Source organism: Terriglobus roseus DSM 18391 (assembly GCF_000265425.1).
In the GTDB taxonomy this organism is placed as follows: domain Bacteria; phylum Acidobacteriota; class Terriglobia; order Terriglobales; family Acidobacteriaceae; genus Terriglobus; species Terriglobus roseus.
Genome location: NC_018014.1, coordinates 3,109,525 through 3,167,195 on the forward strand (window position 1 = coordinate 3,109,525; position 57,671 = coordinate 3,167,195).

The following is a 57,671-nucleotide window of genomic DNA, read 5'->3' on the forward strand; positions in this document are numbered from 1 at the left end:
ATAAAGAACGGCTTGTCATGCTCTGCACGCTGCCGATCGAGAAAGCTGATTGCGGAGTCGGCGTAGACCTCTGACGAGTGCTTCGTACTGCCTTCAGGGCCGTTGAGCCACAGGTGCTCGTCCAGCCAGTGCCCTTTCAGCGTGCGGTCGGTCGGGCTCCATGTGTTGCCCGGCGCGGGGCGGTCATACATGTTCTTCGTCGAGTCCAGGTAGCCAGGTCCCGTGGTCGCAATATCCGAGAAGGAGCGCTGCAGCGATACCGCATCCAGATGCCATTTCCCCGTCTGAAAGGTGCGATAGCCGGCGTTGCGGAGCGTTTGGCCCCACACGGGAACCATGCCGGACTGATTGTCCAGAAGAGCCTTCTGCGCCTTGAAGGGCGACAGGCCGGTGTTCAACATGGTGCGGCTGGCGACGCACACGGCTCCGACCCATGAGCCGCTGTGGAAGCAATGGGTGAAGTGCATCCCGCCGTGAACCAGGCGGTCGATGTTGGGCGTATGCACCTCCTGGTTATTGATGGAGTTGATCGTGCGGAACATGAGATCGTCCGCGATGAAGAAGAGAAAGTTTGGCCGAGAACCAGTTGCAGGTTCTGAGGATGCAACGGCGGTGCGCACCTGAGTTGCGGCAAGGGCGGCAGAGGATAGTCCTACAAACTGGCGTCGATTCATGGATTTTTTCTCGAGGGTTTTCGCGTGGCTGGAACGCCAGCAAATTTGGTTGTCGGGAAGCTTAGCAGACAAATGAAACACGCTCAGCACGGCAGCGGTCAGCAGGAGATGAAGATGTTCCGCGAGCGATATGACTCGGAGGCGTGCCCTCTCGGGCAATCTCAACTGCTTACAGGCAACAACAACATGCAGGACGGCTCGGGAGAGCGGCCTGCGCAAGTGTCAGCGACGGAGTGTTCGCGTGCGTACGGGAGTGAGGAGGTGATAAAAGCATGACGTTTCCAAACGTCAGAGATCAGGCATCTGCATGGGCTGCCAGTTGAACTAGTTTGCAGGTACTTCCCTGCCAACCGTTCGTTTGCTTGGATCTCCGAGGCTCTGTTCCCTCCCTGCGCTCAATCGTAACCGAGTCTTCACTCAATGCCCAGCGCAGCTGAACGAATGGTCTCGATCCGATGCGCCAGAAACGTGGACTTTCCCTGTCAATACCGAGAGTTTCGCGTCATGAGTGAGAGCAAATCTCGATAGAATCGTCGGATGGCCCAAACACATCCATGGCGTTCGGAACTGCTATCCATGATGAAACTGGCATGGCCGGTTGTGCTGGCCGAGCTTGGGTGGATGTTGCAGGGTGTGGTCGACGTGATCATGGTGGGCCGGCTGGGTCCCGTCGCGATCGGCGCGGTTGCGCTTGGCAATGCGCTGTACTACGCTCCGTCACTCTTCGGCCTTGGGCTGATGCTGGGATTGGATACCGTGATTGCGCATGCGTACGGCCGTGGCGACCATGAAGCGTGCCATCGCTGGCTGGCGCAGGGTGTCTACGTTGCACTGATTGCTACGTTGCCGCTGATGTTGATCACCTTCGGACTGAGCGCAGTGATTCCACATTTCGGAGTCGCAACGGAACTGATCCATCCCACGCGGACTTACATCGACATCCTGCTGCTGGGCACGCTGCCGCTGCTGCTGTACGCGGCATCACGCCGCTATCTTCAGTCCGTGGGGCAGGTGCGGGTGATCACCATCACCTTTGTCGGCGCAAACCTGCTGAACTGGGGCGGCAACTATGTGCTGATCAACGGCAAGCTCGGCCTGCCCGCGCTGGGTGTGGGTGGATCCGCAATCTCTACGGTGCTGTCTCGATGCCTGATGGCCTTGACGCTATTCGCATTCGCATGGCGTTATGAGAAGCAGCGCGGCCATCCGCTGTTTGAGCACTGGGCAAGGCCGGTGTTGCGCGAGATGCGTGAGTTGCTGAAGCTTGGCCTGCCGGCAGCAACGCAGCTGGTCCTGGAGATTGGCGCGTTTGCGGTGGCTACTGTTCTAGCGGGAAAGATCTCGCCGACCGCGCTGGCTGCGCACCAGATTGTGTTGAACTATGCGGCGCTGGCGTTCATGGTGCCGCTTGGTATCAGCGCAGCCGCGGCCATCGCCGTTGGTCACGCGCTGGGTGCGGGTGATCCGAAGGGTGCGAGGCTGCGCGCTTTGCTGGCACTCGGGCTCGGTGCGGGCTTCATGCTCTGCGTGACGGTGCTGTTCTTTGCCGTGCCGAAATACCTCATCGCGCTGTACACGCATGACAGCGCCGTCACCGCGATTGGCGTACCGCTGTTCGCGCTGGCGTCACTCTTTGCCGTATTCGATGGTGTGCAGATCGTCGCCAGCGGAGCGTTGCGCGGCATGGGTGAGACGCGCATCTCCATGTGGGCGAACCTGATCGGCTATTGGGCCATTGGCGTCCCACTGGGAGCGGTGTTGTGCTTCGTCTTTCACATGGGGATCTTTGGCGTCTGGATTGGTCTGGCGACCGCGCTCATCCTGATCTCGTTCGCGCTTTTTGCGGCGTGGCGAAAGAAGTCGGGAGCACTGCTTCATGCGAGCTCACCTGCTATCGCCTCACACTGAGGTGAGCCGAAGCGTGGGCTCCTATGCCTTTGCAGGCGTGAGCTTCTTTCCCATGGGCGTGGACTTCAACAACTTGCCGCCTTCTTCCAGGACGTGAAGCTGGTTGGCTGGTAGGTCCTTCCAGGTATCCTCGACACCCGAAGGCCAGGTGATCTTCACTGTCTCGGCCTTTGGTGCTACATCGAGTCCGAAGTGCATTCGCAGATCGTTCTGGGAGTAGTAACTGCCGCCGGAACGTAACTCATCCAGTTGCTGCAGCGGCTTGCCTGGTTGGTTTTGTGCAGTAACTACGATTCGCGCACCGATACCGGTTCGATTGCTCTTCGTGCCGACCAGTCGCAACTTGATCCAGTTACGCTGCACCGTGCTGTCGCAGCGTAACAACTGCGGCACGGTGTTGACGCAGTTCACGACAACGTCCATGTCGCCGTCGTTGTCATAGTCACCGAAGGCGCAGCCACGCGCCGTCGCCGGCTCGTTGATGCCGTTCCCTGCGACTTTCGTCACCTCTTCGAACTGACCATTCCGCAGGTTGCGATAGAGGTATTTCTTCTGCGCATAGGGTGCGTCGATGTGTGAGTTATCGACCTCGGGATAAACGTGCCCATTCGAGATAAGGATGTCCGGCCAGCCGTCGTTGTCGGGATCGAAGAAGCCCACGCCCCACCCCAGATAGCGCGTATTGATACCCAGGCCGGATAGATAGGTGTGGTCTTCAAACGTGCCATCGCCGAGATTTTCATAGAGCGAATCCGTGTCCCCCGCAAAGTTCGTCTTCACGATGTCCAGCAGGCCGTCGCGGTTGAAGTCACCGACGCTCACGCCCATGCCGGCCTGCGGCTTACCGTCCGGCGAGTAGGCGATGCCACTCTCAATCGCCTCGTCTTTAAAGGTGCCGTCCTTTTGGTTCCTGTAGAACGTCGCTGCCGTCGAGTCGTTCGCAACGTAGATATCGGGCCAGCCATCGTTGTCCAGATCTGCGACCACCACAGACAGCGCGTACGTTCCAATCGTGTCGAGGATGCCGCTCTTCTTGCTGACATCGGTGAAGGTGCCGTTGCCGTTGTTGCGATAGAGAATGTTCTTCGCACCCTCCAGTCCCGGCGGTCCGCACGCGACCTGGATGCCTTTGTAGGCGCAGCCGGCGGACTCTGGCAGCGGTGCTGTCTTCGGATCGAAGTCGATGTAGTTCGCAACGAAGAGATCCAGGTGCCCGTCCTTGTCGTAGTCGAGAAAGGCGCAGCCGGAGTTCCAGCGCACACGGTCCTGCTTCAGCCCCGCCTTCTCCGTCACATCGGTGAAGGTGCCATTGCCGTTGTTCTTCCAAAGCACGTTCTGACCGTAGTAACTGACGAAAAGATCATTCCATCCGTCATTGTCATAGTCGCCCACGCAGCATCCCTGCCCCCAACCTGCGCGGCCCAGTCCTGTCTGGATGGTCACGTCGGTGAAGGTGCCGTCGCGGTTGTTTTTGAACATCCTCGAGAGGGGCTCCTGCCCCTTTGGAAAACCACTTAGCCTCGATCCATTCACAAGGAAGATATCGAGCCAGTCGTCCTGGTCGTAGTCAAAAAACGCGACGCCACAGCCTGTCGTTTCCAGCAGGAATCGGTTCTTGTGCTCGTCCCCATAGATCGTCTTGGCATGCAGACCACTCTGCGTGGCTACGTCCACGAAGCTGTAGCCCAGAGGCGTTCCAAGGATCGGCGATGCCGCCATCTTCGGCGCACGGGCAGGCGCGTTGTACGTCGGCCGTGACATCCCCTGTTGCGCTTCCTGCGCCGGCACCGCCAGCGAAAGCACATCCTGGAGGCTCAGCACCAGGGCCGTACGCGACAGGCTCTTTAGAAAGGAACGGCGTGAGTTCAACATAGCGACTACTCGTATACCACTTCCTCACGAGAGGACGCACGACGAAACTAGCGCTTCGCCGGGTCCAGGGCCGCAGCTTTTTCACGTTCCGCCTTCGCCTCTGCAGATTGCCCTGTCTGCTGCAGGGCATCTGCCAGGCCACGGTGCGCCTCCGCAGAGTTCGGCGCGGCCGTGACTGCGGCCTGCATCTGCACCAGCGCATCCGTCGCCTTGCCTTGCGCAAGAAGCGCACGACCGCTCCGGAGCGAGAACGTTGCGCGCTGCGCATTAACCGCCACCCTGCTCAGGTTGGCCGCGATCTTGCGTTCCGCAGTCGCCGAGGCGCGGTCTCCGCTCTCCTGCATGACGGACGCCAGCGTGATGTGCGGTCCGGGCGCATCCGGCTGCAGCTTTATCGCCTGCCGCAGGGCCTCCGCAGCCTTTTCAGACTCACCACCCTGCCGGTAGACACTGCCCAGCAGAGCCCACGCTTCTCCATTGTGTGGTTCCAGCATTACTGCCTTCTGTAGTTGTTGAGCGGCCTCCTGGAAACGGCCCTGCTGCATCTCGAGCACACCCAATGTGTACGGCGCGTCCGGCAGGTTTGGGTCGAGTTCTTCAGTCTTGCGCAACTCGGCAGTCGCCCCTGCCACATCATCTTTCAACTTCAGTGCGAGCCCCAGGTCATAGTGCAACTGTACGCTGCCGGGCTCCTTCGCCAGACCCGCGCGAAACTGTTCCAGCGCATGGTCCAGATCGCTCTGCTGCAGGTAAGCGACACCTATGTTCTGACGCAGGAGCGCGTTGTCGCTGTGCGCAAGCGCCGCCTGATAGCGACGAAGCCCGCCCGCAGCATCTCCCGTCTGCACCAGCGCCAGGCCGTAGTTGGTCAGCGCCTCTGCATTCTCTGGCTCTGCGGCTACAAACTTCGCGAACAACGCCAAAGATGCAGCAGCGTCGCCCTGCGCCTGGCGAGCCAGTGCCAGCGCATACATCAGGTGCAACGATGACGGATCGCGCTGCAACGCCGGTTCCAGGACAGCAACGGCGTCATCCGCGCGGTTCAGTTCGACCAGCGCGCGCCCGAACTGCGCAGCCGTTGCGCTCGAAGCATCACCCAGATCAACTGCCTTCTTGAATTCACTCGCAGCCGGCGCCGGCTGATGAAGCGCAAGCAGCACGGATCCCAGGTGCGCGTGTGCCGGGACATACCGGACGTCCGCCGTCAGTGCTGCCTCCAGTTGCGCTTCTGCCTGCTCGTAACGCCGCTGTTGCGCCGTCACCGTCCCCAGTGCGTCCAGCAGCGCAGCGGACGTCTCTCCGCGCTCCACCGCGGCCTTCAATAGAACCTCCGCTTCAGCGGGCGCGCCATTGCCTGAGAGCGCGACGGCGAAAGCGAGCGTCTCGCGTTCTGAGAGTGTAGTGCCCGCCTCCACCGCGGAACGGAAGCTGTTTACAGCATCCGCATACTGCGCACTGTCCTTCTGCGCGATGCCGAGGGTCAGTAGCGCGTGTCCGTCGCGCGGGTCGATACGATGTGCGGTCGACAGTTCGGACACCGCCTCGCGACTCCGTCCCTGCGCAAGCAACACCGTTCCCAGCGCAACGTGTGCTGCTGCAACCTTCGGATACTGACGGACCAGTTGCGTGAAAACGTTTCGCGCTTCATCCAACCGTCCCGCTGCAAACGCCGCTGATCCGCGCGCGTAAAGCTCGCTGGCGTCCGGCCCCCGACCTTGCGCAACTGCACGGGGAATGCAGGAGGCCATCAGTAAGGCAAGAGCGAGCTGTGCGTGAGGGCAAATTCGCATAACGTCAAAATCCGATGGAGATGAGTGCCAAACTTTAGATTGATAACAACTTAGATCGAATGAGTTCTTGGTCCAGCACCGTGCTTCGGTTTACCCTATCAAATTTGACAAATAAGCATTGACAGGAGGCTTTCCACGTCATTAATGTTCGGCGGTCGAAAGCTCCGGAAACGTTGAAGTGATGCGCCCGAACATTGAGATGCATCGCCAACCCGGCGAAGAGCTCCTCGACTTGTCGCACTTGAGGAGGGTCTCATGAGAGTTCTTGGACGCCTTGGACTGGCGCTGGCTGTCACGGTCCTGTCTGTCCCGGGTACTGTCAACGCGCAAGCGGTGTACGGGTCCATCTACGGCACGGTCACAGATAACTCCGGTGCCGCAGTCCCGAACGCTGATGTTGTGGTGACCGATACCGCCAAAGGCACTTCGGTGACCGTGAAGACCAATGAGAGCGGTGCCTTTCGTGCCGACCACCTCGTACCCGATGACTATTCCGTCAAGGTGACGATGCAGGGCTTTAAGAGCTTCGAGCAGACTTCGGTCCACGTCTTTGCGGATACCGCAGCCAAAATCGATGCCCCACTGGCCGTCGGTTCCGCGAACGAAACCATCCAGGTCCGTGCAGATCAGCAGCCACAACTGAAGGCAGATCGCTCCGACGTCTCAACCACTCTCACGGCGAAAGAGATCGTCGACCTGCCTATCGCCGGCCGTAACTTCACCGGCTTACAACTCCTCTTGCCGGGTGCGCAGGAACTGACGTGGAGCCACGCAGCCAGCGAGAACCCCCAGGGGTCGAAGCAGATCGAAGTGGACGGCCAGGCGTTCGCGGGAACCGCCTTCCAGCTTGACGGTACCGACAACCAGGATCCGATTCTAGGAATCATCGTCGTCAATCCAAACGCTGATTCGCTGTCCGAAACCAAGATCACAACGCAGAACTTCGACGCGGAGTTCGGCAAAGCCGTCTCATCCGTCGTGACTGCGCAGACGAAGTCCGGGACCAATGCTTTCCATGGATCTGCGTTTGACTATCGCCAGTCCAACGCCAACTTGGCGCGCGACCCGTTCGTGCAATCCACGAAGTCCGCTGTTCCCGTCGGCCTGAAGAACCAGTTCGGCGGATCGCTTGGCGGCCCAATCCTCAAAGACCGCCTCTTCTTCTTCGGCGACTACCAAGGCGTCCGTCAGAAGGTGGGATCTTCGATTCTGCAGACCGTTCCCACACAGCACCTGATCCAGACCTGTCTTGGCCAGGCCACGGCACTCAGCGGAATCCCCGGCTGCGACTTCACGGAATACGCAAACTACTTCTCCGCCCCAGCCGCAGGTGGATCGGTCGTCGGCAACTTCACCCCCGTCGCGCAGCCATTCATCTTCCGTCCCGGAACAGCGACGGGCTACACCAATAACGTCATTCCGACGGCGCAACTTTCGCAGCCGGCACTCGCTCTGTTGAAGCAATTACAGCCCTATGCTCCGAACACGTCCGGCAGCAATCGTGGCCTCACACAGAACTACTCCGGTAACGGTACCGGCCTGTTTAACAGCGACCAGTGGGACGTTCGCGGTGACTACACGGCCAGCGATCGAATTCATGCTTTCGGCCGCTTCAGTCGCTTCACCGACACACTCACCGGCCCTGTTGCCTTCGGCGTGGCGGGCGGTGCGGGCTTTGGTCTTGGCGGCTATGGCGGCACCTCCAAGGGCGCGAACTCCAGTGCCGCAGCGGGCGTGGACGTGGTGCTCAGCAATAGCCTGATCACCGACGTTCGCCTGGGCTACTTCCGCTACAACATTGCGACGTCGAAGTTTGACGGAGGTCAGAACTCCGCAACGACACTCGGCATCCCCGGCCTCAATACCGGAAGCGTCTTTACCAGCGGCTCACCCGCTTGGAACATTACGGAAGTCGGAGCCTTCGGCGGTCCCAATAACAGCCAGTCTGTCGGACCGCAGTATGGTTCCGGTCTCAACATTAATCGCTGTAACTGCACACTCACGCAGCGAGAGGACCAGTTCCAACTAGCCAATAACTGGACGAAAACCTTCGGGAATCACTCCGTCAAGTTCGGTGCCGATTTACGCTACGCGCGCAATCTGCGCGTCCCAAGCGATAACAACCGCACCGGTGAACTTCGCTTCGGCACAGGCCCCACCAGCGGTGGGAACGCGACCAACGGTCTCGGCTTTGCAACCTTCGTCTTGGGTGATGTCACAACCTTCCAGCGCTACGTCAGCACCTCGACCAACGCGAAAGAGTTTCAGAAGCGTGACTTTTTCTATGCGCAGGACACGTGGCGCATCACGCCGAAGATCACCTTTAATTACGGTCTTCGCTACGAGTTGTACTTCCCGGAAGCAGTCAACGGTAAAGGCAATGGTTCGTTGCTTGATCTGAATACAGGCTTTTTGCGCGTCGCCGGCTTCGGCAATATCGGCTCCAACATGAACTACGGCATGCCGAAGAACACCTACAATCCGCGTATCGGTATTGCGTATCAGGTCACGGACCGGACGGTCGTTCGGGCGGGCTACGGCCGCAGCTTTGACATCGGCGTGTTCGGCTCCATCTTCGGTCATGCGGCAACGCAGAACCTGCCCACGCTTGCTAATCAGTCGCTCACAGGCTCCGGCGGGGACAACGCCACAAACAACGCCAACTTTGCCTTCACCCTGGCGGCAGGTCCTGCCGCTCCAACCCCGGTTACGGTACCTGCCAACGGGTTGTTGCCCAACCCCGGTGATCAGGTCACCTCACGCACGCGTCCTGATCCCCTCCGCCTGCCAACGCTGGATGCCTGGAATGCGAGCCTGCAGCAGTCTCTGACGCCGACGCTGTCGATGACCATCGCCTATGTGGGCAATAAGGGCACGCACACCTTCGGCGACGTCTCGGGCAACACTACCAATCCCAATGAGGCTGCCATTACGCTGCCTGCCGCTTATAGCATCAACGGCGCCACACTGCACTATGACCCGTCCGTTGCCAATGGCATCTCTGCGAATGGCGGCACCAAGAATCAGACCTACCTCACGCGGTACTACGGTGGGAAGCTGCCTGCCTGCGCTGGTAACACCAACGCCACCAATGCTGCAGGGACTGTCGTGCCAGGGGCCTGCGGATGGACGCAGGGCATCACCAATTTCAGCGATGACCTCAACACGCACTACAACGCATTGCAGGTGACGCTCACCAAGTCGATGACTCATGGCTACAGCTTCAACGTTAACTATGCGTTGCAACAGGCGATCAGCCAGAGCACTGGCTTCTCCACTTGGGACAAGAACATCGTTCGTGGCAATGACGGTGCGCTCCGTCGGTCGCAGATCACTGGTTACGGCCTGTTCGAGCTACCCTTCGGCAAAACAAGATGTTCCTGGGAAATGCGACGGGGATACTGAATCAGATCGTAAGTGGATTTCAGATCAACCCGGTCGTGACTTACTCCAGCGGATTGCCGTTCACCATCACCTCGAATAACTCAGGCAACTGGGTACCGGGCAGTGCACCAAGCCAGCCGAATGGCGAAGCCACGCGTTTCTACAAGACGGTCACCGGCCGTCCCGGAGCGAACCTGAGGTACTTCACCACCGGCACGCTTACGAACAACCCCTACGGTTTCAGCGCACCGGCGCTGGACACCGTGGGCAACCTCGGGCGAAACACGGTCTATGGACCGCGCTTGTTCACGACAGATCTATCGCTCCTGAAAAACTTCACTATCCGGGAACGTTACTCTTTCCAGCTTCGTGCGGATGCCTTCAACGCCTTTAATCACATCAACTTCGGCAATCCTGGGGGATCGCTGGAGACTGGCGGCACCATCACCGCCGGTCCATTCGTCAACGGTGCGAACCCGCGGCAGATGCAGTTTGCAGTGCGAATCCAGTTCTAAGGTCAAGCTGAATCTCCGATTCCCAGGGGGAAGTGCGTCATGCACTTCCCCTTCTTTTCTATGATGGAGATCGCTTCGATATGCGCCAGCAACCCCTATCCGCGCTCTTCCTCTTCGCCGTGCTCACGTCGAACACGTGCGCGCAGTCGACGGAGACTCTCGACAAGCTGCAAGTGCTCGCGAACTCAGGCCGGGGCGTGGAGGCACTGCAGCAGCTGGATACGCTCGTGGCATCGCGGCCGAAGCTTGCCGGCGTTGCGCGAGTTCGGGGCATCGCGCTCTACAACCTCAATCGCTTTCCCGAAGCTGACGCGGCCTTCGCAGATGCTCTCAGCCAGGATTCGCACGATGAAGAGGCAGCGCAGATGCGCGGTCTGACACTCTACCGCCTGGGGCGTCCGCAAGAGGCGATTCCCCTCCTTGAGGGCGCCCACGGCAGCGCGCAGGGGAAGGCAGATCCAACGTATGTCCTGGCGCTCTGCTACGTCGAAGCGCATCGGTACGAAGATGCGCGGCGTGCGTACGCGACGCAATACGGACTTGCTCCAGAGTCTGCGGCAGCGTACCTGCTTGCGGGCCGCATGTTGTTTCGCCGGGAGTTGTTGCCGGTTGCAGAAGGCTTCGCGAAGGAAGCGGTCCGCCGCGATCCGAAGTTACCGCTTGCACATGAACTGCTCGGCGAGATCGCGCTGGCTGGTGGCCGCTTTGAAGAGGCGCAGGCAGAGTTTCAGCAGGAGTCCGCAACGAACCCGCTGGAAGCCGCTCCCTATGAGCGGCTGGGTGATCTGCTTGGTCGACAGGGGAAGTTCGCTGAGGCGCAGGTTGCGCTGCAGCGGGCCGTGCTCCTGGAGCCGAATGCCACCGGGCCGTACATCCTTCTTGGTCGGACGGCGCTGCGCCAGGGCGATGCTGTGGCCGCGCTCACTTATCTTCAAAAGGCCGAAACGATGGATCCAGCCTCAGCCATCACTCACAACCTGCTGGCGCAGACCTATCGTGTGATGAAACGCGACGAGGATGCCGCTCGCGAACTCGATGCGTTACAGAAACTGAATTCGAGTGCAGCTCCTGCGCTCCATGCGATACCGTAGCGTTCCTTCTGGAATGGGAGCGGCGGCTAGAGCCAGGACGTTACGCCTGCGGAAGCGTGGTGAGGCGATCCGGTGAGATTGGGCGGAGGGGCCATGCGGCAGCCTTGGCGACACCGCTCATTTCGATGAGAAGGTCAGGCGCGTTGGGAAGATAGAAGCGCCTGGTGCAGCCCGCACGATGGCCGAGGATGAACTCCAGAACAGAACCGTCCGCGAAAAGATGGATGTCGGCGGTGTCGGTCGCATGGAGCTCGAAGGATTGATCGCCCGCGTGAAAGCGATGCGTTGCCGAGTCATAGTGAACAGCGGCAATCTCCGTGTTGTCGGCTGCGTTGCGGACGATGCACTGCGCGTTGACTCGTGGTGCCGGTGTCGCGAGTATCTCGCCATTTGATTTGGGCAAGCGGACGCGTTGTGTCAGGTTGGAGGTGGAGACCGAGACAGGTGCGCCGCGCAGGGCTTGAAGGGTGGGCAGGGTGTCCATCCGAAGCGTGCCATCGGCATCCAGATGGAGCACACGCGGCAGGCTCATCACGCCGGCCCAGCCTGCTGCAACGGTATCGGACTCCGGGCGTCGCTCAGGGATCCAGCCCCACAGGATGCGATTTCCATGAGCGTCGAGCTGCGTCTTCGGCGCGTAGTAGGTGCCGAGGTCAAGCACGCCGGTCTTGCTCGCCTGGAAGCGCATCGTCTCCGTGTCGAGCTTGCCAGACTGCCAGTAGACCTTGCCTTCGGTGGAGTAGATGAGGACGTGACCGCCATCGAGCGCGAAGAAGTCCGGACACTCCCACATCTCACCGGAGGCGACCTTGTCATCCTGGACGGTGCCGTGCCATTCCCCTTCTGCGAACTTATGAAGGTAGCTCCAGCGCTTGAGATCGCGTGAGCTATAGATGAGTACGCAGCCCCCCTTACCGGACTCGCCGGCGCCGACGGTCATGTAATAAACGCCGCCCTGCTGCCAGATAGACGGGTCTCGGAAGCCGGTAACTTCATGAAGGTCAGCGGGTGGTGTGGGAACAATCGCGTCGGGTTCTTTCGTCCAGTGGAGCAGCATGGGATCGTCGGACCATGCGAGGCGCTGGGACTCACGGAAGTTGGGCTTGCCGCGTGTGGTCGCGTGCGCCGCATCGCTGAGTTCGGTCGCGGTATAGACCGCGTAAACGCGTTTGCCGACGATGAGACATGAACCGGAGAAGATGCCGTAGGAGTCGATGCTGTTGGGTGTCGGTGCGATGGCCAATGGCAGGTGCCGCCAGTGAATCATATCGTCGCTGACCATGTGAGCCCAGCTCATGTTGCCCCACACGGCGGCCTCGGGATTGTGCTGACAGAAGATGTGGTAACGGCCATGTGCGTAGATAGGGCCGTTCGGATCGTTCATCCATCCGCGCGCCGGCATGAGGTGGAACTGCGGACGCATGGTGTCACTGGCGAGCCTGGACTGCGGAACGCGAGCCTGGCCGAACGCACGCGGATCGCAGAGGGTGGCCGCAGTAGCAAGGCTCCAGAGCTGCAGAAAGTTCCTTCGCGAAAGATGCCCTGCGCTGAGTTGTGGCTGCGGCATTGTGTTTCTCCCGGAGCGAACGGCACCATCGTAATGCAGTGGGCAGTCAGGTGTCGTTTCCCTGTCCGCGATCAATTAGATGGCGTGAAGTCCCGCAGGTCATTCACGGTACTCTGCGTAAGACTCTGAAGCAGTGCAACGACAAAGTCCACCGTCTGATCGAAATCCTTCCGGTTCACGATGCCATTGTGAGCGTGTGTGTACCGCACGGGCACGACGATGTTGATCGTCGGCACGCCGCCGTTGCTGACCTGCATCTCGGCAGAATCATCTCCGTAGCCCTGCACCAGATCGTATTGCAGCGGAATCTTGCGCTCTGCGGCCACCTTCTTAACCTGCGCGACGAGCTTGCGATTCGCCAGTGCACTTGAGTCATACAGGAAGATACCGGGGCCACCGCCGAGCTTCGCCTGCGTCTCCTCCGGTCGGCTTCCGGGCGTGTCTCCAACGATGCCGCCCTCGATCGCGATGCCGATATCTGGTTTTACTAACTGCGCGGCTGTTCTGGCGCCACGCAGTCCAATCTCCTCTTGTGTCGTAGCCACGTAGAAGATCTGATTTCCGACGTTGGTGCCTTTCGTACGTTGCATCGCTGCGAGCAACACGGCACATCCGATTCTGTCATCCCACGCTTTGCCAAGATAGTTATCCGTTCCATTCAGCACCATGAAGGGCGCATCGGGCACGACTGGATCGCCGGGCTCTATGCCCATCGCAGCAGCTTCCGCAGCGTTCTTCGCGCCGATGTCCAGCATCAGGCTGTCACGGGGATACACCCTGGTCCGCTCATCCGCCGGGACCACATGAATGTCACGGATGCCGGTGACGCCGTGGACGGGTCCCTTGCTGCCGAGAATGATCCAACGCTGATCGACCAACGCCTGGTCAAGCCAGCCTCCCAGCATCTGCATCGTGAGGAAGCCGTTTGGCGTCACCCGACGGACCATACCTCCGAGCTCATCCATGTGCGCGTCCACCATGATCCGCGGCCCCGCACTTCCCTGCTGCGCGATGACAGAACCCAGGCCGTCGAACTTGATGGAGGATGAGTTTTGCTTCATCACCGGGTACATAATGGCTCGCACTGGCTCTTCCGCTCCAGGAGGTCCCGGCGCATCGGAGAGCTTCTTCAACATGTCGACCGTCGCATCGTTCGTCTGCGCGTGAAGTGTAGTCAAAGGGGTGGCGAGCACGCAGAAGAGCATGATGGATCTAAGCATGAAGACAAAGTAATTAGTCTCCGGGCAAAGGTCAAAAGTAAGTGCCTACCTTGCAATCGTCTCGTAACTCAGACCACCAGATAGCTTCATCGTTTCTTCCCTTTCCGGTGGGAAGACAGACCAGGTCGGAATCAAAGAAAAACGCTCCCGGGAGTTACCCCGGGAGCGTTTGGTCTTGTTCAGGTGTTGGTTAGAAGGTGAACTTGCCCCAGAGAACAATGTTTCTGCCGAGGGAACCCTGGCGAGCCAGCGATTGCGTTTCAAAGCTGGTCGGGCCGGTGCCGTACTGCAGGATGTCGGTTTCCAGGTACGGTCCACGATCGTTGTGATTAGCGATGTTCTGGACATCCATGCGCAGCAGGAGGAGACCGCGCTCCAGGCCAAGCAGCCCCGTGCCGAAGCCCTTCTGAACAGTAATGTCGTTGCGTGTGGTGCCGGGGTTGGAAAAGCTGTTGCGTCCCAGCAACCGCGAGTTGAACTGCCCGGACCGGTTGTTCGGGATCAGGAAGTGTACTTGGTCTGCAGTGACCGGAATCAAGGCACCATTGCTGGGATCGTTGAACGCAACATTGTTGTAGTAGACACCGGGAGTGCCACCAACAAAGCTACCGTCGATGCCGACTGTCTGGAACGGTGCACGAGCATTCCCAAGTATCGGACGATCGTTCGCAGCGGATCCGTCTCCGTTGTTATCCAGAGAACCAAGGCGGAAGGTACCGTAGGAACCACTCTGGAACTGCTCCACACCGGCAAAAGTGTAGTTACGGGTCAGTGCGCCGACGATGGTATCAGCGAACTTATTCGCAACGTGGAAGCCCTTGGGGGTGAAGGCATACGAGATCGATGCGTAGTGACGGTGGTCGAAGGCAGACGGTGCATACTCCTGCCGGCGTCCCACGGGTCCCAGGATCGCAGGTGCGGACGTGTTGCTGTCGCCGATAGCGAAGATTTCCGAACCGTTATCGAGGCTCTTGCTGAAGGTGTAGTTCGCGTGAACCGACAGGTACGAACCAAAGCGGCGCGAGAACTCGGTCTGCAGGCCGTTGTAGTTGCCGGAAGCAGAGTTATCGCGCACGGTGATGGCACCGCGCGACGTATTCAGGCGCGTTCCCGTAACGCCGCTAAACGGGTTCAGGGTTGAATTTGCAAACAGGTCGTACGAGCGAACGCCCACATAACGCACAGCAAGAATCGCATTAGCTACCGACTGCTCGATGCCCAGGTTGTACTGATAGCTCACCGGATTCCGGAGATTGCTCGAAACTGTCGTCTGACTTGCATTCGTGTTCAGCGTGGGAGTGAAGCTCGCCAGTGCTGCATTCGCATTCGCAATGCCCACACCGGTGTTGCTGGTGAGCGAACCTGCGATAGCATTCGGAGCAGACTGCGCAGCGTTCGTCACAAAGTTCGAGAAATAGCTGTCGTAGAACATGCCGAAGCCGCCACGCAGTACCGTCTTGCCCGAACCGAACATACCGCCCTGATTCGGCGTGTACGCGAAACCGATGCGCGGGGAAAGATTGTTCTTGTCGTTCTTTACTCGGACGACCGTGGTAAGCGGCTGGTAGGGGTTGCTCTCGTCGATACCAGGGTAGGCCAGGGAGTTTTCCGGGTTACCCGTGTAGTCGTAACGCATGCCCAGGTTCACAGTGAAGTTCGGTGCGAACTTCACGTCGTCCTGAAAGAAGAAGCCGGAACGCCATACGTGCGGATCGGTACGGCGGGGTCCGATCGTCTTGGTAACGCTGCCGGAGGATCCGGTCTGGTTCGCAAGGAAGTTCTGCAGTGCGCTTTGGGCAGTTCCCTTCGCGTAGTTGATCGTGCCAGCGTTCACACCGATGGTGTCCTTCTCTAACTGGCGGCCAATATCGAAGCCTGCGCGGATGGACTGGCGACCGTGCGTGTAGGTGAAGGTGTCCTGCACCTGGTACAGATCTTCAGCACGTCCCTGCGGGAAAGCTCCCGTCTGGGGACCGAGAGACGAGGAGGGAAATCCTGGCAGGTTCAGCAGAGGCAACGAGTAGGCGGGATTCGCCAGGGTAGCGGCTGTGGGTGCAAACGAGAAGTTGATGCGCGTTTCACTGACACGCAGTTCGTTCAGAACGTTGCCCGTGAAGACGTGTGTCCAGCTACCGGCACCCAGTTCCGAGGTGCCGCCCTGCTGTGTGTCCAGTCCCAGTGCGCCACCAGCTTCGTTCGCGAAGAAATCCGGCGTCAGAAGCTGACGGTCATGCAGGTAACGGAAGTAGAAGGAGTCCTTGTCGCTTGGCTTGAAGTCAACTCGAACACTCCATTGTGTATCCGGATTCTGCAGAGCAGCCGCAGGACGCTGAAAGAGTGCTTCTTCAACGAAGCAATTTCCACCCTGCGCACTGGCCGCGCAACCCGGCTGCACTCCAATATTGACGTTTGACGTCGGCTGATTCGTCACCTGGGCGTACGAGCCTAGGTAGGCGTTGTTCGCGGTGTATTGCTTCAGCAGTGCCACCTGCTGCGCGGAGACGCCCGTCAGGCTGTTCAGTGTTGCCACGCCTGCGGCAGTGGGTAACGTCACGGGGCTGATCTGAGTGTTGCCGTAGAAGCGCTGGAACTGTGTGCCACCGTAGACAAAGAGCTTGTCCTTGATGATGTAGCCGCCGCCCGTTGCTCCGATGGTGTGGCTCGTCTGACGCGGGTTGGGTGTGTCTGTACCGCGGAGGGAGTTCGGAACAGCGTTCAGGCCTGCGCTCGTGTAACGGTCATACACCGAACCGTGGAAGGAATTCGATCCCGATTTGGTGACCAGATTGAACACGCCACCGCCCGAACGGCCAAACTCTGCCGAGGCGACGCTGGTCAGGACCGTCAGGTTCTCATAGAGGTCGGGGATGTTCGGCTGAAATGCTTGACCGCCGATGCCGACGTCATTGATCTCCTGACTGTCCAGCAGGAAGTTGTTCGAACGGGGACGCGCGCCATCCACCTGGAGGTTAACGCCGTTACTCAACTGATTAGTGTCGGGGGCAGGGACAGTCTGTACGCCTGGAACGGTCGATGCCAGTTCCAGCGGATTCAGCGTGAATACGGGGAGCTTTGCGAGCTCGTTAGCGCTGATCGTTCCGGCGAGCTGGCCGTTTTCGGTATTAAGCGTCTCGCCCGATGCTTCCACCGTGATGGTGTCGCCGCGCGAACCAACATTCAAGGTCACGTTGTACGTGGTAACTGTCGAGGAGCCAACGGAGACGTGCTGCGCCGTGAACTTCGAGAAGCCCTCATGCTCTGCACTGATCGTGTAGTTTTCCGGGCTGAGTGCGTCGACTCGGAAGGAACCATCGGCACCGGTCGTCAGGGTACGGGTTTCGCCCGTCTGTTCGCCCTTGATGGTGATGACGGTCTGGCCGATTGCGGCTCCGCTGGGATCTTTCGCTACGCCGGAGATGGCGCCTTTACTGGTCTGCGCGAAAGCCATTCCGTTTGCGAGAACGCACGAGGCCGCGACGGCCAAAACTGGCATGAAGGGGGAACGCTTCAATGAATACTCCTAGTTTGTCGAGCTGACTGGGTGGGGGCCCGCAGTAGTATTGGCAATCCAAGGGCCAATCTCAAGTTGTTGAAAATGAGGCTCGCATAGCGATATCTCGCCTTGCACCACAAGAATTAAATGAATATTCATAGGCGACCTACAACAAACGGAATCCGCCAAACGCCATCGATTTACGCGTCATTGAAATAGTTTTGACTCATCCATCGCGGAATCAATGATTCAGAAAGGCGGTGATTTGTTCATTGAGGAACGTTCTGTCGGCTGGGCTGGCTCCGGCTCCGGCAGGGTGGCCCCACAGAGATGGGATGGGTGTCAGCGTGACGTGCGGGATGAAGGCCGCTTCGTATCTTGCGTCTTCCAGGGGGAAGTAAAGATCCGTGGCTGAGGGCATGTAGAGGAACGGAACCTCGATCGATCGAAGGGCCTGCTCGACATCGCCATTGAAGTTGGTCGGTTTTCCCTCCGCCAGTGTCGTATTGCCGACGTTGTTCGACTCCCAGGTGCGCGCCTGCAGGATGTAGTTGTTCGCGTCGGCGCTGAAGCGTTTGCGGAAGCTGAACATGTACTGCTCGAAGGTGGTGCCGGGCGCTGCGGTGGTGCGCCAGAGTTCCTTGCGCCACCACTCCTGCGAGTAGAGCCAGCCGGCCCAGACCATGCCGAAGGCCTCAAGTCCCTTCTCCGGCTCGGTCTTGTACTCGCCGTTCATGAAGGCAGGGTCGGCGGTGAGCGCGGCGATCTGGCCTTCAAGCCGAACGATCCCGTGGCCGTAGGTTTTGGCGGTGCCGCTTGTCGCGACGGCCCGGTCCATGAATGTGGGGTAGCTGACTGCCCACTGAAAAGCCTGCTGCGCCCCCATGGAAAAGCCAATGACCGCGCGCAGGTGCTGGATGTGCAGTTGCTCGATGAGCATCTGGTGCACAGCGTTTACGTTATCGCGGATGGTCATGACCGGAAAGCGTGGTCCGTCGAAGGGCGGCGGGGTGTTCGACGGAGAAGAGCTGCGGCCGTTGCCGAAGAGCTCGGAGGTGATGAGGAAGAGCTTTGAAGGGTCGAGGGCGCCTTTCGGGTAGTCGGGCGACTTTACTAGGAATTGGTAGCCCGTAAGGTTGGCCATGTAGTGCGAAGGAAGCAGGACCGCATTGGAGTGATCGGCGTTGAGCGTGCCGGTCGTGCCGTAGACGATGTGGGCTTCGGGAAGGACGACCCCGGACTCGGTTTTGAAGTTGTGAAGAACAAATTCATGGCGTTCGGGCGTCTGCGCCACCGTTTTCACGGGAGATTGACATACCGCGATGAGGTTGGATGAGAGGGTGAGCAGGATCAGGAGGCGGCGCATATCGAGAGAATATGCCGACTTTACGGTCAGTGGAACCACTTAGAGCGCTTCTGTCCGCGACTGATTCTCTGTCCTTTTACATATGACCACAAGTATATGATTTTTCATCAACTTCCAGACTTTCATAGATTGCCGCTAGAGCTCGAAAATTGCTTGACAGTGATAGTTTCAAGCGGGTAAAAAGTCAACGCTACACAATACGATTCATCCATGTTTTGAACTTACGTTTTCTGTTTTTCTTTGGAGGCTTTTGATGTATTCCTCACGATTCGCAATGAGGTCGCTGTTTGCGGCTTCTATGCTGATTCCCCTGGCGCATAGCGCTGTGGCGCAATCAGACGCTTCATCCCTATCGGGAACGGTGACCGACGCATCGGGCGCACTGCTCCCCAACGCAAAGGCAACAATCCACAGCGACGCAACCGGTTCCGACATCGTCGTCACCACCAACGCGAGCGGTAACTTCACGGTTCCGAACGTCCGTCCGGGCAACTACTCGGTCAAGATCGAGTCCGCGGGCTTCCAGTCCGTTACCTTGACCGCAGTTGCGGTGGATCCCAGCATCGGCAAGCACGTCGACATCAGCATGAAGGTCGGCGATGCCGGCACCTCGGTGAACGTCGAAGCCAACATCAACACCGTGCAGACGGAGAGCGCCGTCGTCGGTCAGCTCGTCACGCAGGAGCAGGTCAAGAGCATTCAGCTCAACGGCCGTAACCCGCTGTACCTTGCTCAGCTGGAGCCCGGCGTCGTACGGAATGCGCCGATGGCATCGTTCTCGTTCGGTCTGGACAACGGCCTGAACATCGGTGGCTCACGTTCGCAGGAGAGCGTCATCACACTGGACGGCGCACCCATGGTGCGTACCCGTTCCAACGGCACCAGCGTTGGCGTCGCCGACGTGGACTCCACCTCGCAGGTGCAGATCCTCACCAGCAGCTACCAGGCTGAGTACGGTCGCACGGCAGGCGGCCAGGTCCGCATGGTTCCCAAGAGCGGCACACAGGACTTCCACGGTTCGGTGTTCGAGTACCTGCGTAACAACTTCTTCAATGCAAACACCTGGCAGCGCAAGCTCCCCACCAACGACGCGAGCATCCGGAACCACCCGGCAGCTTTCCGTTACAACCAGTTCGGCTTCAACATCAACGGCCCGCTGTACATCCCCGGCTTCTTCAACAAGAGCAAGCAGCACCTGTTCTTCTTGTTCGGCCAGGAGTACGTGCGGTACAACAATGCCGACACCGTCTTCCGCCGCGTTCCGACCGCGCTGATGCGCACCGGTAACTTCAGCGAACTGCTCGCACCGAACATCTTCTACAGCGGTGCGCAGCAGATTGTGAACCCGACCACCGGCGCCAACTATGCTGGCAACGTCATCCCGACGACCGATCTCAGCGCCAACGGCCTGGGTCTTCTGAAGGCTTTCCCGGATGCTAATGCAGCAGGCCCCAACTACAACTGGGTGGACGCCGCGACGCAGCAGCAGACGCAGCGCAAGGACACACTGGTGGTTGACTGGGTACCGGCAGACGCACATCGCGTTCGCCTCAGCATCCTGAACTACAACTATCACCAGTTTGAGCCGCACTACGGCAACTTCAACCGCAATCCGCGTATCTTCGACCGTCCGAACCAGATCGGCGTCGTGCACTATTCGTGGACGATCAACCCGACCACGGTGAACGAAGCGATCTTCTCTGCCGCTTCGGATCACGTGACCATCGGTATCGATCAGTCCAGCGGACTGTTTGACCGTACCCGCTACGGCATCAACTATCCGTATCTGTACTCGTCTGCCACCAAGACGATCCCCAACAAGATCCCGACGGTTCAGCTCCCCAACTTCGACCTGCTGGACGGCGGTCCTTACCCGTCGCGTTCGGGCGGTATCGTCTACACGATCGCCGATAACCTCACCAAGGTCATCGGGAACCACACGCTGAAGTTTGGCGTGGTTGCCGAGTACTCCGGTGAGAACAACTTCGATCAGATCACGGTCTCAAACACGCCTGGATCGACGAACAACCAGAACGGCAAGTTCACCTTCACAGACTCGCGGGTCGGTGGCACCTCGAGCAAGGTCGGCGTAGCGAACGCCGCATTGGGTCTCTTCGATCAATACGGCGAAATCGGTCAGCGTTCCTACACCGTCTACCGGGCATGGATGTACGAGGGTTTTGCGCAGGATGCATGGCGCGTGACACCCAACCTCGTGGTTGAGGCAGGTATCCGTTACAGCTTCTACAACCCGTACTACGCCAAGTGGGGCAACCAGTCCGTCTTCAGCCAGAAGGACTACAACACCGGCAATCAGGCAACGGTCAATCGCGCGACCGGTGTTGTTACCGGCAGCGATCAGCAGCGCTTGAACGGCGTCGTTATCCCGGGCAGCAGCTTCCCCGGCAGCGCGCAGGGACACGTTTCTGCTGACATTCTGGCAAACGGCTACTCGTACCTCTTCCGCGGCTACAGCAACCAGTACTCGCCAACGGTGAAAACGAACATCCAGCCGCGCTTCGGCATCACCTATCAGCCGCACCCCGGTATGGTGATCCGTGCAGGTGGTGGACGTTACGTGCAGCGCCTAGGCATCACGGACAACGTCTTTACGGGTGGCAACACGCCCTTCCAGCCGTCGTCAACCGTGCAGTTGGGTAGCGTCAATGCACCGGGTGGTGTGGGAGTCAACAACTTCCCGCTGAACTACTCGTCGCAGGCCTTCAACTACCCCAGCCCAGAGGCATACAACTGGAATGCAACCGTCGAACAGGAGTTCCCTTCCCTCGGCGTGCTGACCCTGGCCTATGCCGGTCGTAAGGGCATTCACCTGGAGAACATCCTGAACGTGAACCAGCTTCAGCCTGGAACCGTGCAGGCTAATCCTGGCGTCAACCAGGATGCGCTGCGCCCCTACAAGGGCTTCAGCAACATCAACCAGGCGACCAACAGCGGTTCTTCCAACTACCACTCGCTGCAGGCAAACTTCCGTCGCCGTCTCACCAAGGGTCTGCTCCTGGGTGTGGCGTACACGTGGTCGAAGGCGATGGACTTTGGTTCCAGCAATGGCACCAATCTGCCCAACGCATTTGACAAGAACATCAACTACGGCCGTGCAGACTTTGATCGCCGTCACGTGTTCCTTGCGAACTTCGTCTACAACATCGACCAGTTCAACCACTCGTCGCACTTCATCAACCGCGCAGCGCTCGGTCACTGGCAGTTCTCCGGTACCCTGCAGGCTCAGACGGGCGCACCGTTGAACGTGACCACCACGGTTGACTTTGCGGGTGTCGGACCTGGTTCGGGAAACCAGCTGGTTCCCACCACAAAGTCAGTCTCGACCTCCAAGAACTTTGCGGGTCAGTCGAGCACGGCAACGTGGTTCGATACGAGCGCCTTCGTAACGTCCAACGCTGTTCTGAATTCCACGTACGCCGGTCGCTTTGCGCCGCGCGGAACGAGAAATCAGATTCAGGGACCTGGCTTCCAGAGCTACAGCGCTGCGCTGAACAAGGCGTGGACGCTGATCCCTGGCCACGACAGCACGCAGCTGAACTTCCGTGCGGAAGCCTTCAACCTGCTGAACAAGCCCACTGCCGACAACCCGGATCTCACCTACACCTCCGGTACGTTTGGACAGAGCAAGACCAAGGGCGGCACCTATGACCTGGGACGTCAGTTCCAGTTCAGCCTTCGCGTGGCTTTCTAAGCACTCTCCGCTGGTCCAACGTTGTACGTAACTGAAGTCGCACCACACAAAACCCGGTTGGCCCGAATAACACTCGGTCCAACCGGGTTCTGTATTTGCATCGGCGCCCTTGCGCCCGTTTCAACGAGAGGGACGATTCCAGGGGAATTTCGCTAACAACGAAGCCATCATGCAGGTGTTACTGACGCCGGCAAAGACCAGCCCCGCGCCGACGACCGCAGAGAGCAGATAAAGCCACGGCGATACCAGGAAGCCCATGATCATACCGAGCAGAACGAGTGATCCGGCCACCACTCTTACCTGCCGTTCCATGGCCCATGGTGCCCGTTCGGCGCGGACGACGGGGCTACCCGCAGCAATCCAGCCATCCATCCCGCCTTCGAGCACCGCGACAGACGCGAAGCCTTTCGATACGAGTGCTTCCTTCGCTTGCGCCGCTCGGCGTCCACTCTTGCAGATCAGCGTGATGCGGTCGGTCTCATCCCAGGCCTGACAGGTAAGGCTCAGTGTGCCGAGGGGAACAAGCGTCGAACCCGCAATGTGCCCTGCACCAAACTCCGCGTATTCACGAACGTCGATCCATCGCTCTGTCATCCTTACCTCACATCTACTACTATATTCTCATGTGGTGATATTATGAACCCATGGCCGCGCAAAAGATGAGCGACAAAATGATGGACCTTGTAGCGAGAAGGTTTCGTACACTCGGAGAGCCCTTCCGGCTCAGAATTCTGCAGGAGCTTGAAGGCGGCGAGCGGTCGGTGAATGAACTGGTCGCGGCGCTCGACGGGAATCAACCGAATGTCTCGAAGCATCTGCAGGTGCTCAGTGATGCAGGACTGGTAAGTCGTCGGCGCGAGGGAACCTCAGTCTTTTACGCCATCAGCGACCCCATGGTCTTCAAGCTTTGCGCACTGGTCTGCCAGTCTGCGCTGGAAAAAAGCAAGCAGGAGTTTGAAGACCTGAGCGGGACGAGAGGAAGCAAGCGATGAAGATCAAGCGATTCGAAGTGGCCGGTCTGGCTCAATACTCCTACATGATCTCGTCCGAGGGTAAGGCCGCCGTCATCGACGCCATGCGCGACACCGAAGTGTATGTGACCTACGCTGCGTTGCACGATCTCAAGATCGTGCAGGTGCTGGAGACGCACATCCATGCTGACTTTGCAGCGGGTTCGCTTGCGCTGGCAAACACGACAGGAGCCGAGCTTTCCCTAAGCAGCTATGACCACGGCGAGCGGTACCAATATGCCATGCCGCATCGCGCCCTGGTTGATGGTGAATCCGTGCACATTGGAAAGGTGAGGCTGCAGGCTCTCCACACGCCGGGTCACACGCCGGAGCACCTGTCCTTTCTCGCCTACGACGAAGAGAAGAACGCGAACGAGCCCGTAGCGTTGTTCTCCGGCGACTTTCTTTTTGTCGGCTCGCTCGGCCGACCGGACCTGTTGGGAGAAGAAGCGAAGGTTGCGTTGGCCAACGAGTTGTATGTCAGCCTGCAGCAGCGGATCGCCTCGTTACCCGACGGAGTGCAACTGTTCCCTGGCCACGGCGCCGGCTCGCTTTGCGGATCCGGCATGAGCGACCGTCCTGAGTCGACGTTAGGTTACGAGCGCAAGACGAACCACCTCTTTCAACTCAGTCGTCCAGAGTTCGTGGAGACCATTCTTAGCACCGTCCCCCCAATGCCGACATACTACCCACGCATGAAGCAGTTGAATGCGGACGGCGCGCGGGACGTATCGCATTTGCCGGGCGATCATGCACTTAACGCAGATACGGTGCATGCGCTCTCCCTCCTCGACGATGTCACGATCCTGGACATCCGTAGTCCCGAGGCATTTGGTAGCGCACATCTTCCCGGAGCGATCAACATCGGCTCCGGCCAGAACCTGTCGATGTGGGCAGGATGGCTGATCGACCCGCATCACCGGATTGTTCTGGTGAACGATGCCGGGGATGACGAAGCGTCGCGTCGCGCTCTGGTGCGCGTCGGGCTGGACAATATCGAGGGGTATCTTGCGAAGGGTTTCGCAGCCTGGGCTGCGGCAGGCATGGACCTGTCGCATACTCCTATGCTGTCGGTGCAGGAGGTGGCGTCAACTTCTTCGCTCCAGGTGCTGGATGTCCGTAGTGATGCCGAATGGGCTAGCGGCCATATCCCCGGCGCGCAGCACGTTATACTTGGCGATCTTCCGCAACATATCTCGACCCTGCCGGATGGGCCGATCGTCACGGTGTGCGGGAGCGGATATCGCGCCAGCGTTGCCGCCAGCATTCTTCAGAGAAGTAGCCACGACGGGAGTGTCAGCGTCCTGGAAGGTGGCATGGCCGCCTGGAACTCCCAACTCCTTGCGGTGCAGCAAACCTAGCGCCCAGCCCTAGGCGAAGGCTAAGACGATCGCACCCACGGTAATCAGAGCCCCGCCAGCGGCCTTCATCAGCGTGATGCGCTCTCCAAGCAGCGGCCAGGCAAGCAGAATGACGAAGACGACGCTCAGCTTGTCGATCGGCGCCACCTTCGAAGCCTGACCAAGCGACAGCGCGCGGAAGTAGCAGATCCACGACAGCCCCGTCGCCAGGCCCGACAGCGTCAGGAAGATCCAACTGCGACGCTCGATGTGCGCGATGCCGCCATGCGCACCGAAGCTGACAGCAATAACCCACGCGAAGAGTACGACGACCGTTGTGCGGACAGCGGTGGCAAGGTTGGGATCAACGCCGGCGACGCCCAGCTTGGCGAGTAGCGCTGTGGCGGCGGCGAAGACGGCCGAAAGCATTGCCCATACGATCCATGACATTCGCTACACTCCACCGTGGTCATTCAAACTTTGAGGCGTTGCTTAGGGAAAATCGCGTGGCGCCTATAGCCGTTACTCCGGCGAGTCAGCTATCGTCTCATCGCAGCCTTAAGTCTGCCTAAAGAACGGCGTGTGATCCTTAAACCGATTGTTTTGGTGGCAACAGTGCGGATATTAGTAGTCGAAGATGAGGTACGGCTCGCGGAGAATATTGCACGCGGGCTTCGCGAGGGCCCCGGATACGCCGTGGATATCGCGCACGATGGGAAAGCGGCGCTGGAGTTTTGCAACGCCGGCGACTATGACCTGATCGTGCTGGACCTGATGCTGCCCGGCTGCAGCGGCGATGAGGTCGTTGCCAATTTGCGAGCAGCGAAGGTTGCGACACCAGTGCTGATCTTGACCGCTGTCAGTCAAACGGATCGAACGATCTCGCTGCTGGATGCGGGCGCAGACGACTTCATGACCAAGCCCTTCGACCTGGGCGAGTTGATCGCACGATGCCGTGCGCTGATTCGCCGCAGCAAGGGCGCGAGCCAGTCGTTGTTGCGATTTGGCGAGCTCGAATTGCACACAGGAGAGCAGAGCGTGGTGCGGGAGGGGCGGCAGATCGATCTGTCGCCAACCGAGTTCCGCATTCTCGAATATCTGATGTACCGTCCACGGATAGTCGTTTCAAAGCGCGAACTGTTGGAGCACTTGTATGACTTCACATGGGAGCACCACTCGAACGTCATTGAGGTCCATGTGTCGAATCTGCGAAGGAAGCTGCGTGGGAGCAAGGACGAGGACGTCGTTGAAACACTCCGTGGCCGTGGCTACCGTCTTGCCCAGTCGTAGACCCCTATGAAGTCGCGATCCATCACGCGCCAGACGGTCGCGATCGTGCTGCTTGCACAGATAACGTTCGCTCTTGTGTTGGGAGTCATCGCGATCCTGAGCGAACGCAATACCCGGCTGCGGGCCCTGGACCAGCAGATCGCGGGACGCCTGGATTCGCTGTTGGGAGCGATCCAGGATGCGGAAGACCCAGAAGACAACATCACGATTGACCCCGCCGAAGTCGACATCATGCGCGAGGATCGCTACGCCGTGTACTCGGAGAGCGGCAAGCTGATTGGTCGATCTGCCGATCACGAACCGGCACTTCCCGCACAGGGCGAGATGGGTCTCAGCAGACACCGGATCGATCGTTTGCAGTATCACGTGCTTCGGCGGAACGCGTTACGCATCATCGACCGCGCAGAGAACCATGGCATAGGACTTCGACGCCCAGTAGTGATTGTGTACGCATCACCCGAGAACCATGTGCTGCACGAGGTGTTTGAGGCGGTGGGTCGGCTGCTGGTTGCGATCGTTCTGGTGTCGGCCGCCGCAGCCTTTGTTACTGCATCGCTCGTTCGTAAGACGTTGCAACCGATTCGCGATCTGTCACTGGCGGCGCAGAGCGTGTCGTCCACTTCCCTGCAGTTCGATTCGCCACACAGTGCGATGCAGGTGGATGAGTTGCGACCACTGGCCACGACGCTGTCTGCATTGATCGATGAACTGCGCGAGGCCTTTGCCAAGGAACAACGCTTTGTGGGCGATGCTGCGCATGAATTGAAGACAGCCGTCGCCGTGGTGCGGTCGGCGGTCCAGGTGCTGATGCTGCGACGCCGCACCGAGCAGGAGTACGTCGCTGGGTTGGATCAGCTATTGCAGGACAATGATCGCGTCGAGGCGCTAGTGGCAAGCATGCTCGATTTGGCTCGCTTCGAGCAGGCTCCGAATGGGAAGGCGCCTTTACTGGATCTTGCGGACGCGGCACGGGAGGCCTGCGCGACGATGGAGTCGATCGCCGAGACGCACGGTGTGCGGCTCGTCGTAGAAGATGAAGCGTATGCGACAACGCATCTGTCGATGGATCGGGTTCAGACTCTGCTGACCAATCTCCTTTCAAACGCCATCCGTCACAGTTCGCCAGGAGGAACGGTGACTGTAGCGACGAAGCTTCAGGACGGCCATGCGGTGATCGAGGTAATCGACGAAGGCAGTGGTATTCCCGCGCACGCGTTGCCGCATGTCTTCGATCGTTTCTATCGCGCCGATCCGTCACGATCGCGCGCCTCCGGAGGAACCGGTCTTGGACTGGCAATCTGCAAGTCAATCGTAGAGTCTGCGGGGGGCAGGATCGACATCACCAGCACCGTTGGTAAGGGCACGCGCGTAAGGGCTCTCTTCATCACCGCTTAAGCGGTGGTCGCGACACTGAGGTGCCGGCCGTCATGATGGCCGCAGGGTGGATGCGATGAAGCGATATGCGACGTCTCTGGCAGCAATGTGCTGCCTGGTTGCGATGAGTTCGATGGCCCAGACTCCGTACAAGGTAGTGGCCCAGTGGAAGATTGGCGGCACCGGCGGATGGGATTATCTGCTTGCAGATGGCCCAGCCCACCGGCTTTACATTACGCACAACAGCCGTGTCGAAGTGGTGGATACCGCAACGGGCAAGCCCGTCGGTGCAGTGACGGGACTGAAGAGTACGCACGGCATCGCGCTCGATCCGGATGGCAAAACCGGCTACATCAGCGATGGTGCGGGAAACGCGGTCGTCATCTTTGATCGCACGTCGCTCGCAATACTGGCAACCATTCCGGCGGGAACGAACCCAGACGGCATTGCGTATGAGCCGACCACGAAGACGGTCTGGGCCTTCAATGGCCGCAGCAACAATATCTCGGTGATCGATCCTGCGAAGAAGACGGTCCTCGCGACCATCGCGCTGCCGGGCAAGCCTGAGTTTCCGCAGGTCGATGGCAAGGGTGCCGTCTTCGTGAACATCGAGGACAAGAACAGCATCGTCAAGCTGGATGCGTCAGCGAAAAAGGCCGTAGAGACATGGTCGCTGCCGGGTTGTGAATCGCCGTCCGGCATGGCCATGGACACGACGCATGGCCATCTTTTCTCCGTATGCGACGGAGACAAGATGGCTGTGACCGACGCCAAAACCGGCAAGCAGATTGCGCTGGCGTCGATCGGCGCGGGACCGGATGCTGCCGGATACGACGCAAAGAATCAGCTCGCATTTTCTTCGAATGGAGAGACCGGAACTCTCTCCGTCGTCGACGCTGCGCATGGCTACAAGACCGTGCAGACGCTGGCGACGAAGAAGGGAGCACGCACGATGGCCTACGACGCTGCGACCAACAGGATCTACCTGATGACAGCGGAGTACGGCGCACCGGCCGCCGGATCGAAGAGGCCTTCCGTTCTACCGGACACTGCCACAGTGCTTGTCGTGGGCAAGTAGTTTCTCGCATAAGACAAAGAGGAGGAGGCTCGCACGAGCCTCCTCCTCTTCTTGTTTGCAGTACTAAGCCGTGATGGCGTCATCGTGCGAGGACCGCGTGAGTCCGTAGTAAATCAGCGGCGTGACGATGAGGCTAAGTAGCATGGAGATGGCAATGCCGCCGATCACAGCAATGGCAAGCGGCTGTAGCATCTGCGAGCCCGCGCCGATTGCCAACGCAAGTGGCAGCATACCCGTCACAGCGGCGAGTGCCGTCATCAGAATGGGCCTCAACCGCCGCTGCGCAGACATCTTCATCGCATCAAGCGCGGACATACCCTCCGCGCGAAATCTTTCGTCTGCGTCCAGCAGCAGGATGCCATTCTTCGCAACAATACCAATCACCATGATGAGTCCCATGAACGAAGCCACGTTGAAGGCAGTGCCCGTCACGAGCAATGCTCCCACAACACCTGCAATCGATAGCACTGAGGACGACAGGATAGCGATCGGTGCAGCAAAGTTCCGGAACTCTGTAAGCAGCACACCAAAGACAAGAATCAGAGCAAGCAGCAACACACGCACAAGCTCGCCGAAGGACTTCTGCTGCTCCTCATAGGTGCCACCATATTCCACGCGCACGCTCGGCGGGATATGCATCGCCTGCACCCGCGCCTGAACAGCCTTCACGGCCGTCCCAAGATCCGTGCCCTCAAGCTGTGCCGTGACAGTCACCAGGCGCTGCAGATTCTCACGCTTGATCTCGTTCTGCGGCGGCAGCTGCGTAATCTCAGCCAATGATCCAAGCGACGCCGTCCGACCTGATGCCGAGTTGAAGACGGTGTCACGAATCGTATCCAGGTCTCGCCGCGTTGCATCGCCAAGCCGTACGCGCACAGTATAAGGACGCCCATTCGCGATGACCGGATCGTTCACAGTGACGCCGTCCAGAATGGACGTCGCATCCTCCGCGGCCTCCTGCGGTGTGAAGCCAAGCCGTGCAGCCAGCTGCGGGTCTACCTGGAAGTTAGTGGCCGGCCCACTAATGGTGTTGTCGATGCCGTTCTCGATGCTGACGACACCTTTCACCTTGCCAATCTCATCCGCGATGCGCGGAGCAAGTTCGCTCAGCAGCGCAAAGTCCTGGCTGAAGAGCTTGATCTGGATTGGCTCCGGCGCATTGGAGAGATCGTTGATGTTGTCCTGCAACACCTGGATATACTCCGTGTCGAGCTGCGGCTCGGCCGCCTTCACCTTCGCGCGAACCTCCGCGATCACCTCATCGATCGCGCGGTCACGCTTCCCTTTCAGCTTGACCGTCATGTCGCCCGTATTGGCTTCGGTCACAGCAGCGAGTCCCATCTGCAGACCCGTGCGGCGACTGACACTTTCCACCTCAGGTGTCTTTTTCAGAATCTGTTCGACGCGCGCCAGTACATCGCTCGTGGACTGTAGCGAACTGCCCGCAGGCATGATGTAGTCGATGATGAAGCCGCCCTCATCCATCTCCGGCAGCAGGTCCGAGCCAAGCGAGCGATATGCCAACAGCGTGCCGACAACAAGCACAGCGCACACACCGACGAGCGCCCAGGGCCGTGCCAACGAAAAGTCCAGAGCACGATGATGCCAACGCATCACACGCCCCAACACCTTGCCCGGTTCGCTTTGATGAGGAGCGCTATCGCCATCCGGTGCATGCTTCAACAGCAGCAGCGCAAGGCCCGGCGTAAAGCTGACTGCGAGTACCAACGATGTCAGCAGTGACACCGTCATGGTCGTCGCAAGTGCGCGAAAGAAGCTACCCGTAACTCCGGTAACTGCAACCAGTGGCAGAAACACCACGACCGGCGTGATCGTCGAACCGATCAGCGGCACTGCAATCTCTTTCAGTGCGAGCCGCACAGCATCCAGGCGCGACTGTCCGCTATCTCGATGGAGAACAATGTTTTCGACAACAACGATCGCATCGTCGATAACAAGACCGATCGCAGCGGCAAGACCACCCAGCGTCATCAGGTTGAAACTCTCGCCGATCAACCAGAGCGCAAGCACCGTCGCAGCAACAGTAACGGGGATCACGAGTCCTGCGATAAGCGATGACCGCCAGTCCCGCAGGAACAAATAGAGGATGATGCAGGCGAGTACGAGACCGATGAGGATCGCGTCACGCACACTACTGATACTCTCGCGAACGATCTGCGATTGATCGTAATAAGGCTTGAGAAGAACGCCCTTAGGCAGCTTCGTCGTTAAATCTGCAACCACAGCGCCAACACCGTCGGCCACTGCAACCGTGTTACTGCTGGGCTGGCGTGTAATGTTCAGGAGCACCGCCGGCTGGTCGTCCGCAGTGACCGCCGTGTAAACAGGCATGGTCGCTTGAATGACGTCCGCAACATCGCCAATGCGCACCGGCGCGCCACTGCTCGTGGTCTTTACAGAGAGCTGCTTCAGACCATCGATATCATGCGCTTGCGCTCCTACCAGAGCGAGGATCAGTTGGTGATCCTGCTGATACAGTCCCGGCGAGTCAATGATGTTCGACGTCTGGATCGCGTTGGTCAGGTCCAGGATCGTGACGCCCGCGGCCTGCAGCTTCGCCATGTTCGGAACTACGTGAAACTCCGGCACCTGTCCGCCTTGAATGGTGACCGTACTGACACCGCTCACCCTATTGAGCGGCGGCTTCAGCGTGTACTGCGCCAGCTCCCATAGCTGCGACTGCGACAGCGTATTCGATGTCAGCGAGTAACCAAGGATGGGAAAGGTCGCGAAGGTCAGGCGGTTCGTCGTGAGCTTCGCCGTAGTCGGCAACGTCTGCTGCACTTTGCTGAGTGCTGAGTCGACAAGCTGCAGCGTGCGAAACATGTCGACGGACCAATCAAAGAAGAGACTGACCTCTGCAGATCCACGGCTCGTTGTGGAACGCACCGTCATCAGGCCGGGAACGCTGTTCACAGCGTCTTCAATCGGCTTGGTGATAGTGACCTGCATCTGCCCGACCGGCATGACGCCGTTGTCCACGCCGATCACTACGCGCGGAAAGTTTGTCTCCGGAAATACGGCGATGGGCGTGCGAAAGAACGCATAGATTCCCGCGATCGTCAGCACGACCGCGAGGAATAACACAGTACGCACCGACCGCGCCAGCCAGTACTGATCCGACTCGCGTGCGGCAGCCATCAGTCCTTGCCCTCGGCTGCCTTGCCTGCGGCGGGTTTGTCGTCGTCCGCTTCGCCGGGCTTGCCGACCTTCACCTTTGTGCCATCATCCAGACCGTAGCCGCCTTCCGTGATGACGTTATCGGTGGGTGACAACCCCGACAGTATCTGCACGCTCTCTGGCGTGCGGATGCCGACCTTCACCGGCTTCTTGTGCGCAGCACCATCCGCGCCGATCACGACGACAGCCGTGCTGCCGTCGGCAGCAGGAACGATGGCTGCGAGAGGAATCTGGAGTGCGTTGTTGACGGTCGTTCCGGTCAGCGTCGCATGAACGGGAGTGCCTACCTTCAGTGTGCCGCTCGTATTGCTGACCCTGACCCAAACTTCGACAGTCGTGGATCCCGTATCCAGAGCGGGACTCAGAAATGAAACCGTTCCTTCGAGCGGATCGTCCACGCCGGGAATCTTGACCTCAGCCTTGTCGCCCACGTGCAGCTTCTGAGCGCTGGGTTGCGCCAGATGCAGCTTTGCAAGGAGCGATGACGTGTCCATCACGGTGACCACGGTTGTGCCTGACTGTGCTGTTTCCCCGGGGAACAATGGTCGATCCGTGACGACACCGCTGATCGGACTCCGCAACTGCGCGTAACTCACCTGCGCCTCGGCACTAAGTAACTTGCCGCGGGCCGACGTAAGCTGTCCCTCGGCAGTCTGCTTGGACGTTGCGCGCGTCGTCGACATCACACTATCCAAATGTCTTACGGCAATGTCGTACGTAGCCTCTGCCTGCACGGCGGTCGCGTAGGCGGTGTCCGCATCGCGTCCCGACAGAGCTCCCTCTTGAAACAACTTCCTGCGTTCGTCCGCAGTCCGCTTGGCAACGTCGCGCGCAGCCTTCGCCTGCATGACATCGACCTCTGCCTTTTTCACATCCTCTGGGATGGAGGCGTTTACAGCGGTGGTCAGCGCAGCGTTCGCGGTGGTGACTGAACCGCGGCTATCCGCAGCAGCACCTCGCAGGTCGCGATCATCCAACGCGACAAGTAACTGGCCCTGCTTCACGCGCTGGCCACGCTCTACGTACTCATGCAGGATGGGCGCGCTGATGCGGGGCGCGATCGCTGCTTGGGAGAGTGGCGCAAGGATCGCGTCAGCCGCGATCTCCTCCGAAATAGAACCGGTCGTTGGATGTGCAGCCTGCACCGTGACGACGGGTGCCTCGGCCTCCTGATCCTTGCTCTTGCAAGCGGTGGTCGCAATCAGCGCCAGTGACAGCAGAGCAACAAAGTTCTTGCGGGAGCTACGTTCAACGTTCATGGGAGCCTTCCCGTCAGGGTTTGCAGTTGCGCGCGTGCCAGTTGATAGCGCAGTTGCCCGTCAACCTGTGCTGTCTCCGCATTGATGACGGCGGCTTGTGCGTCCACCACTTCCAGCGCGGTGCTTTCGCCATCGACGTAGCGAAGGTTCGTCAGGCGAAGGCTCTCGCGTGCCGTGATCACGCTGGCATCGAGCGAGCGCAGTTGTTGCGCGGCCAGGTCGGCCTCGGCGTAGAACTCTTCCAGGTTCGCAAGTAAACGACGTTGTGCTGCGGTGAGGACGACACGGGCAGCTCCGGCGCGTAGCTTGCTTGCCCTGATCCTGCGTTCCGTTGCGAGCCAATCCCATACGGGAATATCCAGCGTTGCGCTCATCGCGTAACCAAGATTGCGGATACCGTCGGGACCGTTCACGCCAAAGTTTGTCGCGTCGATGCCGTAGGTGTAATTGAGCGCGAGATCCGGCGTGAGCGCTGCCTTCGACGCAAACGTATCTGCCTGCGCCACCTGCAGACCGGCAATTGCGCTGCGGATCTCCGGATTATTCTGCTTCGCCAGACTGTCGATGCCGGGTCGGTCCGGCAACGGTGGTGGGATCGCCGGGATGTCGAGCGTGTACGGCGTGGATGGGTCCGGGTACAGCAGCACGCCTAGTTCAAGCCGCGCTTTGGTGGCGGCCAGCTTCGCGTCGGCCAGATCTCGCTCACGTTGCTGCTGTTGAAGCTGCGCCTTCAGAACGTCAGCGTGCGCAACTTCGCGGGCCTGTTCGCGCTTCTGCGTGATGTCGAGAAAGTGGTTGGCTTCGTTCAAAGCCTCAGCGGCTACGGTGGCCTTTTGCCCGGCGCCCTGTGAGCCGTAGAAGAGATTTGTCACCGCCACCACAAGGCCACGGCGAGCGACCTCCGCTTCGGCCTCCGCACGCAGTGCGCTGGCAGTTGCAGAGCGTATTGCTGCGATCTGGCCAAGGCCAATACGCTCATCGACTACGCCCTGGCTGGCATACTCGCGGATGGCGTTGTTCGCGATGAAGAGGGGCGAAGCATCGCCGGTGACCTGACCGATCCTACTTGCGGCCACACCGTTGGGCTGCGTGTAGACCGCCTGATTGTGATACGTGACCGTCGGCAGCAAGGCTGTCTTTGCGTTGGTACGCTCGAGAGCCAGCGCACCGCGTTCTGCGACGGCAGCGGCGTACTGTGGCTCATTCGCCTGCACCATGGTGATTGCCTGCTCAAGTGACAAAGCAGAAGTCTGGGCCGCTGGCGTTGCTATCGGAGCAGAAGTAGCGGTCTGACAGGGCGCGCTCATGGCGCACAGCAACATCCACCAGATGCATCCAGTCCGCATGGAGCGAGCCTAATGCAATAAGCATTAAGGTTGACTGAATATCTACGCTTAAATCCCGCGTAATTTACGCCCCGCTCTAGAAGTGAAAGATTAGATCGGTCGTCACGGTGAACTGGTTGGTACGTGTGCCGTTATCGTAGGCTCGCCGATCCCACGCGTGGTCGAAGCGTATCTCTGGACGCACCTGCACCGTGGTTCCCACCCAATGGCTCAGCATCAGTGTCTCTTCGCTGTAACGGGTCGCGTACCCCGTGCGCTGCCCCTTCTTGTCGTTCAAAAAGTCGGTGCGCAAGGAGACGAAATCGTGCGGCGAGAGTTGCTTGTTCAGGTAGTGAACGGCAGCCCATTCCGGGGCAAAACAGGTCTGCAGCCCCGGCCTGCAATTGGCGCCGTTTGTTCCCTTCTCCGGAACGATCGAGCCGTTCACGCTTGGCACGTCTCTCTGTGACATGGAGTACACCTCCGTTGCCATGTGCCAGGTGCTGCCAAACTTGTGATACCAGGTGGCGTCGTACATCTGAAGATTGTTAAAGGCATACTTGCCGTCGTTAATGCCGTTCGCGCAGACGTAGAAATTGTCATTGACGCTGGTCGTCGTATAACTCACACAACCTGTAAATGCCGGCTTGGCATCAGGTGTCCACGGCGCGACATCATGACTGGCAGACAGCCCGGCCTGCACCGTCCATCGATCATTCAACTGAATAGTCGCGAGAATGCCGGTGTCCGTAAAGGGATCAACCGCGTAGAGCAGTGAGTGGCTGAACATGTAGTTGTTCGGCGTCAGCTGCGCTTCAATGCCCGGAATCGAAATATAGCGACCAGCGCGGATATTCATGCCGTGCGCGACGTGTGGAAAGTAGACGTCGACGTACTCAAGCACCGGATCGAAGCCGTACTGCCGATTGTTCTTCAACAACTGTTGGCTGAAGTAACCCTTGTTCGTCGTGGAGCGATAGTCGGTGCCAAAGAAGCCCGTCACATGGAAACCCCAGTCGATGTGATCTCGCTGTACCGTGTCAGGCAACCGCTCTACGTAGACAACTGCCTGTCCAAGCTCCACACGATTGGAGTAGATGGCATTCGTCTGCGGATAGTTACGGTCGCGTGAGGTGGAGAGATTCGCCGTCGGCTCAATCCATCCATAGACCTTGGTGCGGCCTGTCGCGCCGTTGATCGCCGTCTGCAGCGGGTAAACGTTGCCGTCTGACTCACCAATCGTGGGCGAACCACCATAAGACCAGTCCGCGCTTGGGAACGGCGGCGAGTTGAGCGGCGACGGAACACTGCGGCGTGGCGCTGCAGGACCACTGACTGCCGTTCCCTTCCAGTCCGTTCGATAAAAGTCGATCCACCGCCCAACGAAGCCTGGTCTGGGAGTCGGTGCGGTCGCGGTCTTCTCGACTGCAGGCGCCTCGGGCACCGACTGTGCCTTGAGTGGCGTTGCGTACAACGAGAGTGCCGCGACCATCGTCAGGACGAAGGTGGTGCAGGTATGCGCGTTCTGAATCGAATTCGTCATCGGGCCCTTGAAAGCAGCGGGATCATAGGTCGTTGGATGCAGTGAGTAGCGTCAGTAAGCACATCGTAAGAAGCCATCATGCCTCGTTGGAATGTAGAAGAGGCGTTACAGAACACCGGTGAGGGCAAGGCTTGCGGTGCTGTTCAGGCTCGCTGCCGTGGGGTGCATGGATGCATTCAGAGCGATAGCCCCGTCCGTATGGCCAAGGTCGAACACTGCCGGATCGGGGTTGGAGAAGAACTGCCTGTGAAGGGAACGGACCGCACTCTCCACAGCCGCGCCGTCAATCATGAAGCTCATATTGATGCCGTTGGCGCCTTGCGAGATCATGTCGAGGTTGATCTCTCGTACAGCCGAGAACACCTGCTCGGAAAGCCCCTTGTGGCCCTGAATGTTATCGCCGACCAGGCAGATGAGCGCCTTGCCTTCCTCAGTCCGCACCGCGGCAATCTCGGACAGGTCCGCGATGATCGCCGGCAGATCGTCCGTAGCATCGATGCTGACGGAGATACTCACTTCACTTGTAGAAACCATGTTGACCGCGCACGCGTATCGGTCTAAGACCTCAAACGAAGCCCTCAGAAAGCCATGCGACATCAGCATGCGCGAAGAGACGATGTGAATGATGGTGAGGTGCTTCTTTGCGGAGATGCTCTTCAGCGGGCTGGTGCTCCGAGGTGCAGAGGCAGTGATCTTGGTGCCCTCATTGGAAGAATCATGCGAGTTCAGCACCCACACCGGGATGTCCTTCTTGACTGCGGGAAGAATCGTCGATGGGTGCAGCACCTTTGCACCGAAGTAAGCAAGCTCCGCAGCCTCTTCAAAGCTGATCGTCCTGACTCGCAAAGCATCGGGACAGATCCGCGGATCGGTCGTCATGATGCCGTTCACATCCGTCCAGATCTCAATCCCCTCCGCATTCAAACCACTTCCTACCAGTGCAGCCGTGAAGTCACTGCCGCCACGCCCAAGAGTCGTCGTGATACCACCAGTAGTCGCACCGATAAAGCCACCCATGATCGGGATTGCGCCGACATCCAGCAGAGGCAGTACGTGCTCCAACAGTTTGGCTTCAATCAGCTCTGGCTGTGGGACTGCTCTGCCGTGATGACTGTTCGTGATGATGCAGGTGCGAGCGTCAACGTGTGCGCTGCTAATCCCGCGATGCTCGAAGGCATCCGCGACGATCCTGCTTGAGAGACGTTCGCCGTAGCTGCTGATCAGATCCGTAGTGCGCTTGGTCAGCTCACCAACAGCCGCCACACCGCGAAGAATGTCCTCGAGCTTGTTGAGATTTTCGTCAATCACCTTCGCGACTGCGTGAATGTTTCTTCCGACCAACTCTACAGCGGTATGAAGATGACGCACACGCAATGCCCTGCAGAGAGCCATCGCTTCGTCGACCTGATTGTTCGCCGCCGCTTCCGCCGCCAGCAACAACTGGTCCGTCACCTTTGCCAGCGCAGAGACGACGACCACGGGGCGCTGGCCCCGATCGCGTCTGCCCTTGACGATCGAGATAGTCCGTTTGATCGCAGCAGCATCCTGGACGGAGGTACCACCAAACTTCATCACGACGATCGGCGATTCTGAGTTGGTGCTCTTTCTCTGATCGCCCGCGCTTGATCCCTCGCTCATGACTCTCCTGTCGAGGGCTCAGTGCGATGCCGGCGACACAATCCATTTCAAACCTTCCGCCATAAGAAAGGCATAAGAACGGAAAAACAACTGAGACGATTCAAAAGCATCACAAACCCGCGTCTATAGGCAGCGAAAAGGTGAATACGGAGCCCTGACCAAGCTGGCTGGTAACGGTTAGCGTCCCGCCATGGGCGCTGATAATCGCCTTGCTGATGGCCAGTCCCATGCCAGTCCCCGCCACGCGATCTCCCTGGCTACGCCCGCGATAGAAGCGATCAAAGATCAGCGCAAGCTCGCTGGAATCGATACCCACGCCACGATCCGCAACGCTTACTTCCACGAAACGGCCCTCCAGCCGCGCGGAAAGAAAGATAGGCGATCCCTCGGGCGAGTACTTCTCTGCGTTTTCAATCAGATTGCAAAGGACCTTATGAACAAACTCAGGGTCGGCCGTCACGGCTGGTAACTGTGGCACCGGGGCGAGTGTCAGCGGGTGCCTGGAGGGGTCGACCAGACACGTGGCAGCGGCTGCATCAAGCATCTCGGCAACACTCGCGGGCTGGAAGGTCATGTGCACCTGCTGCGCGTCCAGTTGCGCCATCTCCGTTGCCTGCGACACGAGCAGGTTTAAACGATCACTCTCTTCGTTGATGATCTGCAGCAGCTCGATCCTGGCTTCTGCGGGCGTCTCCGTGTTAGCGAGCAGTGCGCTCGCGGCGCCTTTGATCGACGTCAATGGCGTTCGCAGTTCGTGTGTGATGGAGTCGATGATGAGGGTCCGCAGTCTCTCGCTCTGCCGGTTCGCTTCCCCCTTCGCCACGTTTTCCAGTGCCTGTGCACGATCAAGCGAAATGGAGACGAGTCCTCCGATGGTTTCGAGGCTTTCCCTTGAGAGGGATGCGCCCTGGATGCTGACAAGGCCCCTGGGCATGACTCCTACCTTCAGTGGAACTCGTGCTTCTCCCTGATCCGAGACGTCCACGTTGGGCAGGGTGAGCGCGAGCTGACGCAGGTGCGGTAGCTCAAATCCCGAAAAGGCGTGTAGACCGTGCTCGAAGAAACGGTCGCCGTCGAGCAGGAAGAGCACCACCGAGTTTGCACGCGTGACGCGCGCGATCAGCATGGGCAGCGAACTGACGAGGTTCCCCACGTCGTCGAGTTGAAGCAACTCGCGCCCCAGCTCAAATGAGAGCTCAACTTCACGCTGACGGGCAGTCGCCTCATCCGCTTCGTCACGTGCTCGTTGCGAAAGGCGGCTGCCGATAACCGACGTGGAGAGAAAGGCCAGCAAGGCCAGCCAGTTCTGCGAGTCGGCGATAGTGATGCTGCCGATGGGAGGCAGGAAGTAATAATTGTAAGCAGCCGTAGCGGCGACTGAGACTGCAACCGCGTAGCGAAGGCTGAAGTTCGCGGCCAATCCAAGGATCAGCAGGACCAATGTCAGCGCGACAGTGGTCTGATTCACATGCAGCCAGCGGCTGTACACGAGTACAATTCCGGCCAGAGCCGCGAAGGAAACGATCCAGCGAACGATCATAAGAAAGCGGCGCGAGTTCATGGGGTGGATTGTAGATGGTCGAAGCTGAGCGGAAAACACCAGAGGACTGGCTCGCCTCCAGCGACCAGGAGAAAAAGACCGGCCGCCTCAAGATCTTCTTGGGTTACGCGCCGGGCGTCGGCAAGACCTTCAGCATGCTGAGCGAGGGTATCCGGAGGCGGAGTCGTGGGGAGGATGTGGTCGTTGGCGTGGTTGAGACGCATGGCCGCCGCGGCACGGCTGAACTCAGCACAAAGCTGGAGGAGGTACCGCCGCGCGAACTGAACTATCGCGGCACAGTCTTTCGCGAGATGGACGTCGATGCCATCCTCGCGCGGGCTCCGCAGGTCGTGCTGGTGGATGAGCTTGCCCATACGAACGTTGAAGGCAGCCGATTCGCGAAGCGGTTTGAGGACGTCCTGCTGCTGCTGGAGAACAACATCGATGTCCTTTCGACGATCAACATTCAGCACATTGAAAGCCTTACACCACGTGTTCAATCCCTGACGGGCATCAGCGTTCGGGAGCAGGTTCCGGACTGGGTTCTGGATCGTGCGGACGAGATCGTCATCGCCGACCTCACACCCGAAGCGCTGGCGACCCGCATGCGCCGCGGCGATGTCTATCCCATGGAACGTGTGGAGCGTGCGCTTGCCAACTTCTTTCGTAAGGGGAACCTGATTGCGCTTCGCGAGATGGCCCTGCAAAAAGTGACGCGCGCGGTCGATCGCAATCTGGACGCTTACGTCCGGCGTAAGCGGCTGGGTGCGCATTGGACGGTCACAGAGCGCGTTGCGGTCTGCATCAGTTCCAACCCGCAGTCACGCGACCTGATCGCACGTGGTGCGCGTCTCGCAGAAGGACTTGGCGGCGAACTGTATGTGCTACATGTCGCGAGCGACCGCGACACGGAAGGACAGCGAAAGCTGACACTCGATTCGCATATCCAGTTCGCACAGAATCTGGGAGCGAATATCGTTCAGTTAGCGGGCAGCAGTGTTGCTACGGCCACTGCGGCGTATGTGAAGGAGCAGCGCATCACACAGGCTATCTTCGGAAGGTCCGCACTGCGCGGTTTCAGGAAGTACTTGTACTACCTTGCGATAGGAAAATTTATGTCAGAAGCACCGCATGTCGATCTACACATCATCACGCAGGATCCCGAATGAGCCGTGTCCTGATAGTGGATGACGAACCACAGATCCTGCGCATGCTGCGCGCATCACTGACTGTGAACGGCTACGAAGTTGTCAGCGCAAAAAACGGACTGGAAGGCTTCACAGCATTCGAGCAGTTGCAGCCCGACCTGATTATCACCGACATGAGTATGCCGGTGATGGATGGGCTTTCGTTGACACGAGAGATCCGCCGGATCTCAAAGGTTCCAATCATTATCCTGAGCGTGCGCAACATGGAGCCGCTGAAGGTGGATGCACTGGATGCCGGCGCGGATGACTACGTCACGAAACCGTTCACGATGCCGGAGCTACTGGCGCGCGTGCGTGCAAATCTTCGCCGTGTCACCGACGCGGAGGCGGAACCCGAGGACGCCTTGCAGGAGGGCGACTTCTCGATGGACTTTCGCACGCGGACCGTCGCAGTTCGAAAGAACACGGTCCATCTGACTCCCAAGGAATTCGATCTGCTGCACTTCTTCCTGAAGTCGCCGGATCGTGTGCTGACACATCGTGCGCTGGCAGAGGCGGTGTGGGGGACTGTGAGCGATGGCCAGACCGAGAACCTGCGTGTGCTGGTGGCGCAAGTCCGTCGCAAGATCGAAGACAAGGATCATCGCTACGTCATCAGCGAGCCATGGGTCGGTTATGCGCTGCGGGTGAACGGCACCAAAAGCTCCTTATGACTTCTTAATGTCTTTCTTACGGACTTCTTACAGGCTCCCGCATTGGAATAGGCGGTGGAGTCGATACGATGTCTGCAGCAGTTGTGACGCTCGTGAGTCTGCGATCAAAGGTTGCGTTCCCTTGCGGCATGCAACCGGATCGCGCACCCGACTCTCTGGGAAAGTCGCAACTCTGCGCAACGCTTAGCGCCCACAAAGACAATCCACAACATGGTCTCCACCCGTACCTGGCCCTCCCGGCCATGCGTGAGATCACTGCGCCCCGACACACCCTCTTCATGCCCGCATTGCCGGCAACTGGGCTGCATGAAGGTGGCTACGCCGAATCTCCACTTGGCATAACGAAGGAAAGGAATCACCCATGCTCGACGTGTTAGCGATAGCACTCTTGTTCCTCTTATTTGGCGCGTGCCTGTTGTATCTGCGTGGCTGCGCCAGCCTGAAGGGCGGCCGCTGATGGCTCTGAATCTTGTGCTGTTGTTCCTGGCTGGCGCTCTTATGGCCTACCTGATTTACGCGTTGCTTCGCCCGGAGAAATTCTGATGTCTCTCAATGGATGGCTGCAGATCGCAGTGTTCATCGCGGCTGTACTGGTCCTGGCTAAACCCATGGGCAGCTTCATGACGAGCGTCTTCGAGCGCCGTCGTACTTTCCTTGATCCCGTACTTGTGCCGTGTGAACGCCTTCTCTATCGCGTGACGGGTGTAAACCCGGACGAAGAGATGAACTGGATGCAGTATGGAGTGGCCATGCTGATCTTCAGCGCGGCCAGCCTGGCTTTGACTTACGTCGTGCAGCGACTGCAGAACGTACTACCGCTGAACACACAGCACCTGCCCGGCGTCCCTGCCGATCTTGCGTTCAACACCGCCGTCTCTTTCACGACGAACACAAACTGGCAGTCGTACGTGCCAGAGACGACCATGAGCTATCTCACGCAGATGCTGGGCCTGGCAACGCATAACTTCTGGTCTGCTGCTGCGGGCCTGGCGCTGGCAATCGCGTTTATTCGTGGCATCGCACGTCGCGAAGCGAAGACGCTGGGTAACTTCTGGGTCGATCTGACGCGGGGCACCTTCTGGGTACTGTTGCCGCTCTCCGTCATCTTCGCGATGGTACTGGTGTCGCAGGGCGTTGTGCAGAACCTGAAGTCTTATGACACGGTGAAGTTACTGGAACCGCAAAAAGTTACCGGTACCGATGGCAAGACATCGACCGTAACAACGCAGACCATTGCGCAGGGCCCCGTGGCGTCTCAAGAAGCGATCAAGATGCTGGGGACAAATGGTGGCGGCTTCTTCAACGCGAACAGCGCGCATCCATTCGAGAATCCCACGCCACTTACCAACTTCCTGCAGATGCTTTCCATTTTCCTGATCCCTGCGGGACTCACGGTAACGCTTGGGCAGATGGTCGGTTCGCCGAAGCATGGATGGGCGGTGCTGGCGGCGATGACGGTGCTGTGGTTTGCCGGTGTCTTCACCGTCTTCTGGGCGGAGGCCAAGGGCAATCCTCAGTTCGCGAATGTTGACCAGCACGTGTCCATGCAGCAGGCCGGCGGCAACATGGAAGGCAAGGAAGTTCGCTTCGGCATCGCCAACTCTGCGCTGTTTGCAACGGTGACCACCGACGCAAGCTGTGGCGCTGTGAACAGCATGCATGACAGCTTCACGCCGCTTGGTGGGCTGGTTCCTTTGACGAACATCCTGCTTGGTGAGATCGTCTTTGGCGGTGTGGGAGCGGGCATGTACGGCATGCTGGTCTTCGTGATCGTCGCGGTGTTCATCGCGGGCTTGATGGTCGGTCGAACACCGGAGTACTTGGGCAAGAAAATCGAGTCGTATGACGTCCAGATGGCAATGCTTTACCTGTTGATCTTTCCGCTGATCATTCTTGGTCTGGCTGCAATCGGTCTTCGAACTCCAGCGGGACTGGCAGGCCTGGCAAATCATGGACCTCACGGGTTGTCGGAAGTTCTGTATGCGTACACCTCTGCCACAGGTAACAACGGCTCTGCATTTGCGGGACTGAGTGCCAACACGCATTGGTATAACTTCACGCTCGGCATCGCTATGTTCGCAGGACGTTTCCTGATGATCGTTCCGATGCTCGCGATCGCTGGCAATCTGGCCGCGAAGAAGATTACGCCTGCAACCGCTGGCACATTCCCCGTCACGACACCGCTTTTCACCGTGCTGCTGACAGGTTTGATTGTCATCGTTGGCGCGCTGACGTTCTTCCCGGTGCTGAGCCTTGGCCCCATCCTGGAGCACCTGCTACTTCGCGCGGGACACCTGTTCTAAACGTTCGTTGACGCGGACAAGGAAAGATAGACATGGCAACTCAAAAGAAGTCCTTATTTGACCGGGCGATTGTGAAACGAGCATCGGTGGATGCATTCGTGAAGCTGCATCCCCGCGGCATGATGAAGAATCCCGTGATGTTCGTTGTGGAGATCGGCAGCGTACTCACGACCATTCTGCTAATCGCAAACATGGCGACGCACACCGGCCACTTCCGTTTTGATGTGCAGATCACCCTGTGGCTCTGGTTCACCGTACTGTTCGCGAATTTCGCAGAGGCGATGGCGGAGGGCCGTGGCAAAGCGCAGGCTGATGCGCTGCGTCTCGCAAAGTCGGAGACAACGGCCTATCGCGTCGACAAGAGCGGCGCTGTCGAGGAGATCCCAAGTTCGCAGCTGCGCGTGAACGATGTGGTCCGCGTCGTTGCGGGACAGATGGTCCCGGGCGATGGTGAAGTAATCCAGGGCGTTGCTTCTGTGGATGAGTCTGCAATTACAGGCGAGTCCGCTCCAGTGATCCGCGAGGCAGGCGGTGATCGTTCCGCAGTGACTGGTGGCACGCGAGTGCTTAGCGACGTCATCGAGGTTCGCATCACATCCAATCCCGGCGAGACCTTCCTCGATCGTATGATTGCGCTGGTTGAGGGTGCTGAGCGGCAGAAGACACCGAACGAGATCGCTCTGAATATTCTGCTTGCAGGATTGACGATCATCTTTCTGCTGGCGGTAGTGACACTGCAGCCCTTTGCACAGTACTCCGGTGCGCCGCAGACGATCTTTGTTTTGATCTCACTGCTGGTCTGCCTCATCCCCACAACCATTGGCGGCCTGCTCTCAGCCATCGGTATCGCGGGTATGGATCGACTGGTGCAGCACAACGTTCTTGCTACTTCGGGACGTGCTGTGGAAGCAGCTGGCGACGTCAATACCTTGCTGCTTGATAAGACGGGCACTATCACCATTGGCAATCGCCAGGCATCGGAGTTTATCCCGGCACCCGGGGTATCCGCAGAGCAGCTTGCCGATGCCGCACAACTCTCTTCCCTGCCCGATGAAACGCCGGAGGGCCGCTCTATTGTGGTGCTTGCGAAGGAGAAGTACGGGCTTCGCGGACGCGAGCTGGGGCAGATGAATGCGGAGTTCGTTCCCTTCTCTGCAACGACGCGCATGAGCGGTATTGAAGTCGACGGTCGCAGCATCCGTAAGGGTGCGGTCGATGCGATTGCTCGCTATCTGCAGGAGCATGGCAGTGCCATGCATGATGAGGTTCGCAGTGCAGTGGAGATGGTCGCGAATAGTGGCGGCACACCTCTGGTGGTCGCAGAGAACGGTCGTGTGCTGGGCGTCATTCACCTGAAGGATGTTGTGAAGGGCGGCATGAAGGAGCGCTTCGAACAACTGCGCGCCATGGGTATTCGCACGGTCATGATCACGGGCGATAACCCGCTGACGGCAGCGGCCATTGCGCGTGAGGCTGGTGTGGATGACTTCCTGGCAGAAGCCAAGCCGAAGGACAAGATGGACCTCATCAAACGCGAGCAGGCGGAGGGCAAGCTGGTTGCGATGACGGGCGATGGCACCAATGACGCGCCCGCTCTTGCTCAGGCTGACGTAGGCGTCGCCATGAACTCCGGTACGCAGGCTGCAAAAGAAGCCGGCAACATGGTGGATCTGGACAGCAACCCTACCAAGCTGATCGAGATCGTTGCTATCGGCAAGCAGTTGCTGATGACACGCGGCGCGTTGACGACGTTCTCCATTGCGAACGATGTGGCAAAGTACTTCGCGATTATCCCTGCGATGTTTGCCGGGGTGTTCCCGGTGCTGAATGCGCTCAACATCATGCATCTGCACAACTCGGAATCGGCTGTGCTGTCGGCCATCATCTTCAACGCGTTGATCATCGTGGGACTTATCCCACTGGCACTGCGTGGAGTATCGTATCGGCCGCTATCCGCTGCTGCACTGCTGCAGAGAAATCTACTGGTTTACGGCGTAGGCGGCATTGTGGTGCCGTTCATCGGCATCAAGCTCATCGACATGCTCGTTACCGCGATGCATCTCGCATAGGACACTTATATGAAGAAGCAAATCATTACGGCTTGTCTCTACACCGTCATCACTGCGGTCCTGCTGGGCATCCTTTATCCACTTGCCATCACTGGTCTTTCGCGACTGCTGTTCCGTGACAAGGCTGATGGTCAACTGGTGCAGCGCAACGGTGAGCTCATCGGCTCACGGCTGATCGGTCAGCCGTTCACTGGCGCCGGCTACTTCCACAGTCGCCCTTCCGCGGCTGGCGCGGGGTACGACGCTGGCAATTCCAGCGGATCGAACCTGGGGCCGTCTACAAAGACTCTGATCGATCGTGTGAACGCCAGCACGGCGGCTGAATCGAATGGTGCTCCAGTACCCGTGGATCTGGTGACTACCTCTGGATCGGGTCTGGATCCGGACCTTTCCCCCGCGGCGGCCCTCTACCAGGTTCCTCGTGTTGCGAAGGAGAGGCATATCCCTGAGGCAGATTTGACGGCGATAGTTCGGAAAAGCGTCATCCCGCGTCAGTTTGGCCTGCTGGGAGAGCCGAGAGTCAATGTCCTGCAGTTGAATCTTGCTTTGGATCAGGCACGCTAAAGATGCTTCGCAAGCCGCTGGTCGATTGATCAGCGGCGCTGAAGCAACGGGCTGGCGATATCGACTGCGTCAAAGCCAAAGCTGTATCTTTACGACTTTCTTATGCGGGTGTGGGCTCTAATACTCTTTGACCTCCCCGGTCCTTGAGGCTCTCCCTTCGCATGCGATTGTTCGACCTTCTTCTAGGAAAACCGCTGGCGACCAGCGATGCACACAATGAACATATAGGCGTTGCAGCCGGCATCCCGATCTTTGGCCTGGATGGACTCACGAGCGCCGCCTACGGTCCGGAACAGGCCATGGCGATCCTCGTCCCGCTTGGCCTGCTTGGCGTGCAACAGCATCTGCTGCCTATCTTTGGCGCGATCCTGGTTCTGCTGGCGATTCTGTACTTCAGCTATCGCCAGACCATCGAGGCCTATCCCAACGGTGGTGGATCCTTCACCGTAGCCAGCGAGAACCTTGGCGATGGCGCGGGCCTGCTTGCGGCTGCTGCGCTGATGATTGACTACATCCTCACCGCGGCTGTGGGTGTGTCCGCAGGTGTGACGGCCCTGGTGAGTGCAGTGCCCCGGCTCCATCCGCATCAGCTTGCGCTGTGCCTGCTGATTCTGATGATCATTGTCCTGATCAACCTGCGCGGCGTGAAGGAGTCTGGTTTTGTCTTCATGCTGCCGACGTTTCTCTTTGTGGGGACGTTGTTGGCGACCGTTGCTGTCGGCGTCTGGCACACCTATGCCGCGCACGGACATCCCATTCCTTTGGCAGCTCCGCCGCCGCCCATCTCCGCGACCATGCAGTACGTCACAATCTGGCTGCTGCTCAAGGCGTTTGCCAGTGGGTGCGCTGCCATGACGGGCGTCGAGGCCGTGTCGAACGGTGTCACTGCCTTCAAGGAACCGAAGTCGAAGCGGGCGAACCACGCGCTCACCGTCATTATCGGTCTGCTTTTCACCATGCTCGCAGGCCTGGCTTACGTCGCGCGTGCTTATGGCGTGACCGCTATGGATTCGGGCGATGCAGCTTACCAGAGTGTGCTGTCGATTGAAGTAGCTGCTGTCTTCGGTCGGGGGTGGTTCTACTTCCTTACGATGGGCAGCGTCCTTGCCGCGCTCAGCTTTAGCGCCAATACAGCGTTTGCCGACTTCCCGCGCATGGCTCGTGCGATTGCTTTGAAGGACTACATGCCGCGCGTCTTCCTATTGCGCGGACGACGACTTCTCTTCTCGCACGGCATCTATGCTCTGACCGGCTTCACGGCTCTGCTGCTTATCATCTTCAACGGCGTAACCGATCGACTGATTCCGCTCTATGCCATCGGCGCTTTCCTCGCCTTTACGCTTAGCCAGGCCGGCATGGTTCGTCACTGGATGAAATGCACGGACGCAAAGCATCGCCACATCAAGATGTTCCTAAACGGACTTGGCGCCGTCGCAACCGGCATTACGCTATTAGTGGTATTAGTGGCCAAGTTCACCTCGGGCGCGTGGATCACGGCGCTGCTGGTGCCTGCCATCATCTGGCTCATGCACGGCATCAAGCATCACTACACCCGTATCAATCACGAGACAGCTGATCCTGAGCCGCTGCGCTTCACCGATCTTGAGCAGCCATTGGTCGTGATCCCCGTTGCCCGCTGGGACAAGATCACTGAAAAGGCTGTACGCTTCGGGCTGGTGATGAGCCAGGATGTGAAGATCGTAACCGTCGAGACCGATACGGACAGCGGCTTCGACGAGACTTGGGAACGCATGGTCATGGGTCCGATTCGCGCCCACGATGGACCAGTGCCGGAGATGGTGCAGGTCAAGAGTACGTACCGAACCGTCATCACGCCGCTCATGGACTACATCCTGAGCCTCGAAAAGGACTATCCCAAACGGAAGATAGCCGTGCTGATCCCCGAACTGGTAGTTAAGCACTGGTGGGAAAACCTGCTGCACAATCAACGGACGCAGATGTTGAAGTTGCTGCTGCTTGTGCGCGGCAATCGACGTATCGTGGTCGTCAATATTCCCTGGTACTTGTGAGTACCTGACGCTCGAGCACTTTGTCGCTTGCAACGAACGGACTGTGGCCCGATCAGGCCACGGTCCGTTCTGTTTGAGGCCGCACCCCGGCAAGTTCCAGGTGCATGTCCACAGGACCGGGCATCATCTTCCAATTTCGAAGTTGCGCAGAGGACAGTGGTCGCATGAGGTCGACAGGTTCCTTCCCCTCCTCTTTCGCGATGCGAAGCCAGCGATCCAGATCCGCCGCATCCGTCAGCGCTACGGGCAGCCGTTCGAAGAGCGTGCTCAAGATCGGCGTTACAAGTGCCGTCACGATGGCAAAGCTCTCGACAGCGTGCCCCTGATCGTTGGTCCACGTCTCCCACACACCTGCAATCCCGAATAGACCGCCACATTCAAGCGCGAAGGAACACTGCTGCTCGATCTCCGTCGAGAGGTGACGGCGTTCGTGCAGCACAGTGGCTGGTATGACGCAGCGGCGACGACGAAAGGCGCTACGGAAGCACGAGTCGCACGTCATCGCTTCCGCATGCGCTTCGGAACGCTGCTCTGCACCACGCTCATCGCACGCGTAGGACGGCACTAACCCCTCGCGCATCCAGACGATCTCCCGACGCGATGTTGTGGGGGAGATCCTGACCACGGGGTGGAATTTAACGCTTCTCTGCTGGTGTCTTAGCGAAGCCATTGACTCGATCGATGCGATGGTAGCCACCGTCGATTCAACGCCGGCCCACGCTGCGAGATGAGTCCAGTCCTGCTGCATTTCAAATCTTTGGAACATATATGCCTCCCGGGCACACTCATGTTGGCGACCTAATAGGCTTCGGTGAGATATCGCCACAAGACAACGACGATCATGCCGGCGACCGCAGTCAACAACAGAATGCCGAGGAGCTCTGCTCGTAGATCTGCTTTTTCGGGAAAGTCGACACGGTCCGAACGATGCCGCCTTCCTGCGAAGGCAAGAAAGATACGATCGCCAACGCCACGCTTGATCGCCGAAGTCTTATGCAGTTTTTCGTTGGGCATCGGGACTCTCCTACGGACGCTGAAGGGCACGAACGATACAGACGGCGAAGAAAGACGCGAACATCAGGAAGAGGCTGCCGCAGGCACGCGCACGGCTGGCATTAAAGCTCCCTTCCTGTACGCATTCCAGGGCACGTTCCCGTTCGATGAGGACGGAAAGACAGGGCGCCGCGCAATCAGGACGCAGTAGCATGGCTCCGGCCAGGTACAAAAGAACGACTCCAAGTGCCGCTCCGCCGTATGCGAGGATGTCGACGAAAATAAGACCTGACATCATGGCTTTCTCCAGTGTTAGTAGCAGACCTAGCGCCGCCATAACTATCGTGTGCGAGTGAGCGTCGCGGCGACATGAAAAGAGACAGGAGAGCCTGGGTGCCGGCGCTCCTGACCTCTCGACTAGAACTTGTAGATGAGGTCCGCGCCCACGAAGAACTGGTTGCGAGCCGTGCCGTTGTTGTAGCCCCGCATGTCCCAGGAATGATCAAAGCGGATTTCGGGACGAAGCACGATCGTGCTGCCGATGTACTTCGTCGCGTACAAAGTGTTCTCGGTGTACTTGCCTGCAATACCTGTGCGCTGTCCCTTCTTGTCGTTCAGAAGGTCCGAGCGGAAACCCACAGCCAGCTTCGAGTTGATCTCACGATTGATATAGTTCACGATCGCGTACTCCGGTGCCGTACAACGCAGTTGGCCGGCTGCACACTTCGCACCATTGGCGCCCGTCTCGGTCGGCACAGGGTTGGCTACATTGCCTGCCACGTTAGGTACTTCGCGCTGATACATGTACCAGGCCTCCGTTGCCATGTGCCACTTGGCATTGAAGCGGTGGTACCAGGTCATGTCGTAGTCCTGCAGGTTGTTGTACGCGTACTTTCCATCGTTGATGCCGTTGGCACATGCATAGAAGTTGTCATGGTTCGTCTTCGTCGAATAGTTGAGACACGCGATGCCCGAAGCTTTTCGATCATCTGACCAGATCGCCACGTCATGCCCCGCAGACACTCCGAGTTGCACCAGCCACTGCTTACTCAGCTTCAACGTCCCAATGATGCCCGTGTCCGTGAAGGGATCGATCGTATAAAGCAATGAGTGCGTCATGTTGTAGTTATTGGGCGCCAGCTGCGCTTCTATGCCCGGAACGGACAGGAAGCGACCAATCCGGATATTGAGGCCTTCCTTCACGGGGAAGTAAAGGTCCGCATATTCCAGTACCGGATCAAAGCCGTAACGACGATTCTTTTGCAGCAGTTGCTGACTGAAGTAATCCTTCGCCGTCGTGAAGCGGTAGTCATTACCGTAGAGCGCTGTGAAGTGGTAGCCGAAGTCGAAGTGTTTCTTCTGTACCGTGTCTGGCAGGCGCTCCACATAGATGACGGCCTGATTCAAGACAACGCTATTCGGAAAGACATCATAAGACACAGGAAAATTATTCGATCCCGACGTGCTCGCATTGAAGCTTGGTGCGATCCATCCATAGATCTTTGTCCGCGAGTTCTGTAACTTCAGGGCCGTCATCAACGGATATACGTTGGAGTCGGGGACACCGAGCAGTGGCGATCCGCCATAGCCCCAATCGGAGCTGGGAAAGGGCGCCGAGTCTAGCGGTGCATCCAATGCGCGGCGAACAGCTGGCGGAGTCGCCGGCGCTGTACCGGCCCAGTCCTGCCCATAAAAATGACCAAGGCGACGAAAGAAGTTGCCACCGGAAGAGGGGGCCTCGCCCGCGGCGGCACCGCCCTGCGGCGGTTTGCCTTCAACCACATCGGATGAACCATCCAAGACGTCCGTAGACACTACAGAGCTACTCATCTGGTTGACGGCCGTCTGTGCCTGCATGTTGATGGGGTACTGCAGAAATGCTGCGGTCGTCGCTACGGTTGCGTAGAGCGCCAGCGTGGAAATCTTTGTGCTTCGCATACTTCTCCGTTCAGCGCCGCCGGGGGTTGTAAATCCAGCAGCGCCATAACGAATGCTAGGCTTTAGGGCCCTAAGAAAGCCGTAAGGAAGTCATCAAAAGTCCATAAGGAAAAGGGAGCCAGTTACTCCTCGCGCAGTACTTCCAAGGGCTTTTGACCAAGGACACGAAAGCTGGCAAGCCATCCTGTCGCAACCGTAAGCAGTGCAACGCCTAGAAGCGCGCACACATTGATCAACGTCAGGAAGTGATAGTCGAGGTCGAGCTGTCGCAGAACGATTCGCGTCGTCAGGTTCGCAAAGATCAGGCCGACAAATCCAGCGATAAGGCCCAGCGTTGCAAACTCAATCGAGAAGATCGCGGCGATGCGTGATCGCGTGGCTCCCAAGGTCTTGAGGACGACAACCTCGCGAATGCGCCGGTACCGCGTGCCAGCGATGGCACTGGCAAGAATCACAAGTCCCGCAAAGATTGAGAAGCCCGCGAGGAACTGCACGACCAGCGACACCTGCAACAGCACACCACGCAGCGTCTCCATAGCCTGCGCCACGTTGATGACGGTAACCGTGGGATACTTCGCGTACAAAGCCCTCTGCAGTTCGCCCACCTGATCGGGGTTTGCATGCACACCGCCGTACCAGACCGTGGGCAACGACGCGAGCGGTGTACGTGGCAACAGAAACTCCGCGCGCGAAAAAGCATGCTGGCCATCGGATTTGATGATGGCCGCCACCGTTGCGTCTACCGGATGGTCGGGATCGCCGGGTGCAGCAAACAAGATGTGCGATCCAACATCAACGCCAAGCCTCTGCGCCATACGCTGCCCGATAGCAAGCTTCGCAAGCGGCTCGCCCGGCTGCCAGAAGGCACCGCGAACGACCTTCGTGCCCGGCGGAAAGTTGTCGGTCCACGTGATCGAAATCGACTGCAGCATGCGCTTGGGAAAGTTCTGCAGCTTCAGGTCGGCCGCGGGCGTTCCGTTAACGGACAAGATGCGCGAAGCGATGACCGGCAGCATCTCCGCTTCCCCTCGCACCGACGGCTGCGTCTTCAACAACGCACGCACACCGTCGATCTCACTGGGTGAGATGTCGATGAGGAAGACGTTCGGTAACGTCGGTTGTGTGGACAGCTTCAGTTCCTTGATGAGCGCATGCGACAGAAAGAAGACGCTGGCAATCTGCATCACACCAAGCCCAACTGCAGCCAGCAACGCCGCGGAAGGATTGCCGGGCCGATACAAGTTCGCAAGTCCATGGCGCACAACCGGTGTCAGGGAAGAACGCGTTCCGCGCAGGAGCACGCGCAACCCGGCAAGAACCAGCGTCGAAGTGATCAGCAGAACCAGCAGCACCGCAGCCAACCCGCCCGTAAAGACGCGGCCGACTGCCTTCGAGTCCGACAGCGTCGTCGCAATTAACGTGATGCCGACAAGGATAAGGATGCCCGCAACGATCTGCGCGCCGGAGCGACGGATCTTTGCAAGAAAGCCACTTACTGCGCTGCCATCGCCTGCATCATCCACCGTGCGGCGCAGAATGAGGATAGGCCGCACGTTGCGGATATCCAGCAGTGGCGGCATGGTGAACAGCAGCGTGGTCAGCAATCCGGTGGCAAGTCCCGCAAAGATCGCCGATGCCGCAATGTGCAGCTCCGGCGTAACGCCCAGCAACTTCGCCAGCAGCAGCGGCAGCACCAGTTGCACGCCAACACCAAGCACCACGCCAACGACACCACCCAGCAGACCAAGCAGCAGCGTCTGCAGCAGGTAGATGCGCAGAATGTGCGATGACCGAGCGCCCAACGACTTCATGATGGCGATGGAATCCATGCGCTGTAACAGGTGTGTGCGCATCGCCATGGCGACACCCACAGCTCCCAGCACAAGCGCTACCAGCGATACCAAGGACAGCACGCCCGTCGCACGATCAAGCGCCATGGTGATGGCAGGATTCGTCTCGCGATAGTCCGTCACCTGCGACTCCGGCAGGATCGTCTCAAGCTGCGCCTTCAGCCGCACCACATCGCGGTCGTTCTTCACCGGCAGCTTGAAGAGGTAACGCTGCCCGGCACGCGAACCCGGCGCCAGCAGGTGTGTACTCTCCAACTGGTCCTGCGTCAGTAGGATGCGCGGCCCCGCAGCGAACGATCCGGAGAGACGATCCGGCTCGCTCAACACGATCGACGAGATGCGCAGCTTCGCATCGCCAAGCTGGATGCGGTCACCCGTATGCAGCTTCAGGCGAATCAGCAGGTCTTCACCGACCGCAACGTTGTCTCCTCCGACGGCCTGCGTCAGCGGCATAGATGGCTTCAGATCGACCACGCCATAAAACGGATAAGCCGAGGTGTCGATCGCCTTGAGCGCAACCAGCAGCGGATCAAGCGAGTTGGCCGCAGTCGCCATGCCGGCCATTTCTGTAATAGGCGTCATGCGGACGCCGCCGGTCTTCAGGGCATCCAGCTTCGCAATCTGCGAGGCGTCCGGCTGTTGAAACATGCGTGCCGAAAGGTCACCGGCAAGGATAGAGCGAGCACGCACCAGCAGTGTCTGCCGAAATGCCGATGAGAATCCTCGCACGCCCGTCAGGGCCGCAACCCCAATCGCAACCGACAGGATGACAAAGAAGAACTTTCCGCGTGACGATCGCAGCTCGCGCGAAGCGATGCGGGCTGCCGTAGTCCATGAGAGCGCGGCCACCGCCTACACCTGCTCCGGTGTCTTATAGATATCGGAGATCACTTCGCCATCGCGGACGGTTAGCACCCGTGTCGCGTGCGCGGCAACTGCCGGATCGTGCGTGACCAGCACCAGCGTCGTGCCTTCGCGGCGGTTCAGGTCCAACAGCAGTTCCATAATGTGCGCGCCATTGTGCGTATCCAGATTGCCGGTAGGTTCGTCGGCCAGCACAATGGGTGGCCGCAGGATGAATGCTCGTGCCAACGCCACGCGCTGCTGCTCTCCGCCCGAAAGCTGCACGGGGTAGTGGTCGGCCCGTTCCGACAAGCCGACGGCTGCAAGCAGGTCCTTCGCACGGGCGATGCCCGCTGCCTGCTCCTTCGATGGAGCGTTCAGCTCATGGGGCAAGAGCACGTTCTCAAGCGCCGTCAACGTCGGAATCAATTGGTAGCTTTGAAAGACAAAGCCAATCAGCTTGCCCCGGACCTCGGCCAGCTTGTCTTCCGGTAGATAGCTGATGGCAGTGCCCTGCAGCGTGACATTGCCCTCGGTCGGCGTGTCCAGTCCCGCCAACAGGCCCAGCAACGTGCTCTTGCCCGAACCCGACGAGCCGACGATAGCGACAAACTCGCCCGCGCTGACATCAAACGTAATGCCGCGCAGGATTTCGACGGTGCGTGGGCCATTGCGGATCGACTTGCGAAGGCCCGCCACACGAATACTGGGTGCGGCACTGCTGGCAGTTTGGGTGTCGGGACTCAGGCTCGAACTCGCTTTCAGGAACTTTGCTACGTTGGACGGATGATGTTGAGAGATTGTTCCGGATTGAGCACGATGATACAGCGCCACCTTCCGCGGCACAGCCGCTTACTGGCCGCGATGTTGACGGTATGCGCTGTGCTGGCGATCTCAGGTTGCGAAGCCGAACGTCACGAACGCCCCACCGACAGCACCGACGGAGGCGCCACCCCCTTGGGATCCATGACCTCACACACACCAACCGTCACACCGAATGCTCCGACGGCGACAGACAGCCGCCCCGTCATTGCCGCCTTTGGCGATAGTCTGACGGCTGGCTACGGCGTGGATATGGAAAGCAGCTACCCCGCTGACCTGCAACGCGACCTGGACAAAGCCGGTTACCGCTACCGCGTCGTGAACATGGGTATCAGCGGCGACACCACGAAGGATGGCCTCGCGCGCGTGGAGCGGGTGCTGGCACTGAAACCTGCTATCGTCGTCGTCGAATTCGGCGGAAACGACGGGCTGCGTGGCGTACCGGTGGCGAGTTCGCGTACCAACCTGGACAGCATCGTCAATAAGCTACAGAGCAGCGGCACGCAGGTAGCCATGGCCGGTATCACGCTGCCGCCGCAGTACAGTCAGCCCTACATCAAGTCCTTCAACGAGACCTATACGCTGCTCGCAAAGAAGTACCATGTGCCACTGCTGCCCTTTGTCCTGCAGGACGTCTATGGTGTCCCAGGGAGTATCCAGCAAGACGGCATCCACCCCACAGCGCAGGGCTGCAAGCAGGTATCGAAGAACATCTTTGGACTGATCAAACCGCTGTTGAAGAAGTGAGCTACTTCCCTAGGCCAGGTTCACAAACGGCTGAATGAGCGTGCCGGCCACACGGCGGCCGATACCCAACAGTTCGTTGCGGTCCTTGAAGATGCGAATCAGCGGCGCGTCGGAGAACTCCGGCAGGTTGACGGCCATCCCGTTGCGTAGCTTGTTCTGCGAACCTTCATCGGCCGTCACCGACGGCATCTCTGGCAGCACCGTACGAGCATGCGGCAACAGTGCCTCGATGGTGCCGGCGTTGGCTGCGTCGATCAGTTGCTCGCGTGTGATCGCATCGGCCAACGTAAACGGTCCGGCCTGCACGCGGCGTAGCGCGCTCAGGTGCGCGCCGCATCCAGCTAACTGACCAAGCTCATGCGCGACGGATCGCACGTAACCGCCCGCCGAGACGTGCATCGTAAACGATGCCCTATCGCCCTCGAGCGATGTCAGCTCAAAGCCGTGGATCGTAATGCGCGCGGGCTTTACAGGCACTTCCTTGCCCTGCCTAGCGAGCTTGTGCGCAGGCACGCCACCGATCTTCTTCGCAGAGAAAACGGGCGGTACCTGATCGATCGTGCCGTGGAAGCCGGCGCTCAGTTCGCGCAATCTTTCCAGATTGCAATCCAGTGATTGCGGATCGCCTGCAGGTACTCCCTCCGCGTCGTAGGTGTCGGTAGCGAAGCCGAATCGGATTGTGCCGGTGTATTGCTTCTCAGCAGCACCGAAGAACTGCGCTAGCCGAGTCCACTTGCCCAGCATCAGCGGCAACACGCCCGTTGCCATCGGATCAAGGGTGCCAAGGTGGCCGACAGACTTTTCGCCTGTGGCGCGACGTACGAGGGAGACAACATCGTGCGAGGTGAGACCGGAGGGCTTATCGAAGATCAGGAGTCCATTCATTGCAGTCTTCGATTAGACCACCGATCGCACCATCTCGTGATGGCTTGCCGTTGCTTGCAGTCGGCTAGGCCCGTCCTGGAGACGGCTACGAACAGATTCCGCACTCATGAATACACGCGCGGTAGCGCGTCGAGGACGGTGCGAAGCACTAGAAGCCGCCGGGCCTGCGGATGAGCGACAGGAATTCGTTGCGTGTCTGTGCGCTCTCGCGGAAGCAGCCAAGCATCGCTGACGTTGACGTCATGCTTCCCTGCTTCTCTACTCCGCGCATCATCATGCAGAGGTGCTGCGCCTCAAGAATGACGGCCACTCCCATTGGGTGGATAGCTTCGACGACTGCATCGGCGATCTCGCGAGTCATACGTTCCTGCACTTGCAGGCGCCGTGCGAAGACATCGACCAGACGCGCGACCTTACTAAGGCCGATGACCTTTCCTTTTGGGATATAAGCGATATGCGCTTTGCCGAAGAACGGCAGCATGTGGTGCTCGCAGAGCGAGTAGAACTCGATGTCACGGACGATTACCATCTCGTCATAGTCGACGTCGAAGAGCGCGCCGCGCAGGATGTCCGTAGCGCTCTGCTCGTACCCGTGCGTCAGGAAGGTCATCGCCTTCTCCATACGTTCGGGCGTTTTCAGCAGGCCGTCGCGCTCGGGGTTTTCACCGATGCGCAGCAGCAATTCCCTGTAAAGCTCCGCGGTAGTCGCGTCGTTCAGAGTGACTTGCGGTTCTGCAACGGCCGTGTTCGTTTCCAGTCGACTATCTTTCATGGCTTCTTTCTTCAGACGCGCGGCTAGGCGATCGGTTGCAGAGCATGCTGTTCGTGCGGGATCAAGGCATCGATCTGGCCAGGCGCCAGTAGGTCAAAGCTGTTGTTCTTCGTCTCTTCGATGCGGATCCGATGCAGCCGCAATTGGCACGTGGGATCGAGCAGCGGAACCGCGCGACGGAAGACGCGCTCGACCTCGATGCCGAGGTTCTCGGTCGACGGCACGAAGTCGCCGTTAAAGACCGGATCCGCGTTCATGTGCTGCGCGTCGAAGCGATCGATGAGTTCCCGCTTCGCGAGTGCATCGAGCTTAGGCATATCGACAACAAAGCCTGTCTCGGGATCGATGGGTCCTGCCACTGTGACTTCAACGAAGTAGTTGTGACCGTGGCCGTACGGGTTGTTGCACTTGCCGTAGGTATCCCGGTTTTGCTGATCATTCAGGCTCGGCGCATGCAACCGGTGCGATGCGGAAAGGCGGTAGCGGCGTGTGAAGTGTGCGATTGGCATTACGCTACCAGCTCCGGGGCTGCTGTGTCCGAGATCCCATCGTTCAAGCCCTCGCCGTAGAAGTCTGCGAAGAGATCGTCCATCTCATAGACGCGCACCCGCTGCAACTTGGCGTTCGGTATCTTCCCATCGAGCCGGCGCCAGATGGCCACTGCGATGTTCTCGGTCGTGGGCACGACGTTCGCAAACTCCGGCACCTCGTGGTTTAGGTGGCGATGGTCATAGACGCTGACCACCTCCTGCTCTAGGATGTCCTTCAACAGCTTCAGGTCCACGACGAAGCCGGTGACGGGAT

Annotated in this window: 41 protein-coding genes and 1 pseudogene (2 of these 42 only partly in view); 17 read left to right on the plus strand and 25 right to left on the minus strand. The window is 59.0% G+C overall.

What is annotated here, in order from left to right; genetic code table 11:
* Positions 1 to 674: the 5' portion of a sulfatase family protein gene (locus TERRO_RS12735; RefSeq protein WP_052313327.1), read on the minus strand. It extends 811 nt beyond the left edge of the window; only the first 674 of its 1,485 coding nucleotides appear in the window; it begins with the start codon at positions 672 to 674; its stop codon lies beyond the left edge, outside the window.
* A 537-nt stretch (positions 675 to 1,211) separates the two neighbouring features.
* On the opposite strand from TERRO_RS12735, the gene TERRO_RS12745 reads away from it, so the two are divergent.
* A complete protein-coding gene (locus TERRO_RS12745) occupies positions 1,212 to 2,582 on the plus strand; it encodes an MATE family efflux transporter (RefSeq protein WP_014786064.1) in 1,371 nt (456 codons plus the stop codon).
* 21 nt (positions 2,583 to 2,603) lie between these two features.
* Here the strand turns inward: TERRO_RS12745 and TERRO_RS12750 are convergent, their stop codons facing one another.
* Together TERRO_RS12750 and TERRO_RS12755 are read right to left on the minus strand one after the other, a co-directional pair.
* On the minus strand, positions 2,604 to 4,454 hold the full coding sequence (locus TERRO_RS12750; protein ID WP_014786065.1) for a CRTAC1 family protein: 1,851 nt from the start codon (positions 4,452 to 4,454) through the stop codon (positions 2,604 to 2,606).
* Positions 4,455 to 4,501: 47 nt separating this feature from the next.
* Entirely contained in the window at positions 4,502 to 6,202 is a 1,701-nt protein-coding gene (locus tag TERRO_RS12755; protein WP_169315305.1) for a tetratricopeptide repeat protein, read from the minus strand.
* A 297-nt stretch (positions 6,203 to 6,499) separates the two neighbouring features.
* On the opposite strand from TERRO_RS12755, the pseudogene TERRO_RS12760 reads away from it, so the two are divergent.
* Together TERRO_RS12760 and TERRO_RS12765 are read left to right on the plus strand one after the other, a co-directional pair.
* A pseudogene (locus TERRO_RS12760) lies at positions 6,500 to 10,143 on the plus strand (TonB-dependent receptor).
* 80 nt (positions 10,144 to 10,223) lie between these two features.
* Complete coding sequence (locus TERRO_RS12765; RefSeq protein WP_014786068.1) at positions 10,224 to 11,234, plus strand: tetratricopeptide repeat protein; 1,011 nt, start codon at positions 10,224 to 10,226, stop codon at positions 11,232 to 11,234.
* A 40-nt stretch (positions 11,235 to 11,274) separates the two neighbouring features.
* On the opposite strand, the gene TERRO_RS12770 is transcribed toward TERRO_RS12765, so the two are convergent.
* From TERRO_RS12770 to TERRO_RS12785, 4 genes are all read right to left on the minus strand, one after another.
* Positions 11,275 to 12,801 (minus strand): glycoside hydrolase family 32 protein, encoded by a 1,527-nt coding sequence (locus TERRO_RS12770; protein ID WP_014786069.1) that lies wholly within the window; start codon positions 12,799 to 12,801, stop codon positions 11,275 to 11,277.
* Positions 12,802 to 12,872: 71 nt separating this feature from the next.
* Entirely contained in the window at positions 12,873 to 14,021 is a 1,149-nt protein-coding gene (locus tag TERRO_RS12775; RefSeq protein WP_014786070.1) for a M42 family metallopeptidase, read from the minus strand.
* A 190-nt stretch (positions 14,022 to 14,211) separates the two neighbouring features.
* On the minus strand, positions 14,212 to 17,532 hold the full coding sequence (locus TERRO_RS12780; RefSeq protein WP_014786071.1) for a TonB-dependent receptor: 3,321 nt from the start codon (positions 17,530 to 17,532) through the stop codon (positions 14,212 to 14,214).
* 223 nt (positions 17,533 to 17,755) lie between these two features.
* Positions 17,756 to 18,880 (minus strand): alpha/beta fold hydrolase, encoded by a 1,125-nt coding sequence (locus TERRO_RS12785; RefSeq protein ID WP_014786072.1) that lies wholly within the window; start codon positions 18,878 to 18,880, stop codon positions 17,756 to 17,758.
* A gap of 253 nt (positions 18,881 to 19,133) precedes the next feature.
* On the opposite strand from TERRO_RS12785, the gene TERRO_RS12790 reads away from it, so the two are divergent.
* Positions 19,134 to 22,592 (plus strand): TonB-dependent receptor, encoded by a 3,459-nt coding sequence (locus TERRO_RS12790; RefSeq protein WP_014786073.1) that lies wholly within the window; start codon positions 19,134 to 19,136, stop codon positions 22,590 to 22,592.
* A gap of 120 nt (positions 22,593 to 22,712) precedes the next feature.
* Here the strand turns inward: TERRO_RS12790 and TERRO_RS12795 are convergent, their stop codons facing one another.
* Positions 22,713 to 23,186 (minus strand): rhodanese-like domain-containing protein, encoded by a 474-nt coding sequence (locus TERRO_RS12795; protein ID WP_014786074.1) that lies wholly within the window; start codon positions 23,184 to 23,186, stop codon positions 22,713 to 22,715.
* A 50-nt stretch (positions 23,187 to 23,236) separates the two neighbouring features.
* On the opposite strand from TERRO_RS12795, the gene TERRO_RS12800 reads away from it, so the two are divergent.
* Both TERRO_RS12800 and TERRO_RS12805 read left to right on the plus strand, forming a co-directional pair.
* A complete protein-coding gene (locus TERRO_RS12800; protein ID WP_014786075.1) occupies positions 23,237 to 23,584 on the plus strand; it encodes an ArsR/SmtB family transcription factor in 348 nt (115 codons plus the stop codon).
* Entirely contained in the window at positions 23,581 to 24,963 is a 1,383-nt protein-coding gene (locus TERRO_RS12805; protein WP_014786076.1) for an MBL fold metallo-hydrolase, read from the plus strand. Before TERRO_RS12800 ends, TERRO_RS12805 begins: the two co-directional genes overlap by 4 nt.
* A gap of 9 nt (positions 24,964 to 24,972) precedes the next feature.
* Here the strand turns inward: TERRO_RS12805 and TERRO_RS12810 are convergent, their stop codons facing one another.
* Positions 24,973 to 25,392, minus strand: a complete 420-nt coding sequence (locus tag TERRO_RS12810) for an EamA family transporter (RefSeq protein ID WP_014786077.1) — start codon at positions 25,390 to 25,392, stop codon at positions 24,973 to 24,975.
* Positions 25,393 to 25,557: 165 nt separating this feature from the next.
* On the opposite strand from TERRO_RS12810, the gene TERRO_RS12815 reads away from it, so the two are divergent.
* The 3 genes from TERRO_RS12815 to TERRO_RS12825 are packed head-to-tail and all read left to right on the plus strand — an operon-like array spanning position 25,558 to position 28,684.
* Complete coding sequence (locus TERRO_RS12815) at positions 25,558 to 26,232, plus strand: response regulator transcription factor (protein WP_041592565.1); 675 nt, start codon at positions 25,558 to 25,560, stop codon at positions 26,230 to 26,232.
* 6 nt (positions 26,233 to 26,238) lie between these two features.
* Positions 26,239 to 27,627: a sensor histidine kinase gene (locus tag TERRO_RS12820; protein ID WP_014786079.1), complete on the plus strand. Its 1,389-nt coding sequence runs from the start codon at positions 26,239 to 26,241 to the stop codon at positions 27,625 to 27,627.
* A gap of 55 nt (positions 27,628 to 27,682) precedes the next feature.
* Positions 27,683 to 28,684 (plus strand): YncE family protein, encoded by a 1,002-nt coding sequence (locus TERRO_RS12825; protein WP_014786080.1) that lies wholly within the window; start codon positions 27,683 to 27,685, stop codon positions 28,682 to 28,684.
* A gap of 63 nt (positions 28,685 to 28,747) precedes the next feature.
* Here the strand turns inward: TERRO_RS12825 and TERRO_RS12830 are convergent, their stop codons facing one another.
* From TERRO_RS12830 to TERRO_RS12855, 6 genes are all read right to left on the minus strand, one after another.
* On the minus strand, positions 28,748 to 31,846 hold the full coding sequence (locus TERRO_RS12830) for an efflux RND transporter permease subunit (protein ID WP_014786179.1): 3,099 nt from the start codon (positions 31,844 to 31,846) through the stop codon (positions 28,748 to 28,750).
* Positions 31,846 to 33,144: an efflux RND transporter periplasmic adaptor subunit gene (locus tag TERRO_RS12835; protein WP_014786082.1), complete on the minus strand. Its 1,299-nt coding sequence runs from the start codon at positions 33,142 to 33,144 to the stop codon at positions 31,846 to 31,848. The genes TERRO_RS12830 and TERRO_RS12835 overlap by 1 nt, the downstream gene beginning before the upstream one ends.
* Positions 33,141 to 34,385, minus strand: a complete 1,245-nt coding sequence (locus tag TERRO_RS12840; RefSeq protein ID WP_245536066.1) for a TolC family protein — start codon at positions 34,383 to 34,385, stop codon at positions 33,141 to 33,143. Before TERRO_RS12840 ends, TERRO_RS12835 begins: the two co-directional genes overlap by 4 nt.
* A gap of 181 nt (positions 34,386 to 34,566) precedes the next feature.
* The gene (locus tag TERRO_RS12845) at positions 34,567 to 36,012 is read right to left on the minus strand and encodes an outer membrane beta-barrel protein (protein ID WP_014786084.1); all 1,446 of its coding nucleotides are present in this window, start codon (positions 36,010 to 36,012) and stop codon (positions 34,567 to 34,569) included.
* Between the two features lie 105 nt (positions 36,013 to 36,117).
* A complete protein-coding gene (gene lysC / locus TERRO_RS12850) occupies positions 36,118 to 37,650 on the minus strand; it encodes a lysine-sensitive aspartokinase 3 (RefSeq protein WP_014786085.1) in 1,533 nt (510 codons plus the stop codon).
* A gap of 109 nt (positions 37,651 to 37,759) precedes the next feature.
* The gene (locus TERRO_RS12855) at positions 37,760 to 39,211 is read right to left on the minus strand and encodes a sensor histidine kinase (RefSeq protein ID WP_014786086.1); all 1,452 of its coding nucleotides are present in this window, start codon (positions 39,209 to 39,211) and stop codon (positions 37,760 to 37,762) included.
* A gap of 14 nt (positions 39,212 to 39,225) precedes the next feature.
* Between TERRO_RS12855 and TERRO_RS12860 the strand changes: the two genes are divergently transcribed.
* From TERRO_RS12860 to TERRO_RS12885, 7 genes are all read left to right on the plus strand, one after another.
* On the plus strand, positions 39,226 to 40,359 hold the full coding sequence (locus TERRO_RS12860; RefSeq protein WP_014786087.1) for a universal stress protein: 1,134 nt from the start codon (positions 39,226 to 39,228) through the stop codon (positions 40,357 to 40,359).
* Positions 40,356 to 41,051, plus strand: a complete 696-nt coding sequence (locus TERRO_RS12865) for a response regulator transcription factor (RefSeq protein WP_014786088.1) — start codon at positions 40,356 to 40,358, stop codon at positions 41,049 to 41,051. Before TERRO_RS12860 ends, TERRO_RS12865 begins: the two co-directional genes overlap by 4 nt.
* A gap of 456 nt (positions 41,052 to 41,507) precedes the next feature.
* The gene (gene kdpF / locus TERRO_RS23935; RefSeq protein ID WP_081490632.1) at positions 41,508 to 41,594 is read left to right on the plus strand and encodes a K(+)-transporting ATPase subunit F; all 87 of its coding nucleotides are present in this window, start codon (positions 41,508 to 41,510) and stop codon (positions 41,592 to 41,594) included.
* A complete protein-coding gene (gene kdpA / locus TERRO_RS12870; RefSeq protein WP_014786091.1) occupies positions 41,594 to 43,354 on the plus strand; it encodes a potassium-transporting ATPase subunit KdpA in 1,761 nt (586 codons plus the stop codon). The genes kdpF and kdpA overlap by 1 nt, the downstream gene beginning before the upstream one ends.
* Before the next feature lie 32 nt (positions 43,355 to 43,386).
* On the plus strand, positions 43,387 to 45,423 hold the full coding sequence (gene kdpB, locus TERRO_RS12875) for a potassium-transporting ATPase subunit KdpB (protein ID WP_014786092.1): 2,037 nt from the start codon (positions 43,387 to 43,389) through the stop codon (positions 45,421 to 45,423).
* 9 nt (positions 45,424 to 45,432) lie between these two features.
* Positions 45,433 to 45,987, plus strand: coding sequence for a potassium-transporting ATPase subunit KdpC (kdpC, locus tag TERRO_RS12880; protein WP_014786093.1), 555 nt, complete (start codon positions 45,433 to 45,435; stop codon positions 45,985 to 45,987).
* Positions 45,988 to 46,148: 161 nt separating this feature from the next.
* The gene (locus tag TERRO_RS12885) at positions 46,149 to 48,017 is read left to right on the plus strand and encodes an APC family permease (RefSeq protein WP_014786094.1); all 1,869 of its coding nucleotides are present in this window, start codon (positions 46,149 to 46,151) and stop codon (positions 48,015 to 48,017) included.
* A 52-nt stretch (positions 48,018 to 48,069) separates the two neighbouring features.
* Here the strand turns inward: TERRO_RS12885 and TERRO_RS12890 are convergent, their stop codons facing one another.
* The 6 genes from TERRO_RS12890 to TERRO_RS12915 form a co-directional block, all read right to left on the minus strand.
* On the minus strand, positions 48,070 to 48,783 hold the full coding sequence (locus tag TERRO_RS12890; protein ID WP_014786095.1) for an SOS response-associated peptidase family protein: 714 nt from the start codon (positions 48,781 to 48,783) through the stop codon (positions 48,070 to 48,072).
* A 32-nt stretch (positions 48,784 to 48,815) separates the two neighbouring features.
* Complete coding sequence (locus TERRO_RS12895; RefSeq protein ID WP_014786096.1) at positions 48,816 to 49,031, minus strand: hypothetical protein; 216 nt, start codon at positions 49,029 to 49,031, stop codon at positions 48,816 to 48,818.
* Positions 49,032 to 49,041: 10 nt separating this feature from the next.
* Positions 49,042 to 49,308 (minus strand): hypothetical protein, encoded by a 267-nt coding sequence (locus tag TERRO_RS12900; protein WP_014786097.1) that lies wholly within the window; start codon positions 49,306 to 49,308, stop codon positions 49,042 to 49,044.
* A 119-nt stretch (positions 49,309 to 49,427) separates the two neighbouring features.
* A complete protein-coding gene (locus tag TERRO_RS12905; RefSeq protein ID WP_014786098.1) occupies positions 49,428 to 50,948 on the minus strand; it encodes an outer membrane beta-barrel protein in 1,521 nt (506 codons plus the stop codon).
* Between the two features lie 122 nt (positions 50,949 to 51,070).
* Positions 51,071 to 53,647: an ABC transporter permease gene (locus TERRO_RS12910; RefSeq protein WP_014786099.1), complete on the minus strand. Its 2,577-nt coding sequence runs from the start codon at positions 53,645 to 53,647 to the stop codon at positions 51,071 to 51,073.
* A gap of 3 nt (positions 53,648 to 53,650) precedes the next feature.
* The gene (locus TERRO_RS12915) at positions 53,651 to 54,340 is read right to left on the minus strand and encodes an ABC transporter ATP-binding protein (protein WP_014786100.1); all 690 of its coding nucleotides are present in this window, start codon (positions 54,338 to 54,340) and stop codon (positions 53,651 to 53,653) included.
* Between the two features lie 165 nt (positions 54,341 to 54,505).
* On the opposite strand from TERRO_RS12915, the gene TERRO_RS12920 reads away from it, so the two are divergent.
* Positions 54,506 to 55,210, plus strand: coding sequence for an arylesterase (locus tag TERRO_RS12920; RefSeq protein ID WP_014786101.1), 705 nt, complete (start codon positions 54,506 to 54,508; stop codon positions 55,208 to 55,210).
* A gap of 9 nt (positions 55,211 to 55,219) precedes the next feature.
* On the opposite strand, the gene truB is transcribed toward TERRO_RS12920, so the two are convergent.
* From truB to TERRO_RS12940, 4 genes are all read right to left on the minus strand, one after another.
* The gene (truB, locus tag TERRO_RS12925) at positions 55,220 to 56,095 is read right to left on the minus strand and encodes a tRNA pseudouridine(55) synthase TruB (protein WP_014786102.1); all 876 of its coding nucleotides are present in this window, start codon (positions 56,093 to 56,095) and stop codon (positions 55,220 to 55,222) included.
* A gap of 148 nt (positions 56,096 to 56,243) precedes the next feature.
* Positions 56,244 to 56,867 (minus strand): GTP cyclohydrolase I FolE, encoded by a 624-nt coding sequence (gene folE, locus TERRO_RS12930; RefSeq protein ID WP_014786103.1) that lies wholly within the window; start codon positions 56,865 to 56,867, stop codon positions 56,244 to 56,246.
* Between the two features lie 23 nt (positions 56,868 to 56,890).
* The gene (locus TERRO_RS12935; protein ID WP_014786104.1) at positions 56,891 to 57,376 is read right to left on the minus strand and encodes a 6-carboxytetrahydropterin synthase; all 486 of its coding nucleotides are present in this window, start codon (positions 57,374 to 57,376) and stop codon (positions 56,891 to 56,893) included.
* Positions 57,376 to 57,671, minus strand: partial view of a 6-pyruvoyl trahydropterin synthase family protein gene (locus TERRO_RS12940; protein WP_014786105.1) — the 3' portion only. The gene runs 160 nt beyond the window's last position; 296 of the gene's 456 nt are visible here — the last part of the coding sequence; its start codon lies off the right edge, out of view; it ends in the stop codon at positions 57,376 to 57,378. Before TERRO_RS12940 ends, TERRO_RS12935 begins: the two co-directional genes overlap by 1 nt.

Coding starts and splice junctions, on each gene's coding strand:
- TERRO_RS12745 (WP_014786064.1), top strand. CDS start 1,212: ATGGCCCAAACACATCCATGGCGTTCGGAACTGCTATCCATGATGAAA.
- TERRO_RS12750 (WP_014786065.1), bottom strand. CDS start 4,454: ATGTTGAACTCACGCCGTTCCTTTCTAAAGAGCCTGTCGCGTACGGCC.
- TERRO_RS12755 (WP_169315305.1), bottom strand. CDS start 6,202: ATGGCCTCCTGCATTCCCCGTGCAGTTGCGCAAGGTCGGGGGCCGGAC.
- TERRO_RS12765 (WP_014786068.1), top strand. CDS start 10,224: ATGCGCCAGCAACCCCTATCCGCGCTCTTCCTCTTCGCCGTGCTCACG.
- TERRO_RS12770 (WP_014786069.1), bottom strand. CDS start 12,801: ATGCCGCAGCCACAACTCAGCGCAGGGCATCTTTCGCGAAGGAACTTT.
- TERRO_RS12775 (WP_014786070.1), bottom strand. CDS start 14,021: ATGCTTAGATCCATCATGCTCTTCTGCGTGCTCGCCACCCCTTTGACT.
- TERRO_RS12785 (WP_014786072.1), bottom strand. CDS start 18,880: ATGCGCCGCCTCCTGATCCTGCTCACCCTCTCATCCAACCTCATCGCG.
- TERRO_RS12790 (WP_014786073.1), top strand. CDS start 19,134: ATGTATTCCTCACGATTCGCAATGAGGTCGCTGTTTGCGGCTTCTATG.
- TERRO_RS12795 (WP_014786074.1), bottom strand. CDS start 23,186: ATGACAGAGCGATGGATCGACGTTCGTGAATACGCGGAGTTTGGTGCA.
- TERRO_RS12800 (WP_014786075.1), top strand. CDS start 23,237: ATGGCCGCGCAAAAGATGAGCGACAAAATGATGGACCTTGTAGCGAGA.
- TERRO_RS12805 (WP_014786076.1), top strand. CDS start 23,581: ATGAAGATCAAGCGATTCGAAGTGGCCGGTCTGGCTCAATACTCCTAC.
- TERRO_RS12810 (WP_014786077.1), bottom strand. CDS start 25,392: ATGTCATGGATCGTATGGGCAATGCTTTCGGCCGTCTTCGCCGCCGCC.
- TERRO_RS12820 (WP_014786079.1), top strand. CDS start 26,239: ATGAAGTCGCGATCCATCACGCGCCAGACGGTCGCGATCGTGCTGCTT.
- TERRO_RS12825 (WP_014786080.1), top strand. CDS start 27,683: ATGAAGCGATATGCGACGTCTCTGGCAGCAATGTGCTGCCTGGTTGCG.
- TERRO_RS12830 (WP_014786179.1), bottom strand. CDS start 31,846: ATGGCTGCCGCACGCGAGTCGGATCAGTACTGGCTGGCGCGGTCGGTG.
- TERRO_RS12835 (WP_014786082.1), bottom strand. CDS start 33,144: ATGAACGTTGAACGTAGCTCCCGCAAGAACTTTGTTGCTCTGCTGTCA.
- TERRO_RS12845 (WP_014786084.1), bottom strand. CDS start 36,012: ATGACGAATTCGATTCAGAACGCGCATACCTGCACCACCTTCGTCCTG.
- lysC (WP_014786085.1), bottom strand. CDS start 37,650: ATGAGCGAGGGATCAAGCGCGGGCGATCAGAGAAAGAGCACCAACTCA.
- TERRO_RS12855 (WP_014786086.1), bottom strand. CDS start 39,211: ATGAACTCGCGCCGCTTTCTTATGATCGTTCGCTGGATCGTTTCCTTC.
- TERRO_RS12860 (WP_014786087.1), top strand. CDS start 39,226: ATGGTCGAAGCTGAGCGGAAAACACCAGAGGACTGGCTCGCCTCCAGC.
- TERRO_RS12865 (WP_014786088.1), top strand. CDS start 40,356: ATGAGCCGTGTCCTGATAGTGGATGACGAACCACAGATCCTGCGCATG.
- kdpF (WP_081490632.1), top strand. CDS start 41,508: ATGGCTCTGAATCTTGTGCTGTTGTTCCTGGCTGGCGCTCTTATGGCC.
- kdpA (WP_014786091.1), top strand. CDS start 41,594: ATGTCTCTCAATGGATGGCTGCAGATCGCAGTGTTCATCGCGGCTGTA.
- kdpB (WP_014786092.1), top strand. CDS start 43,387: ATGGCAACTCAAAAGAAGTCCTTATTTGACCGGGCGATTGTGAAACGA.
- kdpC (WP_014786093.1), top strand. CDS start 45,433: ATGAAGAAGCAAATCATTACGGCTTGTCTCTACACCGTCATCACTGCG.
- TERRO_RS12885 (WP_014786094.1), top strand. CDS start 46,149: ATGCGATTGTTCGACCTTCTTCTAGGAAAACCGCTGGCGACCAGCGAT.
- TERRO_RS12890 (WP_014786095.1), bottom strand. CDS start 48,783: ATGTTCCAAAGATTTGAAATGCAGCAGGACTGGACTCATCTCGCAGCG.
- TERRO_RS12895 (WP_014786096.1), bottom strand. CDS start 49,031: ATGCCCAACGAAAAACTGCATAAGACTTCGGCGATCAAGCGTGGCGTT.
- TERRO_RS12900 (WP_014786097.1), bottom strand. CDS start 49,308: ATGATGTCAGGTCTTATTTTCGTCGACATCCTCGCATACGGCGGAGCG.
- TERRO_RS12905 (WP_014786098.1), bottom strand. CDS start 50,948: ATGCGAAGCACAAAGATTTCCACGCTGGCGCTCTACGCAACCGTAGCG.
- TERRO_RS12920 (WP_014786101.1), top strand. CDS start 54,506: ATGTTGACGGTATGCGCTGTGCTGGCGATCTCAGGTTGCGAAGCCGAA.
- truB (WP_014786102.1), bottom strand. CDS start 56,095: ATGAATGGACTCCTGATCTTCGATAAGCCCTCCGGTCTCACCTCGCAC.
- folE (WP_014786103.1), bottom strand. CDS start 56,867: ATGAAAGATAGTCGACTGGAAACGAACACGGCCGTTGCAGAACCGCAA.
- TERRO_RS12935 (WP_014786104.1), bottom strand. CDS start 57,376: ATGCCAATCGCACACTTCACACGCCGCTACCGCCTTTCCGCATCGCAC.